Genomic DNA, 57,671 nt, shown 5'->3' on the forward strand with positions numbered 1-57,671 from the left:
TCTCTCACCCGTAGAGAACGCGAGAAAGAAACGCTCCTACTTCTTTCTCGCGTTCTTGGAGGGAGCTAGAGCTCTTCAATTTTGGACATTCTTCCCTACCTCAAAAACTTGACTCCTGCCAGACTAAACTGGGGAAAACACAAAACTTCTTCCCTCACCTTAATATGACCGAAGCCGTGAGTTCCGGCAGGAGTCTTAGTTTTTCTTGCCCCGCCAAAAAACAACCCCCTCTCTCACCCGTAGAGAACGCGAGAAAGAAACGCTCCTACTTCTTTCTCGCGTTCTTGGAGGGAGCTAGAGCTCTTCTCTTTTGGACATTCTTCCTACTTTTGTTCTGGAGAATCAAGCTGCTTATCTAAAACCTCCGCTCTCTTTCAAATGTTGGCGGACACCAGAGACGCTATTCACCCATAAACCCCTGATTTTCCCTTCTAACCGGACATAGGAGCCGTTATTTCATTACAATCACGAGGCTTCTATGCATTTTCACGAGAATAACAGCTCTCATGTCCGCAACACGCTTAAATATAGCATTTTTGACTTAAATAACGGCTCTCATGTCCGCCACCCTTTGATCAAGAGCCCAACTTTGATTCCATTCATACCCACATCACTCAGCACCGACGCCGCCTCAAACTCCAACAAACCTTCTTCCAAAAAAAAAATCCTAGCTGCTTGGCAACTAGGTATTTATAATTTAAGCTTTTTCATCACTTTTTCAATAAGTTGATCTTCATCTGGTGCAGCAATTGGACGATTGTTTACAAAGCAAAATGATTTCTTTCTCCCTGGTCCACAGTAAGACTGACAGCGAATATCAATCGTAGCTTCTTTATCCACTTTTTCTAGGCGGGGAATAAGAGTCTTAATATTCGTTGCTTGGCATTCGTCACAAATGCGAAATTCGTTCGCCATATCTATCTGTTCCTTTCAACGATCAAGTTGATCTGTACAATTTTAGACTTAACTTTTTAGCATCAATTAGTATATCACAGTGCTTGTCACTAGAACAAATAAAGGAAGGCTTTCTCCTAAGAAAACATCACATGATAACTCTTGTTCTCAAAATGGTCATCCTTCTACTTTCTTTATTTATGATTCTCCTGAACATGCTATAATATATGGACATATTATGAACGTATAGGAGTACAAGCATGCAAAATCTTAATTTACCCTCGATTTCACCTAACTGGCGATTCATTGATCATACAACATTCGGGCCGCAGTTTGACGCGCTTCAATCGTTTGCTTACGATGATACACTCTGCACCTCAATTGGACAGCAAGATGGCATTCCTACTGTGCGAGCATGGGTTCATCATCAAACCGTTGTTTTAGGCATTCAAGACAGTCGACTTCCTTATATCAATTCGGGACGAGCTTTTCTTGAAACAAACGGACATCGAGCTATTGTTCGTAACTCAGGTGGCTTAGCTGTCGTATTAGATGAAGGTGTTCTAAACCTCTCCTTAATTATAAAAGAAGAAAAAGGGTTGTCTATTGACGATGGTTACAACCTCATGTTTTCTTTAATAAAAAGAGTATTCAGATCTTACCCTGTTGAGATAGAGGCTTATGAGGTTATCGGTTCGTATTGCCCGGGAAGTTTTGATTTAAGTATTGGTGGGAAGAAATTTGCTGGCATTTCACAGCGCCGAATTCGAGGTGGGATTGCTGTTCAAATTTACCTTTGTATTACGGGGAGCGGGAGTGCTCGCGCTGAATTAGTACAAGACTTTTATGAAAAAGCGGTTCAAGGAAGCGTGACGAAATTCAATTATCCCATTGTCCAGCCAGAAACAATGGCTTCTTTAAATGAATTGCTCGACGTTGACTTATCAATTGCCGATGTGATGATGCTCTTGCTCAAAACACTTCAAACCGAAGGCGTGAAGTTAGTTGTACAGCCCTTTTCTGCAGAAGAACTGGCTTTATTTTCTGAGAACTACGACCGCATTCGCCTGCGGAATGAAAAAGTGCTGAAGTAATTTGTTTGTAATCGGTGATTACCTTTAGATGCTCTAACCTCTTTAATATAGCGATTAAAATGCCATGGCTATAAAACGCCATTATTATGTTGAAAGTCGCTAATAAAAGGTTTCTGCACCCTCTGCAAAGTACATCTGCAACTACACCTCCTTCAATAGAAAAAACAGCTAGGATCTCATGAAACCCTAGCTGTTTTCTTATGATGTAACCTTCTGATTAATCGACTGCATCGCTGTGATTAATGAAAGCTTATAAACGTCAGCTGCGTTACAACCACGCGATAAATCATTCACAGGTTTGTTTAAACCTTGGAGAATAGGCCCAATCGCGTCATAGCCACCAAGACGTTGAGCAATTTTATAGCCTAAGTTTCCTGATTCCAAACTTGGGAAAATGAAGACATTCGCTTCCCCTTGAAGCGGAGAATCCGGAGCTTTCTTTTTCGCCACGGCTGGAACGAATGCTGCGTCAAATTGGAACTCGCCATCGATTACCAAGTCCGGTCTTGTTTCTTGAGCAAGCTTTGTTGCTTCTGACACTTTCTTTGTTTCAATGGACGAAGCCGATCCTTTTGTGGAGAAACTAAGCATCGCAACTTTCGGATCGAGTCCAAATACTTTTGCTGTTTCTGCTGTTGCAATGGCAATTTCAGCTAACTCTTCGCTGTTTGGTGCAATGTTAATCGCGCAATCTCCGAATACAAATTTGTGCTCATCCTTAACCATTACGAATACACCCGACGTACGTTTAATGCCTGGTTGTGTTTTAATGATTTGTAGCGCTGGACGAACGGTATCTCCCGTTGAATGAGCGGCCCCACTTACAAGTCCATCTGCTTTATCCATGTGTACAAGCATCGTTCCAAAGTAGTTGACATCCGTTAATTTTTCACGTGCTGTTTCTTCTGTCTCTTTGCCTTTACGACGTTCAACGAATGATTGAACCATTTCATCCATTCCATCGTAATTGTGGGGATCGAGAATCGTAATCGTGCCTAGGTCGATCTTATTCTGCTTTGCTTTTGTCTGAACCTCTTCGACATTTCCAATTAAAATAGGTGTGACTACTTTATCGTTAGCTAAGTTTGCTGCTGCTTCTAAAATACGTTCATCCGTTCCCTCTGGAAGCACAATCGTTGGTTTATGTTTCTCTACGTGCGCTTTAATTTCATTAAAAAGATTGCTCAAATGAATTCCTCCTCAAACCTCGTTCTATTTATCATATGACAAGAATACTCCTCTTGCCTGTAAAAAGGAACCGTCTTTCTTAAGTTCATTAAAGTGTTAATTTTTGAAAGAATCTTTCTGTTTGCGCTTGCATTTTTTCCCCACTTTTTTAAAATAACTTTTCTTTACTTTAGGATGACCAAAGGAATATTCGCTTATGTGTCGAATAGTTATGTAAGGAGAAAATGAATAATCATTCATTATTAGGAGGAATAAGACTATGACAGAATCCATTATTTTATATGCGGTCGATAACCGCACTGCTACCATTACGCTCAACAGGCCTCAAGTTAAAAATGCATTAAATAAAGAATTACATGTTGCGCTATACGATGCATTGGAAGAGGCAAAAAACGATATTAATGTAAGCGTTATCGTTTTACAAGGTTCAAATCACGCTTTTTGTGCTGGTGCCGATTTAAAAAGTATACCAATAGAAGAAATGCATTCCTTTGATTATGGACAATATTTAGATGAAACCTACAATCGTTTAATTCGTCAGATCGTCTCCATTGATAAACCTATTGTCGCAAACATTAACGGGATTGCCGTTGGTGCTGGTTTGAGCATTGCGTTAGCTTGTGATTACAGAGTAGCCGACGCCGATGCCAAAATGGGTCTTGGCTTTTTAAAAATTGGTCTTGTACCTGATGCAGGTGCCTCTTATTTTCTCCCGCGTCTTGTTGGATTAGGAAAAGCTAATGAGATGGCTTTAGGTGGATTGATCTCAGCCAAGGAAGCTTATCGAATTAATCTAATTAACAGCATCGGTCACTTAGACGAGCTTCTTGTTCAGCTGCAAAGCATGCCTCAAAAGGCGTTTGGTTTAATGAAAAAGAATTTCCGTGCAAGCTTTGACACGAATTTAGAGGATGTTCTTCAAATGGAAGTTGACGCACAGCGCCAAGCTGGAGAAACACCTGAGCACAAACGAGCGATTCAACAGTTTTTGTCACGGTAATGTCAACGTCTTTGTTTTTGATCTACGTTCAATTGTGGTATAGTTTGAACATGAATGAAAACAAAGGAGTTGCTTAACTATGAGTGAAGCTGCAGTAACATTAGATGGTTGGTATTGTTTACATGATTTCCGCACAATTAATTGGCCTGCTTGGAAGACGGTTTCAACTGAAGAGCGTGAGCAAATTTTAGCTGAGTTTCATTCCATGCTAGATCGCTGGAATCAAACAGAAGCTGAGGAAAAGGGAAGCCATGCTCTTTACTCGATTGTTGGTCAAAAAGCTGATTTTATGTTGATGATCCTACGTCCGACGATGGAAGAGCTTAATGAGATTGAGAATACGTTTAATAAGTCTCGTCTTGCTGAATTTACAATTCCTACATATTCTTACGTTTCCGTTGTAGAGCTTAGTAACTACATGGCTGGGGAAAGCGATGAAGATCCTTACCAAAACCCTCATGTACGCTCTAGACTATACCCGACTTTGCCTAAAGCAAGTCACGTTTGCTTCTATCCAATGGACAAGCGCAGAGATGGCGATGATAACTGGTACATGCTGTCAATGGAAGATCGTCGTTCGATGATGCGTAGCCATGGAATGATTGGCCGTAGCTATGCTGGAAAAGTCAAACAGATCATTACGGGTTCTGTTGGATTTGATGATTGGGAATGGGGCGTAACGTTATTTGCTGATGATGTGCTTCAGTTTAAAAAATTAGTTTATGAAATGCGTTTTGACGAAGTATCAGCGCGCTTTGGTGAATTCGGATCTTTCTATGTTGGAAATATCCTTGATCCTGACCACCTTTCTCGCTTTTTCCACGTTTAATATAGCTATACTGCAAGTGCCCCTATCCATACAGGGGCACTTTTTTTACGAAAAAAATGCATACCTTCTTGACGTTATTCATATAGTCAAGTAACTGCACCGCCTACGGTATCATCCATATGATTATTTTTCATGGATGCAGTTTGTTTCGTTTCATTTCTTAGAACATCTTAGAACATCAACTTTGATAGGAGGTGAACGGATGGCTGTCATAAAAGCCTCATCCAGTGATATCGATATGCTTGCACGACTAATGCGAGCCGAAGCGGAAGGCGAAGGAGAAATTGGGATGTTAACAGCAGGAAACGTTATGGTGAACCGAACTCGAGTCCGTTGTTTAGATTTTGGTAACGTCAATACCATTCCTCATATGGCATTTCAATCCCCAGGTGGGTTTGAAGCGGTTCAGAAGGGCTACTTTTACCAGCACGCTCGTGAAAGAGATGTCAGGTTGGCACGGCGAGTGGTAAATGGTGAAAGGTTTCACCCTGCTGAAAATTCTTTATGGTTCTTCCGTCCGGATGGTCCTTGTCCCGCACAGTGGTGGGGTCAGTGGAATTCCGGACGTTATAAGTTACATTGTTTTTATTCTCCGACTCAGTCGGAATGTTCCGAAGTGTACAGCACATATTAAATTGACATCAAAGGGGCGATCAATGTGTATCAACAACCATGGTATCCACAAACACAATCAGGATATGGCCAGCAGCAACAACCCTATCCGCAACAACAACAACATCAACAACCACTAGCTCAGCAAACAGGGCAAATGCCTTATCAGTCTGCTCAAGGCTACCAATTTTCACATATACCTGGACTGGCGCAACAACAACAGCCTTTTCCTGGCATGACCCCGCAACAAATACTTGCGCAGCAACAAGGGATGTTGCCACTAGAACAATCTTATATCGAGAACATTCTTCGTTTAAACCGTGGTAAAGCAGCTACGTTCTATATGACATTTGAAAATAATTCTGAATGGAATGCAAAGATATTCAGAGGAATTGTGGAAGAAGCCGGTCGAGATCATATTATCGTCGGAGACTTTGAGGATCAAACTCACTACTTACTACTAATGGTAAATCTTGATTATGTTGAATTTGATGAACCAATTGAGTATGACTACCCTTTTGATAGTGTTGCACCTTTAGCGACTTACTCACCTAGACCTAATAATTCATAAAAAGTGCCTGTGAAACACACGCGAAACCCTTTATGCATTCTACTTAAAAAAGGGGACTCCATTGTGGAGTCCCCCTTTTTCCTGTTATAACCCTCTTAACACCGCAATCCCAAGCAAAACCCATCCTACAATAAAAGCTAGTCCACCAATTGGGGTAATCGCTCCGAGCTTCGTGACTCCCGTTAATGCCATCGCATATAAACTACCGGAGAATAGCAAAATACCCACTAAAAAAGCCCAACCTGCACCGTTTAACATACCAGAAATAGGCATTTTTAGAGCGATGATTCCAACAGCTATTAAAGCAAATCCATGAATCATGTGATACTGGACACCCGTTTGATAATTCTTCATCATACGCTCTGTTAATTTAGGCTCAAGTCCGTGTGCTCCGAAAGCACCAATTACAACAGAAAGCGCCATAATGATACTTCCTATGAAAATAAATAATTTCGCCAATCTCTTCAGCTCCTTTTTCCTAACCTATGCCTTTAAAAATCAAGAAGATTTCTACCCCTTACATCCTGTTCTACACTCTGTACGGTCTCAGTTTGTACCTGATAGTCTCTTTTTGCAACGGGTGTAAATGTCTCTTGTGTTGGTTTTGCTCCTTCATTATTCGAAGGAGACTTAAGTAGCTGACAGTAGGCTTCTATGACCGCAACACGTTCTGCCACGGACTGACGATCTTCTTGTGAAATCGCGATTTTCAGTTTTTCCATTTGCCCTTCTAATTGGTCACAAATCGCTTTAGCTGGTATGTCCATAATGAAATGCCTCCCTCCCTTACTTTCCAATACTCCTAGCATACACAATTTTTGCCATTAAAAAAAGGACTAACCATGGTGATGGTCGGTCCCTCCCTCTTGTTGTCTTGATGCAAAAATAGCTTTTACACCCGCAATGTTCACACCTTGTTTGATTAACGTTTTGATTTCTATAAAACGTTCAATGTCTTCAAGTGAAAACATTCGTTGATTTCCATCATTTCGAGTTGGCTTAATAAGTCCTTGTTCCTCATAATAACGAATTTGCCGGGCAGACAAGTTCGTCATATCCATGACAACTCGGATTGGAAAATACGCTTGCCTTCTAGGAATATCTGACTTCACTCGCTCCCCCTCCTCCCTCGTTATTTATAATTGAGCCGTTCGACCTTTGGCCAGATACGTATAGACATCTCTTAATGTCTCAAACCCTTTATCCTTCGCGAGATGAATGTTTTTTTGCCACAACTGTGCTGTGACGCGTGCATCTTCTAACGCGTGATGACGCACATGCACCGGAATTTGGTAATGCGCACAACATTCATCCAATGTGACTAATTTTTCAGTTGGGGTAACAATTTTAGTTAAAAATGAAGTGTCTAAAATTCGATGTTGAAACGTAGTTCTTAACGTTTGCCAAGTGGCATGTGACATAAATTTTTTCTCGTGATGTGCATGATGGGCCACTAAAGTCGAGTGTCCGATAAATGTATAAAAGTCTCCTAAAACATCAACGAGTAACGGAGCATCTGTTAACTCTTCAATCGTTAGTCCAGTTAAATCAAGAATGTCACTAGATGGCAACTTATCGCATTTAACCGTGGAGTAGAAAACCTCTTCTTCAAGAATATCGCATCCTTTCATTTTAATCGCACCAATTGAAAGGATGTTATCCCCCTTATCAGGGTAGAAACCACTAGTTTCTAAATCAAAGATGATGAATGAAAGCTCAGAAAGGGGGCGATCAAGTACATCTTCATGTTTCAATTCACGTTGAATCTGACGCAAATGAGAAAGTCTAGCAGCACCAGACTGCTGCTGCATGGACGTATACACATTCGGGCTTAACTTATTAGATAGTTGTTTTACCAACTGGACCATATGGTTGATCATTTTTGTTCACCCTTTTTCAGATTCCTTTCTAGATTCTGATACAATCGATGCCCTTCTCTGACCCATTTCTTTAATAGCTTCCGTTCATCCACACTTAACTTTTCAAGCTGTAAATGGTGAATATCTTCGTAGGTTTTTGTATGGCGGTGCCAATGAAGACGTTGTTCAAGGATTTGTTCAAAGTTCTGTTGTAACTGTTTAACTTGCTCATATTTTTTTGGCAAATACTTAAACCGTTCTACTGTTGGTGAGTGAAGGATGTGTTGTTCAATGGCAAGCAATCTCAATGCATTCACATAAGGAAAAAGGACCACTTGTTTAAAATCAAATTTCCCTTTATGTCTGCCTTTCGTCTCGACAAGGAGCTGATTGAATAACCCAATCCCTTTTTTCAGCCTTCCGGTATTTTCAGTCAGACGTTTCATTAAATACGGTTGAGATTTAACGGCTTGAAACAGTGTTTGTTTCAAACGTTCTACCATCATAGATTCTCCGTAAATCGAAGTTGAATCTACAAATGTTAACGTGTACCTCAGCGTTTCCCACGAATCTTCCTTTAACCAACCTTTAATTTGGTTCTCCCACTTTGTAAAAGAACGACACCACTTCGAGTTAGAAGCCATAACTTTCCCATCACAGCGTTTATACCCTACTTGAGCAAGTGCATAAACAATCTCTTCTCCAAGATGCAAGAAATAGGTTTCATCTTCTTCAGTGTCACTTTCAAAGACAAGACCATGATCTTGGTCACTCCAAAAGGACTGCTCACGCCTGCCTCCACTCCCCATTAAAAAGAAAGCAAAGTGAGCAGGAGGCTGGCCCCACTCACTTTCTGTCTTTTTAAGAGCGAGACATACCGCTTTTTTTATGATTCGTTCATGACTTTTTTGAAGTGAGGACGAGGTATGTTCCTGATTGTGAATGGTGCCGATACGTTCCTCATATAAAAGCTCGTAACGTCTATCCCAATCTTGATCACTATAGGCAGGATAAACCTTTGCCCCTGTCATTCTTATGCTCCAGTTCTTTCATTACCTGGCATGATTTCTGGATAACCGTAACTACCATGCTCACTAAGGTCAAGACCAACAATCTCTTCCTCTTCAGATACACGTAAGCCGCCACAAACAGCTTTTGTTACTAGTAATAAGATGTAAGATGCGATGAAAGCAAAAGCCCCACACGCTACTACACTCAATACTTGAACGCCAAGTTGTGAAAATCCACCACCGTACAATAGTCCTGCGTTACCACCATTCATCGCTGCTAGCTCAGGAGTTGCAAAGAAACCAGTTGATACTGTACCCCAAACCCCTGCCACACCATGAACAGATAAGGCGAAGATTGGATCATCAATACGAGCTTTATCAAAGAATTTCATACTGAAGAATACGATCAAACCACCAACGATACCAATCACAACTGCTGCCCAAGGAGCAACGAATGCACAAGATGCTGTGATGGCAACCAAACCAGCTAACGCACCATTTAACATAGTAGGAACATCTGATTTACCTGTCATTGCCCAAGCAATAAATAAGGCCGCTACTGCACCAGCTGCTGCAGCTAATTGAGTGTTTAATGCTACATAACCAAAGAATCCATCGGCAACTTCTAACGTACTACCTGCGTTAAATCCGAACCAACCTACCCAAAGAATTAAAACACCTAGAGCAGTATAAACTTGGTTGTGACCCGCTAATTCATTAGCTGAACCATCTTTATTGTATTTACCAAGACGTGGTTTTAATAAAATGGTCGCTGCTAAAGCTGCCATTGCACCAGTTAAGTGAACAACCGTAGATCCAGCAAAATCTTGTTTTCCTAAGTTTGCTAACCATCCATCTCCCCAAATCCAGTGTGCAACGATCGGGTAAACAAATGCTGAGAATAATACCGCAAAGACAATATATGCTGATAGTTTTGCACGTTCTGCAAATCCACCAAATGCAATCGTTAAAGCAATGGCTGCGAACATTAATTGGAAGAAGAAATCAACTGATCCAACTAACCCTTCTTCAGCTGTAGAAAAATCTCCAAAGAAGAAATCCGACAACCCAATAAATGCATTTCCTTCACCGTAAGCAAATCCCCAACCTACTGCCCAGTAAACAAGGGACGCAATACCGACCGTGAAAATCGTTTTACCTGCGATGTGCCCCGCATTTTTCATTCTTGTAGAACCCGCTTCTAAAAGAATAAATCCACCTTGCATAAATAAAACTAAAACCGCACAAATCATGACCCATAAATTATCCATAAGTGCTAATTCGCTCATTCTCAATCTCTCCCTTCGAATGTGAACATGTCAGCGTTAGAGAAGCTAACATCTCTTGTTAGTTCTCATTATACGTACAAAATATTCTGAATCTACTCTATTGTTAGATATCCTGACATGCTTTTTAAACAGCTTTTTTTGATGAAAGGGCTTAACATAGGATCCTCGTTGAGGTTCAACACCTTCACCAGATGTATTCAATGCTTATGATTATTTAACTAAATAAAGCCCACCTCCTCCAAGAGAAGGTGAGTTTGTAAGGTTTTCGTTTGATGAAAACACAAAGAAGCAATGAGATCACCACTACCAAGGTTTAAGCAGCGGTGATCTCATTGCCTATTAAAGATTAGCAGAGTCATTCTTAGACGTTGTCTTTCTTAGACGCCTAATAAGTCCAAATACTAACGGCAAGAATAAGGAAAGTGCAGCAAGAATAAGAAGGGTTAATGAAATCGGCTTATCTAAGAAAACCGTCCAGCTTCCATTTGAAATCTGAAGTGCCCGTCTCATCGATTCCTCCATCATTGCTCCAAGAATAAGAGCTAGAATAAGAGGAGCAGCAGGAAAATGATACAACCTCATCAAAAATCCTATAATTCCAAAGGCAATAACCATTCCTAAATCAAATGTACTGAATTTCAATCCATAAACCCCAATCATACAAAAAACAATAATGAGAGAAAGTAGCATCGCTCTAGGTACACTTAAAATTTTTGATATATAAGGAATTAAGGGAAGGTTCAAAACAAGTAAAAAGATATTTCCAATATACATACTCGCAATAACTCCCCAGAACACATCTGGACGAGTCTCAAGCATCATTGGCCCAGGGGTAACCCCCATTACTAACAGCGCCCCAAGTAGAATCGCTGTAGTCCCGGAACCTGGAACACCAAGCGTTAACAAAGGTACAAACGAACCACCACAGGCCGCGTTATTGGCAGCTTCGGGTGCAGCAACTCCCTTAATGTTTCCTTTACCAAATGTATTTCCATCCTTAGCAAGTCTCTTCTCCATACTATAGCCAAGAAAAGACCCAACGGTTGCCCCCGCCCCAGGAAGAACCCCTGTAAAGAAACCCAAAACGGAACTACGGCCAATCGGGCCAGCAATTTCCTTTACCTCTGATTTGGTTAACTTTAACGAACCAATTTTATTTTGCTTCGCCATGTTACTGCCTCTTAGGAGCATGACAAATACTTCTGCTAAGGCAAAGATCCCAAGAGCAATAATGAGGAAGTCAATTCCTTCTAATAGTTTGATATTACCGAATGTATAACGCGGCGTTCCGGTTTGTAAATCAATTCCAACAAGTGAGATCATAACACCAAAAACAGCAGCAATTAACCCTTTTACAAGTGATTTATCTGATAAACTCACAACTGCAGTTAAGCCTAGTACCATTAATGCAAAATACTCTGCTGGACCAAAACTAACAGCAACCTTTGAAAGAAGTGGTGCAACAAGCATTAATCCAATAACACTTATGGTCCCTCCGATAAAGGAGGCATAAGCCGCCAAAGCTAACGCTTTCCCAGCTTTCCCTTTCTTAGCAAGTGGATAGCCATCGAAGGACGTGGCAACCGTTCCCGCAACCCCTGGGGCATTTAATAATATAGAAGAAGTAGAACCTCCAAATATCGCTCCATAGTATACACCTGCCATTAAGATAAGCCCGGTAGCTGGGTTCATCCCATACGTTATGGGAATCATTAACGCAAGTGCACTAATTGGTCCAAGGCCTGGAAGCATTCCAATAATCGTTCCTGCTAAGACTCCAATAAAAACAAATATTAGGTTCTCCCATTGCAAGGCAACTTCAAATCCGTATAGTAAATTTTGAATTGAATCCATTTGCGATCCACCTCCTTATAGCGGCAGCCATCCCGCTGGTAAATAAACACCTAATCCTTTTGTCATAAGCAAATAAAAGCCAAAACTTACAACAACTGATACAACTGCATTCACTACATGACGGCGATATCCGTAGTAAAGTGTTAAAAAGAATAATAATCCTAATGTACTTAAGACAAAACCAGCTAGTTCAAAAAGGGAAACATATACAATCAATATGAGCAGAGTGACGACAATTTGAGTTTGTGGTTTTTTCCAATACGAAACTTCTTTGGTTTCCTCTGGCTGTTCGCCCATATCTTCTGAATCATCTAATAATGACTCTTCTTCTCCCTTATCCTTTTCAAAAAACAAGACAATAGATAGAAAAGCCATTAAAAATCCTAACACTTTAGGAAACAGGTCTGAGTCAATTGGTCTAGGAATTGAAAAGTTAGGAATCTGAAATGACATAATCAAATATCCAACTGAAAAAACAAATAAAATAATAGCAATCTTTTGATTCGCTCTCCACTTCGTAAGCATAAATTTTCATCCTCCCTCTTTTATGATCTGAAAAAAGAGGGTGGTCTCTCTAGTAAGACCACCATTCACCAATCCTAATTTTCTAGTAACCCTAAGTCTTCTAAGATGCTTTCAAACTGCTCATATTGTTCATTAAGGAAAACACCAAACTCTTCACTATTTTGATAAGCATCTAACCACCCAAGTTGATCACGAACTTCTTGCCAAAGGTCAGTTTCCATCATATTTACGTATAATTCTTCATAATAAGCCACTGCTTCAGGAGACATATCCTTCGGTCCCATGATGCCGCGCCAAATATCGAATGTATAGTCAATTCCTGACTCAATATAAGTAGGTATTTCAGCTAAATTTGCAAGTGTTTCTGGTGAAGATACCGCTAGAGCACGAAGCTCACCCGCTTCAATCTGAGCAGTTGCTTCTCCTACTCCAGTTGATACCGCATCAACGTGTCCACCAAGAAGGTTTGTCATCGCTTCTCCACCACCTGAGAAGGCAATATAGTTTACATCTTTTGCGTTTACACCAGCTTCAGATGCAGCTCCTACAATGGAAATATGGTCCATACTCCCCGCAGCCGATCCCCCACCAATACTGACAGCGCTTCCATTAGTTTGTATATCTTCAAATAAATCATTGATTGTCTCATATGGTGAATCATTACGAACAAGAACGACGGAATAGTCAGTAATTAAGCGAGCAACTGGTGTGAAGTCCTCATGATTATATTGAGATGCTCCCGTTAAAGGTACAAGAATTACTGGTGGGCTAGCCGCAAAAAGCTTATGATTATTTGTTGAATCAGCGGCAATCTGTGCCCACGCAACGGCACCTCCGCTTCCTGGAATATTAACGGCGGCAAAGTTTTTAGGCGCTAGATTTTCTTCAGCAATCACTCTAGAGGTTTGACGAATTAATGTATCCCAACCACCACCTGGGTTTGCTGGAGCGATGTATTCGATATGATCAGTTGGCTCCCAGGCCACTTCTACTTCGATTTCTGGTTCTGCTTTATTTTCATTAGTAGTTGGACCTTCACTACTTGTGTCTTCACTTCCACATGCCGTAAGTAAAAGTGCACTTGAAAGAGCTGCTACCGCGAACCAATTTCTTAAGCGCTTACATTTTTCCATAAAATAAATTCCCCCTTTTATAATTCTGTTTTTAATATACAGATAATTATAAAAAGAGGGAATGTTGTGTTCATTAAAAGTAAAAGTTCCATTCTGACCTTTTTGTTCATTTAGGTTAAAGTGGAAAATAACGTCGTTCTGGACGCCCTACATCGCCGTAAATCATCTCCGCCTTAGCCGTGCCAACTGAAATAAAATATTCAAAATAGCGCCTAGTCGTCGATCGGCTAGCTCCTAAATATTCAGCTCCTTCAAGTGCAGTTAAGCCCGTTTCTTTATGATCCTCTAATAACCGTTTTACTTTTCCAAGCGTGTGAGGGTTTACCCCTTTTGGCAAACCTTCAGCCATAATCTGATTCAATGTGTTCGATTTTAAATCTGTTTGTAATAAATCTATTTCCTTTTGTGTAAATTCCTTTTTTTCCTCAAACATTGATTGTTTTTGTTGATAACGCTGCAAAGAATAATGAACTCTATTTTTTTCTAAAGGCTTTACTAAATAATCAAAAACACCGCCACGTATTGCCTCTTGAATGGTTTCAACCTCCTTGGCAGCCGTGACCATAATGATATCGATATCCTTATACAGGGTTCGAATGGTCCACAAAAGCTCTAATCCTTTTACATCTGGAATATACATATCTAAAAAAATCAAATCAGGTTTATCACTATTTTCTAAAAATTGTAGCGTCTCCTTACCCGTCATACAAACGTTAACGACTTTGAAATAAGGTAGTTCTTCAATAAATTCTTGGTTAATGCCCGCTAAACGAAAATCATCTTCAACGACTAATACTTGATAGGTTCGATTGCTCATCTCTTATCCTCCTTCGGCATTGTGACAACAAAACACGCTCCCCCGTAAACGCCTTGCTCAATCATGATCTCACCGTTAACCCTTTCAACAGCATCCCTCACTAGAGCCAGTCCAAAACCACGGTGTTTTCCCTTTTTCGTTGAATATCCTTGTTCGAATATAGTATTTTGACGCTCTAATGGAATACCTATTCCGTTATCCTCGATTTCAAATATGAGCTCCTTCCCCACATCCATAAAGGATACAAACACATAGGGTTCTTGCATGCGAGCTTCCATCAGTGCATCAAAGGCATTGTCTAATAGATTACCAAGAACCGTACTTAGAGCTTCCTGTTGTTTTTCTGATAACCTAGTAAGTAAGCAACTAGACTCCTCTATCTCCATTTTTATACCGAGTTCTTGCGCTTGGTTCAACTTGCCGAGCAAAATCGCACTAATAATAGGGTCTTGCACTCTCTCAATTAAAAAGTGAATCGTTTGCTGCTGAAATTTACTCTCCATTTGAATATATTGAATAGCTTCATCGTTTTTGCCGAGCTGCAATAGACCTGAGATGATGTTTAACTTATTAGCAAATTCATGAGTCTGTGCTCTTAAGGCATCTGTGTACTTCTTTACTTTTGATAATTCCTCTGAAAGTAGAACCATTTCCTTTCGTTCTCTAAAAGAAGAAACAGCTCCGGCCACTTTATTTTTAATAACGATCGGAACTCTGTTTACGACCACTAGCTCATCTTCGATCCAAAGTTCCTGATTTATTTGTTTTTCTCCTGTCTTTAGTACTTCATGTAGCCTTGTTTTTGGGAGCAATTCCTTGATCGGTCTACCAATCAACTGCTCTTCTCTACATTCTTTAACCATAAATTTTCTAGCCGCCTGATTAAACATCGTCACTTTTCCTTCGTCATTAACAGCGATAACCCCTTCATGGATTGATTGGAGGATGGCTTCCTTTTCTTCATAAAGTCTCCCAATCTCCTCTGGCTCTAACCCGTGAATCTCTTTCTTTAACTGATAGGAGATGATAAAAGCTCCTATCATTCCAAGTCCTATCAAGCCAACAACGATCAACCAAATTTCCATCACATGCTCTTTGACAACATTCTTTAAATCTTCCATTAGGAATCCGACCGATACTAGCCCAACAATGTCACCGCTTTCATTAATGATAGGAACTTTCCCGCGTATGGAAGGTCCTAATGACCCTACCGCTTCCGAAACGTAGGACTCTCCATTGATTAAGGCTCTATCATTATCACCGCCAACCATTTTCTGCCCGATTCGATTGTCAATAGGATGAGAATACCTAACTCCTTCTTTACTACCAACTACAATAAACTCCGCACCGGTTAACAATCGGATATGTTCAGCGATCGGTTGAATAACTAGTTCAGGTTGATCATGTTTAAACGCTTCTATGACCTCTGGAATAGCCGATACAGATTGGGCAACACTTAATACTCGAAGTCCCATTTGTTCTTCTATCGACTCAGCATATTGATGATTTAAGAATAAACCTAATAGGAGCAATGTCGTTACGATCAATATGCCAATTAAACACATCATGCGAAGAAAAAGAGGCGTCCGTTTTAATTCCTTCATCATCGTTCATCACCATCCCAAACGAATCTCCACTCGGTTACTTTGAAAATTCACGGTAATTGCCAATTAATCGGCTTCTCATTGTTTTCAATTAATAGTTGATTCACCTTTGAAAAGGGTTTACTCCCAAAAAAACCTCGGTTGGCAGATAATGGACTTGGGTGTACCGATTCAATAATGGCATGCTGCTGATTGGTGATTAACTTCTTCTTACTTTGGGCATGTTTTCCCCATAATACAAAAATAACTGGTTTATTCCGTTCGTTTAAGGCTTTGATCACCGCATCACTAAATCGTTCCCACCCTTTTCCTTTATGAGAAGCAGGTTCTCCTTCGCGAACAGACAAAACTGTATTTAGTAAAAGAACACCTTGTTCAGCCCATGAAACAAGATAACCATGATTCGGAATATCACAACCGATATCTGTTTGCAGCTCTTTAAAAATATTTCTTAACGAAGGTGGTATTTTTTCATTCGGTTTAACGGAAAAGCTTAGGCCATGAGCTTGATTCGGACCATGATAGGGATCTTGCCCCAAAATCACTACCTTTGTTTCTGCATACGACGTATCATGTAAAGCATTAAACTGATCAGCCACTGGAGGATAGACCGTATATTGTTGATGCTCCTTGTTTAAAAAGAGCTCTAACTCCTGAAAATATGGTTCTTGAACTTCTTGCTCTAAAATTTGACTCCAATCATTGGTAAACATCTTTAATCCCCACCTTTTTCTTCCCCTATTTTAACATGAGTTTACTCATGGTGAGCTTTTACTCCACAAATATTAGGTCGTAGACTTCACATTGAATAATTGAAAAAAGCCCGCTCCGCACTAAGCGAAACGAGCTTTTAACAAGTCCTTATTTTTTCGTTACATCTTCTTTCAAACCTAAGATCCACGTTGCGACAAAAGCTCCAGCTGTGGCAATCAACATCCCGACAAGGTAATTGATGATATTAGATGTTCCAAATGGAGCTGCAATGGCGATCATCGGAATACCCGTTAAGCCGTAAGCATTTGTAACAACATTCGTTAAGACGACGTAAGCTCCACCTAATGCTCCACCAATCGCAGCACCGATGAACGGACGCATGAAGCGTAGATTCACTCCGAATATAACGGGCTCCGTGATTCCTAAGAATGCCGAGAATGATGCTGGAATGGCAATTTCCTTCACTTTTGGATTTTTCGTAAGGAAAAACACGGCAAGACCAGCTCCACCTTGTGCCACGTTAGCCATTGCCCAAATGGGAAGTAAGAAGTTAATGCCAAAGTCCCCAATTAACGCTGCTTCTATTGCATGGAAACTATGATGTACCCCTGTGATAACAATGGTTGAATAAAGTCCACCAAAGATTAAACCAGCAAAGATGCCGCCTGTATTATAAATGAAGTCAAGTCCCCATGTTAAACCATTCCCTACCGATGTTCCTAATGGTCCAATAAAGAGCATCGCAATAAATCCAGTTAGGATGACTGTTACAAACGGAACCACTAGTAAATCAATCGCATTTGGAACTACCTTACGTAGACCTTTTTCAATCTTACTCATAATGTAAACAACGAGCAGAATGGGAATAACGGTTCCTTGATAACCAAGAAGATCGACATTCATACCAATGAATTGAATCGTTTCTGGCTCTGCATTAGCTAACGTCCATGGGTTTAGTAAAGCTGGATGTGTCATAATTCCACCAAGTACCGCCCCTAAATATGGATTCGCACCAAACTCCTTTGCTGCACTAAAACCGATGAGGATCGGCAAGATAATGAAAGCAGCACTTGAGAACATATCTAAAAATAAAATCCACGGGCTGTCTGGCGCCACCCATTCAAAGGCTCTCATCATTCCGAGAAGACCCATGAGCAAACCACTCGCTACGATCGCTGGAATAATCGGAACAAAAATATTTGATAACGTGCGGGCAATTCGTGCTAAAGGATTCATTTTCTTTTTAGCTGCTTCCGCATGGTCCACCTGTTTCTCGCCACCGTCTGTATCCTTACTCCCAACACCCGTCAGTTCTGCAAATTCCGCATACACTTTGTTCACAAGACCCGTACCGAAAATGACTTGGAATTGTCCAGAAGCACTAAATACCCCTTTTACTCCTTCTAAATCTTCTATTTCTAGTTTATTAGGCTTATCTTCATCGTTTAACACAATGCGAAGACGCGTAGCACAGTGTGTCGCACTCACCACATTGTCCTTTCCTCCTAGCAGCTCAACTAGCTCACTCGCCACTTTCCTTGTATCCATCTAAAATCCTCCTTTTCTCTTAACGAACCCTTTGTTAAGAACTGTTACTTAAAAAAATTGTCAAAAAAGACCTAAAATGACACCTCGTACAAACGTCTATAAATAAATAGACGTCGCCCGTTGGCTTCATTTTAGGTCTTGCCTGCATGATCAGTAACAATCCCACTTATTCTTTTGGTTACGCTTTCAGTTTACCTCTTTTTTTTGCAAGCGTCAATTCTTAATATACTGGTAATTTCTTACTCCATTCGATTCTTTAAAAAAGAGTTCACTCAAGTAGAGTGAACTCACAACTTATTTCATTACGATAATCTCAGAAGGCGTCGTTTGCGCAGGAATGCCTCTAGTTGCCACTTTGTAGAACACTATCAGCCCCTGATTATATAGATCATCTAGCGGCACTTCTTCGCCTTCTTTATGGACAAGGACAGTTTCTTCGTCTAGTTAATGTTGGTTTACCAATCATTTCGGTCAATTATAGGGTGATATCAGTCTTTTCGAACCTAATATTGGTTCGTTCATCTGGTATTTCGGTCCACTTTCTCTTTCAGCTGCTATCTACTCTTCAACGTCCACGCTTCGATCTTCACTCTCTCGCTACCATCAGCGGCAAAAGAGATTCCTTGATCTTCTTGCTTTGGATATATTCGTGCAGAGAAGACCTCTTCACCGTCATTAACAAAAACCTCAATGGAGGACGTATCGAGATAAATACGTAAATTAGTCAACTGCTGCAAATGACAAAAGCGCTCTTCTACCGTCTTCCCATCGACATAGCTGATACGGTCTAGTTTTACTAATTTATCGGTTGGATGGTAGACGATGTTCGCATGGTTACGAATATGAATCTTAATCGGCTGCGTAACCGTTTCTAGCGTCTCCAAATAGATTTCTAATGCTTCGCCTTCTATTCCTTCAAAGCCTTGTGCCTTTGTTGTCAGTTCGACGTTCTCATAGGCACAATGGTTTGTTCGTAATTCTTGCAATTCAGTGACAGGTTGTTGATAGATTTTGCCGTTAATCCCTTTTAATTGTCTAGGAATGGTCATGGAATGAATCCACTTATGTTCAATCGTTGGATGAGCATCCTCTCGTTCTTCTGGCATACCTAGCCATCCTATTAAAATGCGTCGTCCCTTTTCATCAACCGTCGTTTGTGGCGCGTAAAATTCAAAGCCTCGGTCTAGTTCGATGAATAAACCATGTTCATATTGTACCTTTTCATAATCCATCTTTCCGATCACATAACCTGCTTGATAGAGATTCTGATAGTAAATGCCACTCGGCTCGAGCCCTTGTGGTGAAAAGATCAGAACATCTTGTCCATCTAGCTCAAATAAATCCGGGCACTCCCACATATAACCGAAATCGTTCAGTGGTCCCATATGAGCTCCGGCAATTGGACCAAGATGTTCCCATTCCTGTAAGTTATCTGAACAAAACAGCACCGCTTTTCCTGTTAAGTCCTCTGCTTGAGCACCAATAATGAGATAGAAGTGCTCTCCATGCTTCCAAACCTTTGGATCGCGGAAATGAGGCGTGTAGCCTTCAGGCAAGTTAATGACGACGCCTTTTTTCTCAAACTGTTGACCATCGTCTGATACAGCCATCACTTGATACGTTTCTCGATTATTCGCTTCGTCTTTCACATTTCCGGTATAAAATAAATACAATTTATTCTCGTGTTCAATTGCACTTCCAGAATAACAACCATTTTTATCAAACCAATCACTTGGCGCTAATGCAATCTCATGATGCTCCCAGTGAACGAGGTCCCTCGAGGAATAATGTCCCCAAAATTTTGCTCCATGGTCTGTTTTAAACGGATTCCATTGATAAAAAAGATGATAGGCTCCATTAAATTGAATAAATCCATTTGGGTCATTAAGTAACCCAACTGGCGGCATCACATGGTAGGCTAGTCGATACGGATCGACTTCTACCTCCCTTCTATGCTTCTTTACTTCATCATAAGCTCGTTGTCGTAATTGCTGATCAAGATTTGACATATCAATCTCCTTTTCCATCTGTTTTTCAATAGGCAAATCTTATCTTACTAAGAGGTCTTTTGGCAAACTAAAATGAATATAATGTCTTATTGTGCAGGTTCAAAGCGACCTCTAACGATTCTATAGTTAACCGTTCCGTTGAATCTATGTAGAAATCTGCTTTCTTTAAGAACGGCTCATGGCCAACGCCAACCGAAAACATCTCCGTTTGAAGAATGGCTGATAATCCGGCCTCTCCATCTTCTATAGCCACACATTCAGAAGGATAAACATTTATGTGCTCTGCAGCCTTTAGAAAGATTTCAGGATCTGGCTTTCCACGCTTTAATTTAGTCACGTCCACGACACCTTCAAAGTAATCAATTAACTCGAGCTGTGTTAAGACTAAACGTGCATTTTGACTAGCTGAAGCCACAACCATCGGTATTTTTTGGGCCGCTAAGTCTTTTATAAAACGTTGAATGCCAGGCTGCGCGTCCTCTGCTGTTAACTGGGTGATTAACGCTTGGTAATGGGTATTTTTCTTAGCGCAAATCTCCACTATTTCCTCTTCTGTAAATGTAAAACTTGATTTCTCAATAATGGCATCAACCGTCTTCCGACGACTAAGACCTTGCAGAGCTTGATTCCACTCATGAGAGAAATCAACATCTAGGCTGTTAGCAAGTCTCACATTCGTTTCATAATGCAAAGGAACTGTGTTGGATATAACCCCATCCATGTCAAAAATAACGGCTTTCATTTGTTTCATCAATCGTCTCTCCTGACTTATTTAGGTTTCCGAAAATCTTTCATAGGCAGCACCTGTTCATTTGTGTAAAATAAAGCTATCTCATTTGGAGAGGAAGAACAAACATGCAACAAACAGATCATCAGTCAGGTGTCCTTGCTGCTACTGCCGCCTATTTACTTTGGGGAGTACTCCCTTTATTTTGGAAGCTCTTTGATACCGTTTCTCCAGGTGAAGTTTTGGCTCACCGTGTGATTTGGTCGCTTGTTTTCATGATTGGCATTTTAGCCATTCGAAAACAGCTACATTCAGCTTGGGAAGAATTCATCTTTATCTTTTCACATTTTCGTTCCGCCATAGGAATCATTTTAGCATCTTGCTTTATCTCTTTAAATTGGTTTATTTTCATATGGGCTGTTAACAGTGATCGTGTTATTGAAGCTAGCTTAGGATATTACATCAATCCTCTACTTAATGTCCTTTTAGGAGTCTTATTCTTAAAAGAAACGTTCACACGTTGGCAAATCGTCTCATTTGTTTTAGCCTTTTTGGGGGTAACCATCATGACGCTCTACTACGGAGTGGTTCCCTGGACTGCTTTACTCTTAGGCCTATCGTTTGGTTTATATGGGTTAATTAAAAAAATAGTGAACGCTGGAGCCATGGTTGGGTTAACCGTTGAAACGCTTTTGGTTACACCTGTTGCTTTTCTTTATTTGTATTGGATTCATCATCAACCTGCCTTCAACAGTGCTTTTGGTCTAACTCACGTAGATACGACACTGCTGTTAATAGGTTCGGGTGCAGCGACCGCGATTCCATTATTGTTGTTTGCAATAGGAGCTAGACGTATTTCGCTATCGCTCATTGGGTTTTTACAATACATGGCTCCAACGATTATGCTCTTACTCGGAATTTTCTTGTTTAACGAGCCGTTTTCAAACGTTCAATTCCTAGCATTCCTCTTAATCTGGATCGGGCTAATCATCTTTACGACATCGAAAACACCTGCATTTCAAAAGTTCACCGCCAAATTTTCTCGTTCCAAACCACAACAAAAACAAAAAGCATGCTGACAAATCGGCATGCTTTTTGTTATTTAAATGAAATACTACAATCTTTATTAGAACTTAGCTTGGTAAGCTGCAACTTCCCAGTTTGTAACAGCTGTACGGAAGTCATCAGACTCTGCACGTTTAAGAGCTACATACTCACCGAAAGCATGCTCGCCAAGTGTTTGGCGTCCAATTTCACCTGTTTCGAAACGATCAAGTGCTGCTTCAAGGCTTGTTGGTAAGTTTTCAATTCCACGAGCATCTAGTTCTTGCTTAGACATGTGGAAGATATCTGCATTAACAGCTGGAGTCACAGTTAAATCACTGTCAATTCCGTTTAAACCTGCAGCTGCAATAATCGCAAAGGCAAAGTACGGGTTAGCAGATGGATCTGGACAACGGATTTCTACACGAGTTCCCGCCCCACGTGTTGCAGGGATACGAATTAGAGCAGAACGGTTAGATGCAGACCATGCAATATAGCAAGGTGCTTCATATCCTGGTACTAAACGCTTATAAGAGTTTACTAGTGGATTTGTTACCGCTACGAAATCCTTTACGTTCTCCATTAATCCAGCAATGAATTGGTATGCTTTTTCTGATAAGCCAAGCTCATTAGATGCATCATAGAAAATATTCTCTTGCTTTTCATCGTCAAATAAAGAGATGTTTACGTGCATTCCGCTTCCGTTTTCACCAGCAAGTGGTTTCGGCATGAATGTCGCATGGTAGCCAAATTGTTGTGCTACTGTTTTAACAACCCATTTGTAAGTTGTTGCTGCATCAGCAGAACCTAATGCGTCAGCATATTTGAAGTTAATTTCATGTTGACCAATTGCCACTTCGTGGTGAGAAGCTTCAATCGTGAAGCCCATCATTTTCAAAGCTTTATAGATTTCAAGACGAACTTTTTCACCTAAATCTTTAGGAGATGGCTCGAAATATCCACCTTTATCTTGTGTTTCTAAAGTCGGTTGTCCGTTTTCATCCGTTTTGAATAAGAAGAACTCAAGCTCTGGTCCAACACTGATTGAATAACCTTGGTCTTTTGCACGTTTAACTGTTTTTTTCAAAACGTTACGTGGGTCGCCATCAAAGTCTGATCCATCAGGCTTTTTTACGCTACATAAGAAGCGAGCTTCAGAATAGCCCTCTTGCTCTGTCCAAGGAAGAACGGCAAAAGTTGTTAAGTCTGGATCTAAATATAAATCTGATTCATTAATTGGTGTATAACCTGTAATAGAAGAACCATCAAACATTACTCTTCCTTCTACTACTTGATCTATTTGGTCAGCCGTTACAGTAACATGTTTAAGTGTTCCCTCAATGTCCACGAATTGTACGTGAAGAAGTTCTACGCTCTTTGTTTCAATCGTTTCTTTTATAGTTTGAACTAAGCTCTCTCTTGTTGGTGTAGAAATTGCCATTTCTCAACACTTCCTTTTCATGTAATGTTTTATGACATCAACTTGTTATGTTTTACTTTATGATGTTGCGCGAATTTTCGCAATAGGTATGTCAGATAATCTGACATAGAATATCTCGCTGGTAAAAATGTTGATTTTACGGGAATACGCACCACTAAAGCAATGAAAAGGGTTTCAAAATTTCAATTTTCTCATAATTTGATTTTCAAGAAAATACAGATTTTCACTTGAATTTTTAGAAAATACGAAAAAGGATAGACAGTCCTCTAGCAAAAAAGGATAAGGCGTCACGCGGGGAAGGCTTTTTTACGATGCCTTTTTAAAACCACTTATAACTATTTCTTCATTTAATTACCATCTCATTTTAAACGATTTACACAGAAAAAAAGCTGGCAAAATCGCCAGCCTTCTTTTATTATGCGTGTTTCGGTTTACGTTGCTGTCCGCCACGTCCACCTTGACCACTTGAACGACGAGCACCGCTACGCTCATCTTTGCCACGGTATGTCGAACGACGACGATCATCACGTTGACGACCACCAGCACGGTATGGTTTACCACTGCCACTTCCGCCACCACCATGACGCTTCTTCACCCGCAATGGCGCTTCTCCTGTTAAACGAACTGGAGTTGTGTCCGGCTCTTTAGTCAGAAGTTTTAATGCCGCTGCAAGCGCAGTTGTCGCATCTGTTTCTTGTAGCAAGTCTTTCGCAGCTTTATGATAGCTCGCTGCTTCACCACTATTAATAAGTGAACGCAGTTGTTCAATCGCAAGTTCTTGCTGTCCTCTCATTGCTTGTTCATGAGAAGGCTTCTGAACCTTTGTCATCTTTTTCTTAGAAACTTGCTCAATCGTTCTAACATGATCCATCTCACGAGGAGTAGCAAATGTAAGAGCTAGACCTGATTTACCCGCACGACCTGTACGACCAATACGGTGAACATAGCTTTCTGGATCTTGCGGAAGATCAAAGTTATAAACGTGAGTAACACCACTAATATCAAGACCACGTGCTGCAACATCTGTTGCAACTAGGACATCAATAAGTCCACCTTTGAACTTACGAAGAACACTATCACGTTTCGCTTGGTTAAGATCTCCATGAATTCCTTCAGCACGGTATCCGCGTTTGATTAACGCTTCAGAAAGTTCATCTACACGTCTTTTCGTACGACCAAATACAATCGCAAGTTCCGGTGAATGAATATCCATGAAACGGCTTAATACATCAAACTTCTCTTTTTCATGTACTTCTACGTATTGCTGCTCGATGTTTTCCATCGTTACTTCTTTTGACTTAACCGCAATTAATTGAGGATTTGACATGAACTGTTGTGCTAATTTCTCAATTCGTTTCGGCATTGTCGCTGAGAATAGAAGTGTTTGGCGCTCAGTAGGAACTTCTTTTAAGATGGTTTCAATATCTTCAATGAAGCCCATATTAAGCATTTCATCCGCTTCATCAAGAACAACCATTTTCACTTCATTAAGACGAATCGTTTTACGTCTCATATGATCCATTAAACGACCAGGTGTCGCCACTACTACGTGCGGCTTGCGTTTCAAATCTGTGATTTGTTTACGCATGTCCTGGCCACCATACACGACAACCGTACGAACGCCTTTATGCTTACCAAAAGTAACGAGTGACTCTGCGACTTGATTCGCAAGCTCTCGTGTAGGGGCAAGGATAAGTGCTTGAACATGTGCTTCTTCAACATTAATACGGTTAACTAGCGGAACACCAAATGCACCTGTTTTCCCTGTACCCGTTTGAGCTTGCCCAATAATGTCTTTCCCTTCCAATGCAGTTGGAATCGTTTCTGTTTGAATTGGTGTTGCTTCTTCAAATCCCATTTCTGTTACTGCTCTTACTACATTGGGATCTAAGTTAAAATCATAAAAAGTTGCCAAATATATAATCTCCTTTGTTGGTGATCTTCACCCTGTTTCAAAATTTAAAACATCTTTAATAATATCATGTCCTGTACCAAAATACAATATGTTTCTAATTTTTAGACAATCAACCGGTTGCTATTTAAGCGGAAACCCTTGGGTCAAGAGGATTTCACCCCTTCTCGCCTACGATTTATTCTAAATAAATTTCATGAAATTTATACACCACTTTCTCTATTTCTGTCATTTTATAGCCTACTCGCTTTCACCTTAAAAATAATCAAACCATACATGTATTCTCCTGAATTGGTTACATTATGAAAACAAATCGTAATTATTTGGAGGTACATAATGACAGACGAATATACTTTAATGGATTCTACCATGCCTAACCAACCTGAGCCTTATTGGCGTGACTCTTTCGATGTAGAGAGTTTTCCTATATTAGAGAAAGACCTCCATGTTGATGTTGTCATTGTAGGTGGCGGGATCTCTGGAATTACAACTGCCTACCGTCTTTCTGAGGAAGGAATAAAAGTAGCTTTATTAGAAGCCAACGTCCTTCTAAATGGGACAACCGGTCACACGACAGCGAAAATAACCGCTCAACACGGCGCAATTTATGATGAACTTATCTCGCATCTAGGAGCGGAAAAAGCAAAGCTTTATTATAATGCAGCAACAGATGCCTTGAACTTCATACAGAACCTTGTTCAAGAGCAGAACATTGATTGTGATTATACCAATGAAGATGCGTATTTATACACGACGACGAATACAGGCGTTAATAAGTTACAAAAAGAAGTGGAAGCCTATAAACAACTAGGAATCGCTGGAGAACTTGTTTCATCTATTCCTTTAAACCTACCTGTTAAATCAGCGCTCGTTATGAAAGATCAAGCACAGTTCCACCCGCTCAAATATCTTTCTTATTTAGTTGGGAAAATTAAAGAAAACGGTGGCCTTATATTCGAACACACCGTCTGTGAAGATGTGAAGGAAGGCAGTCAACCAACTGTCTTGACTAAAGGAGGTCCGAAAGTAACTGCCAACTCAGTCGTCGTGGCTTCTCACTTTCCTTTTTATGATGGTGGTGGCCTCTATTTCTCAAGAATGTATGTCGAACGCTCGTATATTTTAGCAGCAAAGGTACCAAAGGATGAATGCCCCGACGGCATGTACTTAAATGTCGATTCTCCGTCACGTTCCCTTCGCTACACGATGCGAGACGGAGAAAAACTTGCTTTGATTGGCGGGGAAGAACATAAAACGGGACAAGGAATTAATACAAAATATCATTATGATGCCCTAGAGCAATATGGAATGGAACTATTTTCAGATTTCAACATTGAATACCGCTGGTCGGCTCAAGATATGGTGACACTTGATAAGGTTCCTTATATTGGTAAAATTTCTCGAATACATGCTAATGTCTTTGTTGCAACAGGCTATCGAAAATGGGGAATGACCAATGGTACAATGGCTGGATTGTTGTTAAGTGATCTCATTCTTAAGCGTGAAAATCGCTATGAATCACTCTACCGTCCATCTCGCTTTATTGCAGATCCAAGCATTAAGCATTTTATTACTCAAAATGCAGATGTAGCGAAGCAATTATTGAAAGGTAAGTTTGATAAAAGCGAGAAACACCCAGATGATGTTCAAAAAGAGGAAGCTGCCGTTGTAACCGTAAATGGCAAACGCGCAGGAGCTTATCGTGATGCCGAGGGAGAGCTTCATGTAGTCGACACCACCTGCACTCACATGGGCTGTGAAGTGCATTGGAACGATGGTGAACGTTCGTGGGATTGCCCTTGTCATGGATCGCGCTACTCTCCTAGTGGTGATGTATTGGAAGGTCCGGCAAAAAAGCCGTTAAAACGCTTATAAAATGACCTTTTTTTCAAAGCCTGCTTCAAGTTTATTATTAAAATCAAAAAATTAATTAAAACCTTTTTATAAAACGTTCAATAGATAAAATAACACATTATAAAAGGAAATGAAGAAGGATAGGTGAGCAGTAATCATATCTGCTTAGCCTATCCCTTTTTCGTACTACAAATGACCTCACCACAACACAAAGTATTATGTTGTTGAACTAAACCAGCTAATAGAAGTCAATATTTTTCAGTAAAATTCTTTTAATACAATGATATACCAAAAATGCTAATACCAAATAACCTTCCTTTATCCTATTGGAAGGTTTTGGATTAGTTATTTAATTATATCGCTTAAGCTAAATCTAGGAAAGTCTCTTAATGCACCCGTTAACGTAATAAGAGTTATTTATTTAATTGCTTATCCAGTAATGACTTAAAAGCCTTTTGAGCATTTGGGTTAGTTACCATCCTCTTAGTTAGAAACCTACTTTGTAAAAACTTTCTTACCGGCCTATTCCCAAAAAACAAACGATGATACTTTTCGTCATTGTATATTTCAATAAACCATTTATGCTTTTTTAATTCCTCTATATGTTTGTCTATCTTCCTTGTATCTAAGGAATTATCTTGTCCGATACTCCCAAGCAGACCAGCAATAATTTCAAAAATCATATAAGAAGTCCCCTTCAAGAGAAATAATCATCAGTATAACTTCCCCAAAAAGTTAAAACAAATGTAAAAATCCTTCTTCTAGTATCCTGCCCCTTTAACAAAATAGGAGCTGCCACATTCGACAACTCCTTGTTCAATATTCCCACCCTTTAGTTCAACAAATTACAGTAAACCTTATTCAATAAACTTTGGGTTTAAAGGAATAAATTCCCAAAGAAATAACTTAATGTACCACTAGAATAAATAATGTGTACTCCTAAACCAATAAACACAAATGGAATAAAAATATGACCATATCTTTCTAGTACAATACTGACCAAAGGATTTTCAGCTAATTTGTATCCAGCATAACACCAAACTCCAATGAGAATGACAAATACTATGATAATAATTAAAATTCGAGTTAAACTACTCGTTGCAAAGAAAGGAACATAAATTCCAATGTTATCTCCTCCATTTGCAACTGTAATACTTGCAACTTTGACTGTATATGGACTAATAAAACGATAAAGAAATGAAAACCTCTTAGTTTTGTTTTTATCATGTTCATTAAATTGTATATCCTGTACCTCTGCTTCATCTGAAGCAGTACTTGTATTCCTCAATTGTTCAACAAGCATCTTAATTCCGAAATACATAGGTATTAGACCCAGTAACCCAATCCAAACCTTTGGAAGAAGCAAAATACCGTAAGCAGCTATGATACTAAACGTAGTAAGAATAGCGATGCCTAGATACTGACCAGCAACAATATGATGATTTCTAAATTTAGAATTACGTTGAGAAAACAGTGTCATTAGAACAAATATGTCGTCCAAGTTGGTTGATGCAAATGCTATCGTTCCAGAAACAACAGCCCCCAAAACACTCATTAAGCCACCAGCCCTCATAATCATTTAACATATTTTCATATGATGAAATGGCGGAAGTTGTGAAGGTTTTTTATCTTTAATTAACATACACCGTTAGTAAAATAGGAGCTGCCGAAGCAAATCCTTGTTGTTCTTTTGGACCCGTTCGCACAATAAGAACAAGGCGGTGCTTCCTTTAAGCATCACTTCATAGCTGAAAAAAGAAGCTAATTGATTAACGCTCCCAACTCACTAAGACTATGTATAACAATGACATCCGAATGTGACGTTTTCTCTTTACGATTTAACCATATTCCCTTCATCCCTGCATTCTTACTACCAATAGCATCAGTCTCTAATCTATCCCCTATGTAATAACTTTCATGAATTGGCACATCTGCTTGGTTACATGCTTCTAAAAAGATAGTAGCATTAGGCTTAGATACACCAATTTCGCTTGAGGTAATAATACAGTCAAAATATTTGCTTATATTTATACCTTCTAATTTCTCAATTTGCTGATTATAATCACCATTACTTATTACTCCAAGGCGGTTTCCCTGCTTCTTTAATTGTTCTAAACAAGGTATTACATCTTCAAATACTGTCCAATTTCCTTTATAAAACTTTAAATAATCATTGAATTTATTATCCGCTTGTTCGTTGTTTAAATGACTGCCAAACAACTCTCTAATTCTCATTCTCCGTTGTTCCTGAAAAGATAATTCTTTTGATAAAAATTTTTCAAAGTATTTATCTGATAACTCATACCATCTTTTTATAAACTCAGATGCACTAAGTTTTAATTCTTCATTATTTTCTTTTAAGAACTCAATGGCTCCCATTTCTTCTGCTTTTTCATGGTCAAGTAAGGTTGCGTCAATATCAAAAAATAGCATCTGTCCATCTCCCAGATATGTTTTTATTACAACCTGCTTCGTTCGTATTATAAGGTTAGCCAGATAAGAAAATATTTCTGGTTGACCTTATTCTTTATTATGGTCTTATTAAAACAGTAGCCAGGGTAGAACGTCTCTGCTCGTGGGGTATAGGCCCCGTCAAGTAAACCGTTCTCCCCCTACTTGTAGTCCATATACTTCTTACTCAAAACACCAGCCAGTAACAGCCTTCATATTTATAATCACTTACATTTTTGTATTTGACAAGCAAGAAAATGTAAACAAATGGAATTTAAATTTATATCCCCTTGTCGACTCTCATTATTGATAAAGCAAAAAGAACACCACTTATCATTTAAGTGATGTTCTGAATTGAATATAATGTGTAACATTAAAGACAACCCTATACTCTTATGGTAAGAATCGTTAATCACTTGTCTTTAATTTTACATAGTAAAGCAGGTTTTTTTATTGTTCTTCTATCTCTTGTAAAAGATTTCTTCCAATAGACCTAGAACATACGCATTAGTTTTTGTTGAAATTTGTCGGAAGATTACCGATAATAAGAATACTACAATAAAAGGTGGTCAGAACATGAAATCGATTCAAACAAAACTTGTGACTTTTATCTCCATTATTTTAATTATTACCTTGGCCACTGTTTCTGCTCTTACCTACTTCCAAGTAAAGAAACAGGTAGAGACAACCGTACAGAAAGAAGGAGTTTCTGTTGTATCTGAAAAGAAAGATTTAGTTGAACTTTATCTGGCTAATTTCAATTCCTCCATTTATCGATATAGCCAAGACCAAGCGGTCATTGACTTTCTAAGCGCTAGTGAAGAAGACTCGCAACCACTCTGGTCGATCGTCAACAATGATTTCAGTGTCTTCAATGAATTGAATGAGAACATTGCTGTAACCTATATCGGTACCAATCAAGGCGGCTTCTTTACCGAACCACTTATTGATGTTGGGTCTGATTACGACCCTCGTATACGTCCATGGTATGAACAAGCATCTGTTAACCCCGACCAAGTGATTTGGACTGAACCTTATTTAGATGCCAGTAGCGGTGAATTCATTGTTACGGTCGCTAAGGCTGTTTCGGACCGTAACACGGTTTTAGGCGTAATTGGAATCGATTTATCTCTTGATAACTTAGCCGCGATTGTTCGTTCGAAAAATCTAAACTATGAGGGATTTTCTTTTCTATTTGACCAAACGGGTATTGCTCTCGTTCATCCAACGATGACCGAAGACAACAGTGACGATCCAATCGTTTCTCAACTATTGTCTGGTGAAGGCAACGGACAAATTGAATACACGGATGCAGGGTCTAATCATGTGATTTTCTATGAAACGATCGCCGATACGAATTGGGTGGTTGGAGCTCAATTTGAACAAAGCAAGATGCTTGCCCAAGCAAATGAGATTAGAAATGGTATTTTAATGATTTCAATCATTTCTATTATTCTAGCTGCACTCATTGCCTATTTTGTATCTAGACGCCTATCAAAACCAATCAAGGAGCTTCAAAACGAAGTAAGCCGTGTGGCAAACGGCGATTTAACCGTGGCCATGACGTCAAGCTCCAAAGACGAAATTGGCGTTCTAACTGCTGACTTTAATCGAATGGTAGGCTCAATGAGAGATTTAGTTCATTCTATTCAAACATCTGTTGATCAAGTCTCGCAATCTACTGAAAGTTTAAGTGCCGTTTCTCAAGAGACGCTTGCCTCTAGTGACGAGGTGTCTTCTGCGATTTATGAAATTGCCTCTGGATCAACCAAACAAGCAGAAGACATTGACCAAACGAAACAAGTGACCGTTCAGTTATCGAACAAAATGGATCAAGTTAATCGTTACTCTTCAGATCTTGTAGCCTTATCAACGAAGGCAAAAGAAGAAAATGAAAAAGGAACGAAGCAAGTATCCATTCTTCGCGACAAGTCTCAAGGTTTTAACACCGTTATTAAACGAGTCGAAGAAGTAGTTTTAACCCTTTCAAGTCGCGTAAAAGAAGTGGAGCATGTCATCGACACGATTAATAGCATTTCAGAGCAAACGAATTTGCTTGCATTAAATGCTAGTATTGAAGCAGCTCGTGCTGGTGAAAGTGGCAAAGGCTTTGCCGTCGTTGCAGACGAAGTCCGTAAACTAGCCGAACAAACGTCGCAAGCCACTGGTAGAGTTAGACAAACCATTGAAGGAATTGAAGCTGAAGCCCATAAAGTGGTACATGAAGTGGAAACGACGAAACTTATTACCGAAGAGCAAAACCAAGTCGTTCAAGAAACAGAAAAAAGCTTCAAAGAAATTGCTATGTTTGTTCAAGAAATTAATTCATCGATTAGTTCCATTCAAGGTGAATTTGAGCATATTATTCAACACAAAGACACGGTTGTATCTGCCATTGAAAACATCTCCCTGGTTTCTGAACAATCAGCCGCTGCAACCGAAGAAGTCGCTGCAGCTTCCGAGCAACAGCGCCGAACACTATCAACCGTTACAACTTCAACAGAAACTTTATATGAGGCAACTCAAAAGTTAACTGCAGGAATGAAACAATTTAAACTTTAAGGCATAGAAAGCCCCCTCGTTCTTTGTTTGAACGAGGGGGCTTTCCCTTTTCAGCTCGAGCAATACCTTGAGCGTCACTACTGTTTTTTTAACTTAGCCAACGCATCAGCCAATGCTGTATTTGAAAAATCCTCTTTTTTGTTTTGCTGCTTGATATAGTTCGATACTTCTCTCTTTGAAACTTTTTTATGTTGATTGTCTTTACGTCTTTCTTGGAAGGTTGACATTTTTTCACGATGTCCACATACACATGCAAACGTTTGACCTTCTCCCTCGCCCCAAATTTCTAATTTCTTTTTACATTTTGGACAGCGCGCATTCGTTACTTTTGAGATGTTTTTCTTGTAGCCACAGGCTGGATCCTGGCAAACCCGTCTTTTCCCATGTTTTGACTTTACTTCAAGCAAGAGCTTGCCACAGTCTGGACAAGGGCTTCCCGTCACATTATCATGCTTAAACGTCTTGTCACTTTGCTTAATGGAGTTGACAATATTGGTTGCATACTCCTTCATTTCTTTTACAAAAACATCCTTATCTAGTTTCCCGTTCGCGATTCTCTCTAGCTTCAGCTCCCAGTCTGCTGTTAAAGCGGGCGATTGCAAATCACTTGGGACAAGATCAAGTAACTGCTGCCCTTTCTTTGTGATGTGCAAATACTTATCTCTCTTTTCAATCAAATGGGTATTCATAAGCTTTTCAATAATATCAGCCCGAGTTGCAACCGTCCCTATTCCACCTGTCTTTCCGAGTGTGTCGGCTAATTCTTTGTTTTGACTTTCTAAATAAGCCATCGGGCGTTCCATAGCTGATAGGAGAGTTCCTTCTGTTAAACGTGCCGGTGGTTGTGTTTGCCCAGATTTCAATTCTACTTTTGTAACTTGTATTTCTTCTCCTACTTCAACTTGAGGCAAATGACGTTCGCTTGCTTCATCAGATTTCATAGAGGCGTCGTCTTTATAAACAACTTGCCATCCTAAGCTCGTCATTCTCTTTCCCTTTGCTGTGACTTGCTCGTTTGTAAGATTTGCTGTAATCGTAGTTTGATCATACTGATAAGCTTCAAAAAAGGCAGCCAAAAAACGGCGAACAACTAACCGGTACAATTTCGTTTCTTTTTCACTAAGAGCCGTTGGACTCGGTGATTGCTCTGTTGGAATAATGGCGTGATGATCGGTCACTTTTAGATCATTAATACAAGGGAGTTGCTTGCTAATCTTCACATTATTCAATTGTGATACGACTTTTCGAAATGGTTGTATATCACAGGCTTTGATCCGGTCTGGCAAAGTATCAACCATATCAGAAGATAAAAACTTAGAATCCGTACGTGGGTATGTTAGCACTTTATGCTGCTCATACAAACGCTGTAAGATCGAAAGTGTTTCTTTGGCAGAAAACCCAAACATTTTATTCGCGTCTCTTTGCAGTTCCGTTAGATCATACAAAAGCGGTGCTGGTGTTTGTTTTCGAACCGTTTTAACATCCGTTATTTTCAACTCACCTTTTGCCATTCGTTCACGCAATTTGGTTGCTCTTTCAGCATCAAAAATTCTTTTTTCACCTGTCTTTTCGTCATTCCAATGAAAGGTGATGCCCTTTTTGGTATCCACGGTCAACTCATGAAAAGGTACAGGTTTAAACGTTCGAATATCCCGCTCTCTTTTTTCGATCATCGCTAAAGTTGGTGTTTGTACACGCCCACACGAAAGCTGCGCATTAAACTTCGTCGTCAACGCTCTTGTCCCGTTCATCCCCACATACCAGTCCGCTTCAGACCTTGCGACCGCTGAGTGATACAACCCTTCATATGCTTTCGCATCTTTAAGCTTTTGAAATCCTTCTCTGATAGCACGATCTGTCACCGACGAGATCCACAAACGCTTTAATGGCTTTTGCACATGCACCTTTGCCAATATCCATCTCGCGACGAGTTCCCCTTCACGACCTGCATCCGTTGCGATAATGATTTCTTTTACATCTTTTCGCTGCAGTTGCGCTTTGACAGCATGGAACTGCTTGCTTGTTTGTTTCATGACCACTAATTGCAATTTAGACGGCAACATTGGTAAATCTTCTAACTTCCATGTTTTATATTGATCTCCGTAGCTCTCTGGCTCTGCTAATGTTACTAAATGTCCAAGAGCCCATGTGACGATGTACTTATCACCTTCAATAAAACCATTGCCTTTTTTCCCGCAATTTAATACGCGTGCAATATCACGCGCAACTGACGGTTTTTCAGCTAATACTACTGACTTTTGCATCAAAACATCCTTTCCAAACCTCATATCCTCTAATGATAGCACCCTCGTGATAAAAAAGAAATTATCGCTCTTAAGCTCATGTTTCACGTGAAACATTCTGATTATTAATGCGATTCTAACTTGGGAGAAATGACGACCGTTGATGACCTTCTCCCACTCACATTAAGTCATTTATGGCTTCCATCCTCTCTCTTGTCACCCTCCTAACTCAAATTAAGTAAATGAGGGCTACCATAGCTATAAATTTAATCCAACTCTTCATTAAAATTCTTACGACGAAACGACCTTCAATCCAACCGCAGATATAACAATGAAACTTAAGAACAGGACTCTCTTCCAATCTTTCGACTCTCCGTAAAAATACATTCCAACAAGCACACCACCTGCAGCACCAATCCCCGTCCAAACCGCATAAGCCGTCGCCATAGGGAGTACGACCATCGCAAGAGATAAAAAGAAAAAGCTTGCTGCAAACGCAGCTATGAGAAGAATCAGCTGGAGCAAACCGCGTTTTTTATTAAATTGACTGATCATCGCTACACCGGCCATTTCAAATAAACCGGCAACAACCACAAAAAACCATTCCATCTTACTCAGCCCCCTTCTCTTCCACTTTCGCTTCAGCGGTAGCCTTTAAGCCTATTACACCAACCAGTAGAAGGATCATAAATAAAATGGTTGCGAGATTCATAGGTTCTGCGAATATGAATTGATCGACTAACGCTGTTCCAACTGTTCCTAGTCCAACAAACACGGCATAGGCCGTCCCGACTGCTAGTTTTCTTCCTGTCCAAATTAATAAAACGAAACTAATCATGATCGCTACCGCGGTGGTTACCCATTCTAACGGTGTCGACGCATATTTGAGCCCTACGACCCATCCGACTTCAAATCCAGCTGCAAGCACTAACACGGGCCAAGCCCACTGGTGATTGGTTTTTTTCATACGAACCCTCCTCGTTCTAACAAAAAAAAGCCCGAGCGTTCTGCCATATATATGATGACAGTACCTCCCGGGCTTTTATCCCTCCGTGTTCATAAAAGTCCTTACTCATGACTTTTATGTGCCTTCTCTCGGACCAGTCCGATCTCTATTCAATCGCGGAACCCTAGAAAGCCCTTCAAACTATTCAACGAATTATTTCAATATCTCAAGAAAATTGTCAACCTTTCACTTTAATAAAAACAACTTTTAAATAATCTCCTTCAGAGAAAGCCTTGGTTGTTTTAAAATCTCGAGGTAAAGTATATTGCTCAAGAATTTCATAGTTTAGCTTTTCTTTCTGAAATGCCTCTTTAATAAACTTATGAAATTTCCCCATATTAAATGTACTGCAATTGGTTGAAGCGATAATCACTCCATTTTTTTCCGTAAGAGCAATGGCCTCTTGTAGCAACCCTGTATAATCCTTAGCTGCACTAAACGTATGTTTTTTCGATCTCGCAAAACTCGGTGGGTCAAGGATGACTAGATCAAAGCTCAGCTCCTTCTTTTTGGCATACTTAAAATAATTAAATACATCCATGACGACGATATCTTGTGCTTCATAGTCAATCCCATTTACACTGAACTGCTCAATCGTTTTAGGAAGACTTCTTTTCGCTAAATCGACACTCGTCGTTTTCGTTGCTCCACCGATGGCGGCTGCCACAGAAAAAGCTCCGGTATACGAAAATGTATTAAGGACTGTTTTTCCTTTTGCATACGTATCCTTTATTCTCTTTCTGACCTCTCTCTGATCGAGAAACACACCGACCATTGGACCATCGTTTAGGTAGATCGCAAATTGGATGTCGTTTTCTTTTACAAGCAAGGGAAATTCTCCCCGTTCGCCCATCACGAAATCATCATCCTCCACATATTCCCCTTTGCTAGCAAAGCGTTTCTTTTCATAAATTCCTTTAAACGACTGAACTTGTTGAAATGCTTTATATACATCAGTACGAAACTCGTATATACCTTCACTGTACCAAGTAAACACATAAAATTCATTATAGTAATCAATTGTTAAGCCCCCCATTCCATCCCCTTCCCCATTAAATAAGCGAAAAGCCGTCGTGGTCGGATCCTGGAATAAGGATTTTCTTTGTTCAAAAGCGGTCTTGATTCGATTCACAAAAAAAGAATGATTTATCTCATCGGCCTTCTGATTTGTTAACATCCAACCGATTCCTTTGTTTTGTTTGCCGTAGTAACCTTTTCCGATAAACGTTCCCGCTTCATCACAAAGATGAACAATCGAACCTTCCTCGATTGGCGGTAGCTTCTTGGCTAATGCGCTCACTTCTATTAAAGGAAAACCTTTTTTCATTTTCTCTGCTGCTTGTTTTTTGAGAGGTAACGTAATTTCCGGTCTCATAAAATCTCCAATCTAAATACATTATTGTCTTCTACTATAACCATTTTCTGTTTTCTGTAACTTATCATTGAGCTCTATTCATCATATCGCACTATTTAGTTTGGTGCATGAACGAGCATCGTAAACTCATACAAACAAAAAACCTAACCTTAGGCTTATGGTTCTGGCGTAAGGTCAGGTTCTGGAAGTAGATCTTTCCATTTACGATAGGTTTGTCTCTCCACCTTTTGTAAAATTTCCTTTGGAGCAGGCTTACTAAATAGATAACCTTGAAGCTCATCGCAGGACGCTTCCATCATTAGTCTGGCTTGCTCTTTTGTCTCAATGCCTTCTGCGGTCACTTTCACTCCAATTTTCTTTGCTAAAGAGAGAATAGAGGTAACGATATGAAATTCCTTAGAATCTCGCGAAATATTTTGGATAAACGCTTTATCAATCTTAATTTTATCAACAGGTAGCACACGCAAATAGTTAAAAGAAGCGTGACGCATCCCGAAATCATCTATGGCTACTTTAAAGCCTGCTTTTCTTAATGAGCATAATTTCTTAATCAACTCTTCCTCATTATCAAGCAATGTATGCTCAGTTAATTCTAGCTCAATTTGACTTGGGTCAATTCCATATTTCCAACAACTCGCTAGTAAGGTTTGTTCCAACTCTATTGTTTCTAATGTCTTTGTAGATAAATTGATAGAAACATTAACTAAACCCGAATGTTCATTCGCTAAAAATTTACACACATTTTCGATCACCCATGCATCTATTTCTTTAATATAGCCGTTATTTTCTGCCGCGATAATAAAGGAATCGGGAGGTACAGAGCCTAGCTGAGCACTAAACCATCTAAGTAACGCTTCATAGTGCACCTTTCCTGTCTCTACATGGACAATCGGTTGAAAATAGAGGACAAACTCTTGATTGACAATGGCTTTTCGTAATTCATGTTCTAACTTAGGCTGACGTATGATCTCTTCTGCTTTCCCTCTCTCATCAAATTCCCTAACAGCATTACCTCTTTCTTGCTTCGCTTGCAACATCGCATGATAGGCCTCATTGATCAAATTAGTAGCCGTTTTCCCTTCTCCTTCTGAGAAGGTCATACCTATAGAAGTTGTTAAAATCACAACCTCTCCATCTACGAGCATAGGGGTCGAGACTTCTTTTTGAATCTTTTTCATCCATTCGGTAGCATTCTGCTTCATCGAAAAATAGAAAATAAATTCATTGCCAATGACACGTGCTAATTCAATCTCATCAGCTTGACAATGAGCCTGAAGTCGCTTAACCATTTCGATGATAAACGTCCCTTGGCTTTCATTTTTTCTATGAATAGGCTTATTAATCGGGTGAAGCTTCATATAGCATAAAACAAACGGTCGTTCCAAGTTGTTAGCAAATCTTTTTTCTAATTTATCAATAAAACAAGAATAGCTTGGTAGCCCTGTAAGTAAATCGACCGTGGTTTCCTTAGTTGTTTTCATTCGTTCGGTATAACTAATATAATAAGAAGACGATTGTTGATCGGTAAGTGGCATAATAACTAAATTGGCGACTTCATCAACGGACTCCATATTGAACTTGTCCTGAATAACAACTGGTTTCTGCGTTTGCCGCGCTTCTGTATACAAAGCAATTAGATGATCAGCTAAATAATTGGGATAGACTTCACCAATTGATCGTCCAAGACATTCATCTCCAAGTGACGCAAGTTCTTTAGCAGCCGGACTGATATATCTATAGATAAATTGCTCCCTTTCAAACTCCATTAAAAAAACAATTCCGTACATATGCTCAAAAGCTTCAATTAGAGTTGATATCGGCACTAAATTTTCTTTTTCCATGTTTGCACACCACACTTCCAAAAACCATTAGTTATTATATCGTCACATTCTCGTCAATCTTTAGTATGGCTAAATAAACTACTTCCTTCTACTATAACAGCATTTTCGCTATTTTAAATCATTCTTATACCCCAAATGAGGATGACTTGAAAAAAGAAGTCACCCTTTTATACGTAAAGCTACGAGCCCACGACTTCACCACCATTGACATGGATGGTCTGACCTGTTACATACCTTGAATTTTCTGCAATAGGATTAGGGGTCATTGGGTATTCCAAGCCCGGTTGCAGCTCAGTCTCTTGTGGGGGGGATGAAATGGGCTGTTCTTCACACTTGGTTTCTTTGTCGTAATAAGGATAATTAGGATACATAAGAAAGCCTCCTTTAGTGTTCAGATGAAACATCTATTTTCTAGATATAATGTTTTATAGCCCTATTCCAATAGATGGTTTCACGTGAATGTTAAGGATTCATGAAATGTTAATACATGAATGAAAGAGTAGTTGTTATAATAGAGAGTAAGAGTTAAAAGTTAGATTAAATGGATTGGGGTTGAATGGTTTGAGTAAAACACTTAAAGCGTTTCGGATGATTGGCTATTTAGAGGGCATGTCTTTCCTGCTTCTTCTTGGAATTGCCATGCCACTTAAATATATGTTAGATATGCCGTTAATGGTTACGATTGTTGGGGCCGCTCACGGAGCATTATTTATTCTTTATATTGGAGCCGTTCTTTTTATGAAAATAAATGAAAACTGGACTTACAGGAAGGCTTTCCTTGCTTGCGTCGCTTCGGTCGTTCCATTTGGTCCTTTTATTTTTGATGCTAAGTTATTGAAGGAAGAGCCTGTGACGAAGGGGTTTTAGACGAGCTTCTCACTTAAAGGTTGTTTAAAAAGGAGCTGAACCTTTTTAAACAACCTTTTTTATGCTTTACTTATTTATTCTACTATTTAGCTTCTTTAAAAGGATCGTTCAAATCGGTAAATTTGATTAAGATTTCCCACTACTGATTTTGAAAATCTAATAAAACCATAGGGCAATAAGACTGTCCAAATCTCGTATAGATTCATAGATCATTCAATATTTTGCTTCTTACTAGCAGCGTACATCTTACGTTTTTTTTGCATAGGCATAGTCAATGTCATTTGGATTTAGTACAACCGACTGTTTTTCGCCTACCCCATTAATGCCTGATTAGAGTTGCCTTATGCACTTTGACTCATAAAAAAGACTTAAATGGGTTACTAAGAGTAACCATTTTAATCTTTTTCCTTTTTCATTTTCACTTTAAAATTTTACGGTTATAACATTGGTTTTATTTTGAAAACGGCAAACTCTTTTTTGATTTCACAAAACATTTACAGTGTAGTTATCACAGGACCATAGTCTCACTTCTTTTGATCTTTATTAAAAACAGGTAAATTTCCTACCAAAAAAGGTAATTCCCCTTAAAAATATCTACGAATTCCTTAGCATAACTAAGTATTTATTTATTTCTATCATTCGGCTCTTATAAATTTAAAGGTACCTATTTTTTTCTAAAATATCAGTTCTAAATAAAGAACAAAATAATTTAACAACAACCAAATAATAACTTTATTTCTTAACATTTCCGTATTATACTATTAATAGGTTCTTTAAAAAGAACAAAACGTGCACGTTTGTTTTTGTGAAAAGGAGGATTTCTTGATGGATCAAAAAGCGGAGATACTTGATTCGGGTTGGCTGGAGCTCATCGTTGCCGCAAAAAGACTAGGTTTTACCTACGAAGAAATTAAGGACTATTTACAAAATCACTCTTCTGAACTCACTCTCACAAAAAATGCAGAAATAAGTGACTGATTATTTAGTCCTTATTTTCTATTTCTTCACTCGAATCTTTAGTACCGAATTATGTAGAAGAACCGTTCATTCACACAACTTAATGAGTAGACCATATGAAATTCTCTTAACAAAACCCACTAATAATCAAAAGTCACAAATAAATAAAAGAGGATTTGGATGCTCGAATAGTGGTTCTATTTACAGAACGTTATCGACACTGCTATAATTTAAGTAATTATATTGGCAGAGAGGAAAAGATACATATGATCGGTGAACGTGTTAAGAAGTATCGACTTGAAAAAGGCTTTTCTTTATCTGAACTAGCCGAGCGAGCTGGGGTTGCCAAATCTTATCTAAGTTCAATTGAACGAAACATTCAATCTAACCCCTCTATTCAATTTCTAGAAAAAATCTCTTCGGTACTTGGGGTATCTGTTGAGGATCTTTTAAATGAAGAACACAATTATGGAAATGAGTTGGATTCATCGTGGATCGAACTTGTAAGAGAAGCAATGGACTCCGGAATTAGCAAAGATCAGTTTAGGGAGTATTTAGAATTTAATAAATGGAAAAACAAGAAATCTTAAGACTAGGGTGACTTCGTATACATTCGTTCTGTTAGCCTCCTTATAAAAAGCTAGCCTTAGCGAGTGATAAACCGTCACCCTTTCTTTTATTTTTTATTTAATGATTCAATAAGTTCAATAAACTCTATTCCAAGTGCAGTTGAAATCTTCTCCAACACTGAGATACTCGGATTTTTTTGCATACCTCGTTCAATATAACTAATATATGACTTTGATACACCCGATAGAGCTGCTAGCTCGTTAAGAGTCATTCCCTTTTCTTCTCTTATCATTCTAATATTGCCTCCATTCATCGTTATAACTCCTCATTGGTAACATACTTACCTTTTTGTTTGTATAACCTAGGAACTTCAGCATCTTGTATCAAAGGGATAAACTGACTGTGACTCATAAAAAATGCAAATTGATAGTGATGTGAATTCTTCCCCTTTTTACTCATAGACTTTATAATCGTTCCATATAAATCAAGGTCATTTTCGGCAATGGTTGTTCTCAATTGATAAATAATAGATTCTGATAGTGGAAATTTAAGCTGACTTACAAATGATAAGGATCTAGTTGTAATTTCTAGAATAATAACAGACGAAAGCTTAGAGTCTACTATTCTTCCATCTACTTGGTGGATCGCTATTCTTCCTATCAGAGGTTGTTCAGAACTCTGTATGTTTGGCATTTAATCCTCCTATTCATAACCCTTCTTGTTCTCTTTAAAGAACATTATACATTCAACCTAACGAACAGTAAACCTTTTTTGTTCTTAATAATGAATTAAGTAGAACACAAAAAGTTGGTTTCTTCTGATAAGAAACCAACTTTTCGTTTACTTTGATACAAATGCATTATGTTTCTCCCAAAATCTCCATAAATAATCTTTCGCTTCTCCACTATTTTCTATCCCAATCCTCGTTCCTATCTCTATGTTTACAGACATTCTTCCTTCTGCAATAAAAAGTGGGGGGTGAAAACTCGGTAATCCATAATCTTCGTTTGTAATACCCATAGCTTTTGTTAATTTCCCTGGGCCGTTAGTTAGTTCAACTTTCTTTTTGTTTAATCCCCTGCGTTCATACATTAAATCTATTCCCATACAAGGTTCAACCGCTCGAATTAAGACTGCCTCTGGCTTGTCTAACTCCCCGCTCACTATATTAACCAAGCAGTGTGTATGCATCACATATGTATATATATAGCCTGCCGGACCAAACATCACTTCTGTTCTCTTTGTCCTTCTGTTCCCAAAGCTATGGGCCGCTCGGTCTTTGGGCCCTTTATACGCTTCTGTTTCAACAATCCAACCCGCTGTTGTTCCTTCTTCCGTTTCTTTAACGAGTAGCTTCCCTAATAAAGACTCAGCCAGGTATAGTGTTGGTTGATTGAAATAAGAACGATCTATAGGCTTGAAATCCATTTATTTACCTCCATATGTACGCTTGCTCCTGTTTCATTGAAATAAATTCATCCATTTCCATAGTCTTATCATTTAACGTGTATCTTTTTTCTTCGGTATAAGGTCGAAAATCTCCTTCGATTCTATACTATCCACAAATCGATTCAACCAATCATAGTATTCTAATGCATACATTAATTTCTCTTTGTCTATTTTTACGGCTTCTTTTGTTTCTATTGACGTTTGTTCATCTTCAAGTAATTCATCTAATTCCTTTAAACATTTATGAATCGTCGTCATGTTTAAAGTAATTCCATTTCTCCACTTAATTGAAAAAAGGTCTGCAAATGTTTCATACCAATCATCTACAGATGTATATAGGTCCTTGCGTGTTCCTTTTTTCCAAACTTTCTCGACCATATTCAACTCTTGCAGCTGTCTAACAGACGTACTCATACTCGTTTTACTCATTCCGAGCTCATCTTTCATACAATCTAAGGTCATGGGTTCTTCACTATAATAGAGCAAACCATACAAACGCCCAACGGAAGGAGTTATTCCATACAAATTCATATTCTGTGCCATTGAATCAATAAAGCGAGCTCTAGTCTTTTCCAACTTTTCGTTTTCGTCCACTCCATCACTTCCCTGTGATTTTCTATTCATTTACGTTTAAGAGGTGACAAGAACCCCAATTCAACAGATATTTGAGGTTTTTAAAAGCCAAACTGACTTCTCGAATACCTTCTCTGGTTATAGCCTATCATACGAAAAACAAAATTTGAAATGCTTAAAACACAGGTAGGAGGAGTTATATAGAGGAAATGTACGCATTCAGTGGGTAATATTCATACAGTTTTATCTGTACAAATAATATATACTGTATTTGCCCTATTCTGCTCTTTGTGTAAAGTTCTAAAAAACTTATACAATTATGAGGTGGAATTAAAGAGGTGAAGAAATGGAAACAAACAAAAGTATAAAAATAACGGTCGATAACGTGACCAAAGTCTTCGGAAAAAATGTCAAACAAGCTATCAAACAGCTAGAAGACGGCAAATCGAAAACGGAAATTTTGGATCAAACTGGTTGTACCATCGGTGTAAACCAAGCTAGCTTTGACGTTTACACAGGAGAGATCTTCGTCATCATGGGGCTTTCTGGGAGTGGTAAATCTACTCTTGTCCGCTTACTCAATCGTCTCATTGAACCAACGACTGGAAAAGTAACCATTGACGGGCAAGATGTCGTCAATATGTCAAATGAGCAGCTTCGCGAAGTACGCAGAAAGAAAATTAGTATGGTCTTTCAGAAATTTGCTTTGCTGCCGCATTATACCGTATTAGAAAACGCTGAATATGGATTAGAAATACAAGGAGCACCGAAAGCGAAGCGAACAGAACAAGCACTTGAATCATTGGAACTAGTTGGCTTAAAAGGTTATGAAAATCAATACCCTAGCCAATTAAGTGGCGGAATGCAGCAGCGTGTAGGGCTTGCAAGGGCGCTCGCTAACAATCCTGATGTGTTACTAATGGACGAAGCCTTTAGTGCACTCGACCCATTAATCCGAAAAGATATGCAAGATGAACTTTTAGAGCTACAATCGTCTGTTGAAAAAACGATTGTCTTTATTACACATGATTTAGATGAAGCGTTACGAATTGGCGACCGAATTGCCTTAATGAAAGATGGAAACATCGTTCAAATTGGAACGCCTGAAGAAATTTTAATGAACCCATCTAATCAATATGTAGAGAAATTTGTCGAGGATGTTGATTTATCAAAAGTACTAACTGCTTCTCACATTATGAAACGGCCTGAAACCGTTCAAGTTGATAAAGGTCCACGTGTGGCTCTTCAGCTTATGAAAAAGCTTGGCATTTCATCGATTTATGTGGTCGACAAACAGAAAAAATTGCTCGGGGCGATCACAGCAACCGATGCATCTTCTGCCATTGAAAACAAGAAAACGATTGATGACGTTATGATCAAAGATCTCACGACGGTGCTTCCTGAAACGCACCTGATTGATTTATTTGATAAAGTCTCAGAAGCATCGGTTCCGGTTGCGGTTACAGATGAAAATCAACGACTTAAAGGCATCCTCGTAAAAGGCGCTGTCATTGGCGCTCTAGCAGGAAACCATGAACACATTAATCTCCTTGCTGATGAGCAAGTTGACTCTACTAAGGGGGTGAACTAATTGGAAGACTTTATTCCAAAACTCCCTTTAGCTGACATCATTGATGTATTTGTAGCATGGTTAACGTCGAATTTAAGCGGCGTATTTGATGTAATAAGTGTGATTTTACGAGGAGTCGTTGATGGGATTGAGTGGATTCTTATTTTACCTCCGCCTCTTCTATTAATCTTGTTGATTGCCCTACTTGCTTGGAAAACGAGTAAATGGCGAGTCGCTCTGTTTGCCGTAGTCGGTCTGCTCCTTATATGGAATCTAGGTTACTGGGAATCGATGATTAAAACTTTGGCTCTCGTACTTACGGCGGTATTTGTCACCATTCTTATAGGCATTCCTATTGGGATTTGGGCATCCCAAAGCAAAAAGGCCCGACAAGTCGTCACTCCCATTTTAGATTTAATGCAGACAATGCCAGCCTTTGTCTACTTAATACCAGCGATTTTCTTCTTTAATATTGGGGTTGTACCTGGTGTGTTTGCATCTGTTATATTTGCGATGCCACCGACGATTAGGCTAACAATTCTCGGAATTCAACAAGTTCCGGAAGACCTCATTGAAGCAACCAACGCGTTTGGTTCGACAACGAAGCAACGTTTATTAAAAGTTCAACTGCCTCTTGCCATGCCAACGATCATGGCAGGAATTAACCAAAGTATCATGCTCGCTCTCTCAATGGTTGTGATTGCAGCCATGGTTGGTGCACCTGGACTTGGAACGGAAGTGTACCGGGCCGTTACACAAATTAAAACGGGTGTTGGTTTTGAAGCGGGTCTAGCTATTGTGATCATTGCGATCATTTTAGACCGGATCACTCAAAATATAGGAAAGAAAAAACAAGGGGGAACACATTAATGTTTAAGAAATTACTAGGTTTCACAACCGCATCTGTTTTAGCTTTAGGTTTAGCTGCTTGCGGAAGCGAGGATGCTACAACAGAAGAGACACCTGCAGAGAATGGTGCAGCAACGGAGGAAACATCTGCACACATTGGCGAGCAAGTTGACTTTGAAATTATCGGGATTGATCCAGGTGCAGGTCTGATGAACATTACCATTAATGACGTCTTACCTGAATATGGTCTAGAAGATGATTGGACGGTTGTCGAAAGTTCTGGAGCTGCCATGGCTGCTGCATTATCAAGTGCTTATGAAAATGAAGAGCCGATTATTGTAACAGGTTGGAGCCCACACTGGAAGTTCTCTGACTTCGATTTGAAATATTTAGAAGATCCATTAAACCTGTATGGTGGAGCTGAAGATGTTCATACCATCGCTCGTTTAGGACTAGAAGATGACCATCCAAATGCTTATGCTGTTTTAAATCAATTCCAATGGGAGCCTGAGCATATTGAATATGTAATGGCACTAATTAATGAAGGCACCGACCCAGCTGAAGCTGCAGAGCAATTTGCAAATGAGTATGCTGACTTAGTTGCCACTTGGACAGACGGCGTTGATTCTGTTGACGGAGATGAGCTTACCCTTCTATATGTTGCATGGGATGATGTTATCGCAGGTACAAATGTGGTAGGATCTGTACTAGAATCTGTTGGATATGATGTTGAACTTACTCAAGTGGATGCAGGTCCAATGTGGGCAGGTGTAGCAACAGGCAGTGGTGATGCAACAGTTGGCGCTTGGTTACCAACAACACACGCAGACTACTATGCACAATATGAAGATGATTTTGAGGATCTTGGTTCAAACCTTCATGGTACTGCACTTGGCTTAGTTGTTCCAACATATATGGACATTGATTCCATTGAAGATTTAGTTGTAGAATAAATGAAGGAAGCCAGAGCTTAACATGCTCTGGCTTTTTTCATGTGAACCAAGACAAACCTGTAATTCTGTTGGAGTTCTATTCATTCTTATATCAGCTTTTTGACGCGCTTATTTTCAGGATGTTAAGGCTTCATTCAAGCTTTGACTCCCTGTCTTCCCTCTTTCCAAGGTTTTAGGGCTTCATCCTCTATTTCCAGGCTCTTAGCACTCCATCTCTCATTCACTACACTATAAAGAACTCCACTTTATTACACCGTCAATTCTCCATCATAAGACGTTATAATCTTATACAAATCCGGTCTGCGGTCTCTGAAGATGCCCCACTCGATTCGTTGATGGTCAAGTGCATCTAGATCAAACTCAGCCACTAAAACGGTTTCCTCCGTACGCCCAGCTTCTTCCATTTTATTTCCTTCGGGACCAGCAATGAACGATGAACCATAGAATGTAATCTTAGAATCCTCATCTTCCTCTACACCGATCCGATTCGAAGCAATGACTGGCACTAGGTTGGATGCAGCATGTCCTAGCATGCACGTTTGCCAGTGGTCTTTTGAATCAATCGTTGAATCATGTGGTTCTGAACCGATTGCTGTTGGATAAAAGAGAATCTCAGCTCCCATTAGAACCATGCAGCGAGCTGCTTCTGGATACCACTGATCCCAGCAAACCCCAATTCCGATCTTCCCATAACGCGTATCCCAAACTTTAAAGCCGGTATCCCCTGGATTAAAGTAGAATTTCTCCTCATAACCGGGTCCATCAGGAATATGACTTTTTCGATAAACACCAAGCACTTCCCCATCTGCATCAATGACAGCTAAGGAGTTGTATCTAGCATTGTTTTTCTTTTCATAAAAGCTAATCGGAAGCACGACCTCAAGCTCCTTAGCTATTTTTTTAAAGTGGTTAACCGCTTTGTTTTTCTCAAGTTCCGTCGCATATGAATAATAGTCAGCCTTTTCCTTTTGACAGAAATATGGGCTTTCAAATAGTTCTTGAATTTGTATGATTTGAGCACCTTTACTTGCGGCCGCGCGAACTAGTTCTTCCGCTTTTTTAATATTATCTTCTACACAACCTTGATCACCCATTTGTGTTGCTGCCACTTTCACTTTTCTCACGCTAATCACCTCTACTTCTATTATTAAGCTTTAATCATTTGCTGAGTCGTACAATGAACATTGCCGCCCTCTTTAATAATGGCCATGCCATCTATTGTGCGTATTTTCCTGTCAGGGAATGTAGCTTGTAATACATCGATGGCTTTTTGATCGTTTTCTACAGCCTCCCCGCCAAATACAGGAAGAATAATTCCACCATTCACAAAATAAAAATTAAGGTAGCTAAGGGTTAAGCGGCTTTCCTCAAAATGTGCTTCTTTTGGCTGTTCGATTTCTATGATCTCCAGTTTCCGACCTTTCGCATCAGTAGCATTACGTAAAATCTCCAAATTTTCCTGTGTAATCTGATAGTTATCATCACTAGGATCATGACACACCTGCATAATCACTTTTCCTGGCGCTGCAAAACAGGCAATGTTATCGACATGACCGTCTGTCTCATCTCCACTTAATCCTTTCTTTAACCAGATGATCGCTTCAACAGCGAGGTAATCTTTTAAATACTGTTCGACCAATTCTTTTGTTAAATCGGGGTTCCGGTTTGGATTGAGCAGACACTCTTCCGTTGTAATGAGGGTTCCTTCGCCGTCAACATGGAACGAACCACCTTCCATCACAATTTGAGCGTCAAAACGTTTTACACCAAAGTGCTCAAGAACTTTCGGCGCTACTTGATCATCTAAATCCCAAGGACTGTATTTCTCACCCCATGCATTAAATACCCAATTAATTCCTGCAACCTTGCCTTCTTCGGTCTTGATGAATGTTGGTCCATTATCGCGGAACCAGGCATCGTTATGCTTAATAGGAAGTAAATCTACTTGCTCATTAGCGAATAGCGCTTTTAATTCTTCTATATCTTCTGGATTGCTTACGACGGTAACTGGTTCAAATTCTGCGATTGCTCGTACCAACTCAACGTAACCATCCCAAACCATTTTATAGTCATTAGGATACACCATTGAATCTTGAACAGGCCAAGAAATAAACGTCCGCTCGTGGGGTGTCCACTCTGCTGGCATTTTATAACCTAAATCTTTTGGATACATGTAGTCATCTCTCTCTTTACATTTATATTTTCTTAAGCTTTAAGAAACATCATATAACAAACTTTCCTCATTCTCAAATGTAACTTCTAACTTCCCTTATAAGTATGTTTTCTCCAATTAAATGACAGGATCACTTCGATAGTTAGCGCCTAATTTTATCGGTCACGAAACGAATCCTAACAAGATTACGTTTAACAAATGATTCCAAAACAGGTAAGTCGAAACATTTCAAAATTCGACTTCAGCTTTCAACAAAAATTACATCTCTACTAGTTTTATACTCCTAGTAGAGACTACTTACTGGAGGGTTATGATGAAAAAATTAACTATTTTTATTGTTTTCCTGCTTTCCTTTTTTCTATTCAGTCAAACGACTTTTGCCAACTCTACTAATCAATTAATCATGATCAACAAGGCGACAAATCAACTAGCCTATTATAATAATGGAAAAATGGTCAAGACGTTTAAAGTTGCCACCGGAAGGCAAAATGGCTTTACGCCCGAAGGAACGTTTAAAGTGGTCAACAAAATAAAAAATCGTCCTTATTATAAAGACAACATTGCCGGCGGTGACCCGCGAAATCCCCTCGGTGACCGTTGGCTTGGTTTGAATGCAAGAGGTACACATGGCACCACTTATGCGATTCATGGCAATAACAATTCTAAATCAATTGGAACTTATGCGAGCGCTGGCTGTATTCGTATGTATAATGATGAAATTCGTTGGTTATTTGACCAAGTTAAAGTAAACACTCCTGTTGTCATTACAAACACGAAACAATCCTTTGACACGATCGCTGCAATACACGGCTACAATGTTGAGAGTAAACTAAGCAAAGTATCCGTGTCCACCAAGAGTCCACAACCTACGAACACATCCATAACAATCAACGCTAACACTTCAAGTGGAAAAGACCCATTATTTAAGTACGCCATCTATGATGGTTCAAAATGGACGACACTAAAAGATTACTCATCTAGTAAATCAATAAACTGGAAACCAACCAAGGCAGGTTCCTATAAAATTAAAGTTCAAGTTAAAAGTAAAAAGTCGACGAAAAAGTTTGATGATGAAAAAGTCATTAACTACAACATTTTTACGCCGGCAAGTATAAAGTCTGTCAAAACAAGTGTAGTCAGTCCACAACCTACGAACACGAGTATCTCAATCTCAGCTAACAGTAATAGCAACCAAAATAACCTATTCAAATTCTCCGTGTACAACGGGGAAAAATGGACGACGATTAAAGATTTTTCTTCTGCTACTAAAGTAAACTGGAAGCCTTCTAAAGCTGGTTCCTATAAAGTCAAAGTTCAGACAAAACACAAGAAGTCGAAAAAGAAATTTGACTCTGAAAAGACGATCCATTATCACGTATACGACGCAGCTAAAGTCACATCGTTTACGACAGATAAAACAGGCCCAAGTCCCGACAACTCGACGATTGTTCTCACGGCTAAATCAAATAAGGATTCAAACAACTTATTTAAGTTTCTTGTACATGATGGTTCTAAGTGGAAGACAATTAAAGATTTCTCTTCTACTTCAAAAGTGAATTGGAAACCTTCTAAGGCGGGAACGTATCAACTAAAAGTACAAGTAAAACATAAATCTTCTAAGAAAACGTATGATCAGCAAAAAGAAATTAACTATGTGATCTACAAAAAAGCAACTATTGAAGCCGTCCAAACAGATAAAGTAAGTCCGCAATTTGCTAAAGCAAACATTGTTGTCTCAGCTAAGAACGTTAACAAAGATCACCTATACAAATTTTTAATTCATGATGGTACCGAGTGGAAAACGGTCCAAGATTATTCTAATCAAGCGAGCTATAATTGGAGTCCGAACCATGACGGCCGCTATAAAGTGAAAATAGAAGTAAGGCACAAGTTGTCCAAAGAGAAGTACGATGACTTTAAGGAAGTGGAGTATTATATTAACAAACCAGTTACGTTACAACAGTTAACACCGACGATCCGTGAGCACGCAGCAGGTCACCCGTTAACGATTAGTGCAATCGCAACAGGCGGCACAGAATTGCAATACAAATTTGAACTACTGCAAAACTCTACTTGGGTTACTTTACGGGATTTCGATCCATCTAATACATTTGAATGGATTCCCCCTAATGAGAGTGGCGACTACACGATTCGTGTCTTAGTGAAGGAAAAGGGTTCACCTAATGAATTCGATGCTGTCCTTGAGCAGACATATTCCCTTCAATAAAAAAAGCCCGCGAAAAAGGTACGGTTTTTACCTTTTTCGCGGGCTTTTAAGCAATGGGCGGGGTTTCTCAATCCGCTGGCGCGCAACGTGTGGAGCCATTGCTGCTTCCTCAAATCTGCTAAAAAGATTTTTTCAGTGCCCTCGAAAACCCTACCTTTTTCTGTAACTTTTTGTTTCACGTGAAACATCATATATTTCGTTCCATCATGGTTGAGACATCGTGGAACCCTAATTTATCATATAATTTCTTTGCATTGTTACCCGCGAACACATTGAGTTGAACTTTTCCGAAACCCTTTTTTTTACAAATCTCAAGAGCATACCTCATTAAAGCCTCTCCACAACCATGCTTTCTCCATCTTGGTAGTACATATAGCTCTAAGATCATACCGATAACTTCTTCTTTGTAGGGCATTTGCGTTTCACCGATTAATATCCAGCCACACAGCACTCCTTTTTCTACTATGACATGGTATTCACCTTTGTAATGTTGAGTCATATCGTAATTAATCATCTGAGCATTGCCATTCATATACCCTAGCGTCGCTTCCTGTTGAACAATAGGTGCATAACTTTGAATGAAATGTAATTCTTGATTGCTCGCTCTCCTTATCAACATGTCGTCCTTCCCCTCTCCATCAACCTCTCCATTACTTTATTCATTTATTATTTAGGACGTTCTTAATTGCTAATTGATCTGATCATGTTATGCTAGAGGAAAGAAAAAATTAGGGTGATTCAAATGAAAAATTGGGTTTCTACAACGGAAAAAAGCAATTTTTTAAAATGGTTTTTACAACAACATCAACTTAAACATAAAGATGCGCGCATTTTAATTGAATATTTACTTAAACAACATCCTATTCTCGAGAACCTAACTTTTACAAGTTCGATTAAACCAGCTGAGAAATCGGTCATCATCTCAAGCATGCAATCGGATCAGCCCGGGTTTGTTTATTACAATGGAAAGACTAAAACGGAAGATGTCTCTAAGGCACTCGGAGATTTAATGAGCAATCCTGCAGATAAATTAAATATCGTCTTACATTTTTATGGGAAACAGTCAAACCAACGCTATCTTCAACTTGTTGAACCGACTACGAATTATTTTGTTCGGCATAAACAATTTCAAGAGTACTCAAAAGAGGTTAACAGTTTAATAGAGAAATCTCTAATTGAGCAGGAGATTAAAAAGGTAAGAGATGAAATTGATGCCGCCTTAGACCAGAATGATAAGCAATTATTTAACAGATTAGTAGAAAGATTAACAGAGCTAAAAGAAATCGAAAAGAACAAATAATCCATTAAACGGATGCCTCCATGTGATTTATGGTAGAGCTCGTCAATACCCAAGCGGATACTTTTTCTTACGCGATGTACAGTTAAATCGCTAATTTAGCAAGCAGCGTTACATGCATAAAAGCCCTTTTCTTCCATTTTAGAAAAGGGCTTTCTTCGTGTCTATTGATTTAAAACATAGTCATTAAAAAATTGCATGAACTCCTCATTTGAGGCCGCACCGACAATTCGTCCTTCCTCCACTCCATTATCAAAGTGGACAACCGTCGGGGTCGAATTTAAGTTATATTTATCCCAACCTTGTTCAAACTCTTTTAGGTTATATTGAACGAGATTAATTCCGGCATCCTCTGCTAATGGTGCTAAGCGAGGCGTTGTTTCCTTACAGAACTGACAAGTTGAACTGTAAAAATAAACGGTGACCGCTTCATTGTTTGCAAGCGTATCTTCTAATTCTTCAGGTAGAATAATATTTTGATAGTTTTCATCATTCATAATTTCAATTGTGGCTGGATGTAACTGGCTTTTCCCAAACGGATTACCTGCCGACTTTTGCGTTTGTTGCACGTTATTAACAACAATTAAGGCAACAAATAAAAGAATGACAACACTTCCAAAAATGACAATTTTCTTCATGATATCTGGTCCTCCCTTGATTTACGTAAAACGAGTAAGCTACAGACTAAAATAATTGAAAAAGCGATGAGCGCAAGGAACGGAATGGTCACAAAACCAAACCAGTTAATATACTGCCCTGTACATGGGACCCGTCCACAACTTGGCGCAACTTGGGAAAAGAATGAAAGCTTTTGAATGGAATAATGATAAGCCGATAGGCAAAATCCAATGAAAGATAAAATCGCCGCATAAAAAGACGCACTTGTCTCTTTTCTGATAACCCCAATGGCCAAAATTAAGACCAATGGATACATCACAATTCGCTGATACCAACAAAGCGTACAAGGCTCATACAACCTAATCTCCGAGAAATATAACGAACCCAGCGTCGCAACCAATGAGGTAAGCCAAGCAACTAAAGTTAGATTTTCAATCGTTTTTTTCATGAGTTCTCCTCTTATCTAAACCATTTTCAGTCTTCATTATATAAAAAATCAATCTTATAAGCTAGTTTTAGAGTCATATGTTTTTTTCTACTAAAAGAGGAATTCATACTATAGGAGAATGATCTAAAGGAGTGGGCAATAGTGACCGCAACATTAATAGGGGTTTATTTTATTATTATTTTCTTATTTACCAACCATTTGATACCTACTAATAAAATAAAACGTCTGTGCTGTTTATCCTTTTCAAGAGGATTGGCTGTTTCTTATGTTTTTGTTTATGTCTTGCCACTCTCCATCGTGAGGAACAAACTCTTCAAACCTCTGAAAATCAACTAACAATGCATTCAGAGCTTTATTTTATTGGACTGGTTGGGCTACTAGCCTTTTATGGACTACAGACGAAGATTGAACAAAATGAAAAAAGGACAAAGTAATCACTCTTGTGGGTAGAAATATTCTTTTTTTCCATTTACAACATATTGATTGTCTATGTTGTTACAGCTTCAAATGTTAATGGGATACAAGCTCTTTTTTACGGGGTTGCGGTTGGTCTCCATTTTATAGCTGTTTCACACGACTTATGGAGAAAGAACCCTACTTTGTACAATGTCATTGGAAGATATGTGATAACGATCGGAATTATTATTGGATGGGCAATGGGCACTCTCGTCACTTTATCTTCTTTTACTCAATCTCTTATCTTTGCTTTTATCTCAGGGGGGCCATGATTTTAAATGTACTGAACCAACCAAGATGCTCACTTTCCCACTTTTGCTACTGCTGTCTTTTCTTATACAACAATCACATTGGCTTTAAAATTGTTTTTTGAATGGTAACTTTAATCATTGTGCACTTTAACAATATAACATTTTTCCAAAAGGACTAAAGCAAACATTTCTTTAAAAAGGTGTTTGGCCCATTTAGTGTGTAGTTACCGTTCCATGCCTTTACTTAGCATTTGCTCCTTACTGTTAAAACATACTCGGGAAATCAAATAATAAACCAGAGTACCATTATTCACGTGAATTTTTGTATGTTGATTCCAATTCGTATAAAGGTTCGACTTACTATAACTGAGGTAGATCCATTTTATACATCCGCCTAAAGGGATGAAAGCTGAAAAAACTATTTTTTTGGCGTATTCCATTGCCAAATTTTCATAAGGGAAAGGATTCAAGAATTTATTCATGATGTTCTTACTTGTCTTAACCATTAAAAAAAGGATGAAATTTTTAATCATATAAAAGGCAAATATAAAGCAATATAACTATGAAGGGAGATGTGTTAAATGAAAAATAATATTTCTAGCCTACAAACTCAAAATGAAATTTTCCAAGCTCAGCAATCGGTTGAACACGTTCAAAATGCGGTTAGCCAAGCGCTAAGTCACCCAAATAAGCAATTAATTGACCAAGCTTATAACTCAATTGAAAAAGCTGAACATGCTCTAGGACAGGCTTCTGATTTTGATAATCAAGATGCCATTCAATTAGTTCGAGAAGAGTTAGAAGCGCAGAAACAAGCTTTACAAAAACTACCTAACCAACACTAAATGATCAAGGATTGGATCTAGTCCTCGATCAAAAAAACAAATTAAGACTAATGAAAAGAGTTAAATCTACTTTTCATTAGTCTTGTTAACCCGAGGTCCATGTTGTCTCTTATAGCTTAAATCACTGAATCAATTGACTTAAATCTTGTGCCATTTTACTTAAGTGCTCTGAGGAAGAGGAAAAGTCCTCCATCGATGCAAGTTGCTCTTCTGACGAAGAAGCGACATTCTGCGAATTAGCTACGGGTTGGTCTAGCTATTTCTTCTAACAAGTCAATGGTTTCTTTGACCTTTATGGTGCTTTGGTCAATTTGAGCTGTTGAGTTAGATACATTTTGTTAATCCCTTTAAATAAAACGCTTTTATTCCCTTCGATTCTGTTGTCATTTTTTTCTACCTTATTCTCTATACAGGCTAAAAGTCCCGGACTGTTTAATGAGTGGAGGGAAGTTTGGATAATAAATGGATCATTTCGGCTCATAAATTAGGAGTTTCGGATTTGAAAAATAGACCTGCTCGGATCATAAAAATTTACGGTACTATTCATTGGGAACATTTCCATTTAATAATAAAAAAACAGACTCTATTGCGCTTTCCGCTCTTGAGTCTGTCCTTTTCTTACTTATTCATCTGCGCTAAGAAGTCACCTAATAAATCTTCCGCATCCTCTTCTTCATCGTCCTGCGCTTCTTCCGTTGCAGCGAATTCATCTCGAGCTGAATTCCAATTAAAATTCATCAAGTCATCTTCCAAATCATCTTGGTTGTCAGGTACTCGATCTTCTACATCCTCCAGATCGTCTTCAAGATCGACTGGATTCGCTTTCGAATCAAAGATCATTTCTTCTTGTTCCTGCAAATAAAGAGCTTCATCAATATTAATCGAATTACTGTTAAGAGCTGCTAGAACAGACGTCGCTCGAACAGGGTCTGCTAACAGATTATAGATGACACTGCCTAACAAAGCTTCAGAGTGAGAATGTTTAAGCCAGCTCCGTTGTTCTTTACTTAGCTGTCTCGGAAGCGGGATTGTTACTGTTTCTTTCTCGCGCGCAATAGAGTTACTAACGCCTTCAATTGTAAATTCTGCAATTTTACTAGAGAAGTTTCTTCTTTCTGTCTCTTTTAATTTCTGTAATTGTTTTATGATGTGATCAGGTGTATCAGAAGGGAGACGGAATGTTATCGCCTGCCCCCTCTGAATCCCAGTCGTCCCCTTTTTTGTCATGAAATCACCCTACTAGTTTTTTACAGCTTTTTTATCAGTGTCTTTCTGACTTTTTCGGTCAAATGCTGCAATTAACTTATAATAAGCATTTGCCATCATCCAAATGCTTTCTTTCTCATCTTCAAAGAATCCAATGTTATATCCATCTAAGTTGTTATTTAGTGTTGTTAGGTAATCTTTAAGAACCATCGCACCACCACCTACGAAATAAGCAATTTCCGTTTGAGAGTTCTTTTGCCAAACATTACGTAAATGACGGTACTGTTTCTTTGCTAGCTCTAAAAGAATACGGTCAGTAATATCGTGAACGCTTGTCCGACTACCTTTTACCATAATATGATTACGATCTTGTTTTTTCGTTAAGATTTCTACTACATCTCGACGACTATCTAACTCAATACCATGCTTCGTTCTAATTTCTTCTCTAATCGCTTCTAAAGATTCAGAAACACCTAGATTGAAACCTTGTGCCTTATCATCATCAACATTACGATTTTTAATAACCGCAATATCCGTTGATAAACCACCGATATCTTGAATGATAATTCTCTTATCAACTAAATCTCTATTCGTAATGTTTAAGTTATTATCCATTACTAAGTTAATGTAAGCAGCAAATCCTTCAGGATATATCTTTAGCTGATCAAATTTTATATTAACCTTTAATCCTTGGTATTTAGGAGTGACTAAAAATTCTACTTGGTGTACCGAACTTAATAGTCGCGATCTGTAGCCGACATCTTTACCTTCTTTTACTTCACGTAGGGGAAGCCCTGTTCCAAGCGTGTAATTAGCATCAATTACATTGTTTGTCTTTTTAAAAGCTTCTTTATTTTCTTCTCTCACTGCATCCAATGCTAACGTAGCAAACAACATAACAAGCGTTTGGTCTTCCTCAGATTTACTACTACCTGGATCTAGTTCTGATGCGTTGTCACTTTTAGCTGCTAAGTTCCCAACACGATAGATGACATTATTATCTTTTAAAGCAGGGGAGTGAACTCTAATATGTATACCCTCTAATGGATCCTTATCGTTTAATTCCTCGATCCCAATAACAGGACGGTCTTCTGTATCTCTAGCAATGACATTTGGAATATTCAATTCAAAATCAGCTTTTCCAAATAACGCTTTAATCGAATCATTACCTACATCAATTGCAGCAATTCTACTTTTACTCATATAAACACACCTTCCAATCAAATTTTTGGGGTCAAACCAAGTTTTTCCCACTTACTAGTAGATTATAGTAGAGTTGTAGATTCGTCAATGATACTTAAGTTGTATTCAAACACGATTACAAGTTTACAGTTTTGTATACAACGTTACAAACCA

At 39.0% G+C, this 57,671-nt stretch carries 57 protein-coding genes, 1 pseudogene and 1 riboswitch; of the genes and pseudogenes, 18 read left to right on the forward strand and 40 right to left on the reverse strand.

The window, feature by feature from the left end; genetic code table 11:
- Positions 1–690 precede the first annotated feature (690 nt).
- On the reverse strand, positions 691–915 hold the full coding sequence (locus PQ474_RS09870) for a YuzB family protein (protein ID WP_273842513.1): 225 nt from the start codon (positions 913–915) through the stop codon (positions 691–693).
- Between the two features lie 239 nt (positions 916–1,154).
- Between PQ474_RS09870 and lipL the strand changes: the two genes are divergently transcribed.
- On the forward strand, positions 1,155–1,988 hold the full coding sequence (gene lipL, locus PQ474_RS09875; protein WP_273842515.1) for an octanoyl-[GcvH]:protein N-octanoyltransferase: 834 nt from the start codon (positions 1,155–1,157) through the stop codon (positions 1,986–1,988).
- Between the two features lie 198 nt (positions 1,989–2,186).
- Here the strand turns inward: lipL and pta are convergent, their stop codons facing one another.
- Positions 2,187–3,176 (reverse strand): phosphate acetyltransferase, encoded by a 990-nt coding sequence (pta, locus tag PQ474_RS09880; RefSeq protein ID WP_273842518.1) that lies wholly within the window; start codon positions 3,174–3,176, stop codon positions 2,187–2,189.
- Between the two features lie 259 nt (positions 3,177–3,435).
- On the opposite strand from pta, the gene PQ474_RS09885 reads away from it, so the two are divergent.
- From PQ474_RS09885 to gerQ, 4 genes are all read left to right on the forward strand, one after another.
- Complete coding sequence (locus tag PQ474_RS09885) at positions 3,436–4,176, forward strand: enoyl-CoA hydratase/isomerase family protein (RefSeq protein WP_273842521.1); 741 nt, start codon at positions 3,436–3,438, stop codon at positions 4,174–4,176.
- 79 nt (positions 4,177–4,255) lie between these two features.
- On the forward strand, positions 4,256–5,005 hold the full coding sequence (hemQ, locus tag PQ474_RS09890; RefSeq protein WP_273842524.1) for a hydrogen peroxide-dependent heme synthase: 750 nt from the start codon (positions 4,256–4,258) through the stop codon (positions 5,003–5,005).
- A 202-nt stretch (positions 5,006–5,207) separates the two neighbouring features.
- Positions 5,208–5,639, forward strand: a complete 432-nt coding sequence (locus PQ474_RS09895) for a cell wall hydrolase (protein WP_273842857.1) — start codon at positions 5,208–5,210, stop codon at positions 5,637–5,639.
- Positions 5,640–5,663: 24 nt separating this feature from the next.
- Positions 5,664–6,188, forward strand: coding sequence for a spore coat protein GerQ (gene gerQ / locus PQ474_RS09900; protein ID WP_273842526.1), 525 nt, complete (start codon positions 5,664–5,666; stop codon positions 6,186–6,188).
- A gap of 84 nt (positions 6,189–6,272) precedes the next feature.
- Here gerQ and PQ474_RS09905 read toward each other — a convergent pair whose 3' ends face one another.
- The 15 genes and pseudogenes from PQ474_RS09905 to pgmB all read right to left on the reverse strand — a co-directional run bounded on the left by PQ474_RS09905 (position 6,273) and on the right by pgmB (position 21,301).
- Positions 6,273–6,647, reverse strand: coding sequence for a DUF423 domain-containing protein (locus PQ474_RS09905; RefSeq protein WP_273842528.1), 375 nt, complete (start codon positions 6,645–6,647; stop codon positions 6,273–6,275).
- Between the two features lie 32 nt (positions 6,648–6,679).
- On the reverse strand, positions 6,680–6,955 hold the full coding sequence (locus PQ474_RS09910) for a DUF5327 family protein (protein WP_273842530.1): 276 nt from the start codon (positions 6,953–6,955) through the stop codon (positions 6,680–6,682).
- A gap of 96 nt (positions 6,956–7,051) precedes the next feature.
- A pseudogene (locus PQ474_RS09915) lies at positions 7,052–7,300 on the reverse strand (MerR family transcriptional regulator); the annotation flags it as partial.
- A 24-nt stretch (positions 7,301–7,324) separates the two neighbouring features.
- Positions 7,325–8,068, reverse strand: coding sequence for an exonuclease domain-containing protein (locus tag PQ474_RS09920; RefSeq protein ID WP_273842532.1), 744 nt, complete (start codon positions 8,066–8,068; stop codon positions 7,325–7,327).
- Positions 8,065–9,078 (reverse strand): DUF294 nucleotidyltransferase-like domain-containing protein, encoded by a 1,014-nt coding sequence (locus tag PQ474_RS09925; protein ID WP_273842534.1) that lies wholly within the window; start codon positions 9,076–9,078, stop codon positions 8,065–8,067. The genes PQ474_RS09920 and PQ474_RS09925 overlap by 4 nt, the downstream gene beginning before the upstream one ends.
- A gap of 2 nt (positions 9,079–9,080) precedes the next feature.
- The gene (locus tag PQ474_RS09930; protein ID WP_273842536.1) at positions 9,081–10,346 is read right to left on the reverse strand and encodes an ammonium transporter; all 1,266 of its coding nucleotides are present in this window, start codon (positions 10,344–10,346) and stop codon (positions 9,081–9,083) included.
- 339 nt (positions 10,347–10,685) lie between these two features.
- Positions 10,686–12,200, reverse strand: a complete 1,515-nt coding sequence (locus tag PQ474_RS09935; protein WP_273842538.1) for a tripartite tricarboxylate transporter permease — start codon at positions 12,198–12,200, stop codon at positions 10,686–10,688.
- 15 nt (positions 12,201–12,215) lie between these two features.
- A complete protein-coding gene (locus tag PQ474_RS09940; protein ID WP_273842540.1) occupies positions 12,216–12,725 on the reverse strand; it encodes a tripartite tricarboxylate transporter TctB family protein in 510 nt (169 codons plus the stop codon).
- A 74-nt stretch (positions 12,726–12,799) separates the two neighbouring features.
- Positions 12,800–13,858, reverse strand: coding sequence for a tripartite tricarboxylate transporter substrate binding protein (locus PQ474_RS09945; RefSeq protein ID WP_273842542.1), 1,059 nt, complete (start codon positions 13,856–13,858; stop codon positions 12,800–12,802).
- A 115-nt stretch (positions 13,859–13,973) separates the two neighbouring features.
- Positions 13,974–14,675: a response regulator gene (locus PQ474_RS09950; RefSeq protein ID WP_273842545.1), complete on the reverse strand. Its 702-nt coding sequence runs from the start codon at positions 14,673–14,675 to the stop codon at positions 13,974–13,976.
- Complete coding sequence (locus tag PQ474_RS09955; RefSeq protein ID WP_273842548.1) at positions 14,672–16,282, reverse strand: ATP-binding protein; 1,611 nt, start codon at positions 16,280–16,282, stop codon at positions 14,672–14,674. The genes PQ474_RS09950 and PQ474_RS09955 overlap by 4 nt, the downstream gene beginning before the upstream one ends.
- A gap of 47 nt (positions 16,283–16,329) precedes the next feature.
- Positions 16,330–16,992: a uracil-DNA glycosylase gene (locus PQ474_RS09960; RefSeq protein WP_273842550.1), complete on the reverse strand. Its 663-nt coding sequence runs from the start codon at positions 16,990–16,992 to the stop codon at positions 16,330–16,332.
- 148 nt (positions 16,993–17,140) lie between these two features.
- Positions 17,141–18,541, reverse strand: coding sequence for a sucrose-specific PTS transporter subunit IIBC (locus tag PQ474_RS09965; RefSeq protein WP_273842553.1), 1,401 nt, complete (start codon positions 18,539–18,541; stop codon positions 17,141–17,143).
- A 554-nt stretch (positions 18,542–19,095) separates the two neighbouring features.
- Positions 19,096–20,550, reverse strand: coding sequence for a glycoside hydrolase family 32 protein (locus PQ474_RS09970; protein ID WP_273842555.1), 1,455 nt, complete (start codon positions 20,548–20,550; stop codon positions 19,096–19,098).
- Positions 20,551–20,617: 67 nt separating this feature from the next.
- Entirely contained in the window at positions 20,618–21,301 is a 684-nt protein-coding gene (pgmB, locus tag PQ474_RS09975) for a beta-phosphoglucomutase (protein ID WP_273842556.1), read from the reverse strand.
- 104 nt (positions 21,302–21,405) lie between these two features.
- Here pgmB and rarD point away from each other — a divergent pair, with 104 nt between their 5' ends.
- Positions 21,406–22,356 carry an EamA family transporter RarD gene (rarD, locus tag PQ474_RS09980; protein ID WP_273842558.1) on the forward strand — a complete coding sequence of 317 codons (951 nt, stop codon included), beginning with the start codon at positions 21,406–21,408 and terminating at the stop codon, positions 22,354–22,356.
- A gap of 47 nt (positions 22,357–22,403) precedes the next feature.
- Here the strand turns inward: rarD and glnA are convergent, their stop codons facing one another.
- A complete protein-coding gene (gene glnA / locus PQ474_RS09985) occupies positions 22,404–23,762 on the reverse strand; it encodes a type I glutamate--ammonia ligase (RefSeq protein WP_273842561.1) in 1,359 nt (452 codons plus the stop codon).
- A gap of 415 nt (positions 23,763–24,177) precedes the next feature.
- On the reverse strand, positions 24,178–25,677 hold the full coding sequence (gene cshA / locus PQ474_RS09990) for a degradosome RNA helicase CshA (protein WP_273842564.1): 1,500 nt from the start codon (positions 25,675–25,677) through the stop codon (positions 24,178–24,180).
- Positions 25,678–26,010: 333 nt separating this feature from the next.
- Between cshA and PQ474_RS09995 the strand changes: the two genes are divergently transcribed.
- A complete protein-coding gene (locus tag PQ474_RS09995) occupies positions 26,011–27,549 on the forward strand; it encodes an FAD-dependent oxidoreductase (protein ID WP_273842567.1) in 1,539 nt (512 codons plus the stop codon).
- Positions 27,550–27,941: 392 nt separating this feature from the next.
- On the opposite strand, the gene PQ474_RS10000 is transcribed toward PQ474_RS09995, so the two are convergent.
- The 3 genes from PQ474_RS10000 to PQ474_RS10010 all read right to left on the reverse strand — a co-directional run bounded on the left by PQ474_RS10000 (position 27,942) and on the right by PQ474_RS10010 (position 29,961).
- A complete protein-coding gene (locus PQ474_RS10000; protein WP_273842569.1) occupies positions 27,942–28,211 on the reverse strand; it encodes a hypothetical protein in 270 nt (89 codons plus the stop codon).
- Between the two features lie 194 nt (positions 28,212–28,405).
- A complete protein-coding gene (locus tag PQ474_RS10005; protein ID WP_273842570.1) occupies positions 28,406–29,083 on the reverse strand; it encodes a cadmium resistance transporter in 678 nt (225 codons plus the stop codon).
- Between the two features lie 206 nt (positions 29,084–29,289).
- Positions 29,290–29,961: an HAD family hydrolase gene (locus tag PQ474_RS10010; protein ID WP_273842572.1), complete on the reverse strand. Its 672-nt coding sequence runs from the start codon at positions 29,959–29,961 to the stop codon at positions 29,290–29,292.
- 594 nt (positions 29,962–30,555) lie between these two features.
- On the opposite strand from PQ474_RS10010, the gene PQ474_RS10015 reads away from it, so the two are divergent.
- Positions 30,556–32,541, forward strand: a complete 1,986-nt coding sequence (locus PQ474_RS10015) for a methyl-accepting chemotaxis protein (RefSeq protein ID WP_273842575.1) — start codon at positions 30,556–30,558, stop codon at positions 32,539–32,541.
- Positions 32,542–32,618: 77 nt separating this feature from the next.
- Here the strand turns inward: PQ474_RS10015 and PQ474_RS10020 are convergent, their stop codons facing one another.
- From PQ474_RS10020 to PQ474_RS10045, 6 genes are all read right to left on the reverse strand, one after another.
- On the reverse strand, positions 32,619–34,805 hold the full coding sequence (locus PQ474_RS10020; RefSeq protein ID WP_273842579.1) for a DNA topoisomerase III: 2,187 nt from the start codon (positions 34,803–34,805) through the stop codon (positions 32,619–32,621).
- 270 nt (positions 34,806–35,075) lie between these two features.
- Positions 35,076–35,393, reverse strand: a complete 318-nt coding sequence (locus PQ474_RS10025) for a DMT family transporter (protein WP_273842581.1) — start codon at positions 35,391–35,393, stop codon at positions 35,076–35,078.
- Position 35,394: 1 nt separating this feature from the next.
- Positions 35,395–35,751: a DMT family transporter gene (locus tag PQ474_RS10030; RefSeq protein WP_273842584.1), complete on the reverse strand. Its 357-nt coding sequence runs from the start codon at positions 35,749–35,751 to the stop codon at positions 35,395–35,397.
- Positions 35,752–35,813: 62 nt separating this feature from the next.
- Positions 35,814–35,929: riboswitch (guanidine-I (ykkC/yxkD leader) on the reverse strand.
- Positions 35,930–35,968: 39 nt separating this feature from the next.
- A complete protein-coding gene (locus PQ474_RS10035; RefSeq protein WP_273842585.1) occupies positions 35,969–37,165 on the reverse strand; it encodes a class I SAM-dependent rRNA methyltransferase in 1,197 nt (398 codons plus the stop codon).
- 155 nt (positions 37,166–37,320) lie between these two features.
- Positions 37,321–39,006, reverse strand: coding sequence for a putative bifunctional diguanylate cyclase/phosphodiesterase (locus PQ474_RS10040; RefSeq protein WP_273842587.1), 1,686 nt, complete (start codon positions 39,004–39,006; stop codon positions 37,321–37,323).
- 179 nt (positions 39,007–39,185) lie between these two features.
- Positions 39,186–39,377, reverse strand: coding sequence for a hypothetical protein (locus tag PQ474_RS10045; RefSeq protein ID WP_337956354.1), 192 nt, complete (start codon positions 39,375–39,377; stop codon positions 39,186–39,188).
- Positions 39,378–39,567: 190 nt separating this feature from the next.
- Here PQ474_RS10045 and PQ474_RS10050 point away from each other — a divergent pair, with 190 nt between their 5' ends.
- The 3 genes from PQ474_RS10050 to PQ474_RS10060 all read left to right on the forward strand — a co-directional run bounded on the left by PQ474_RS10050 (position 39,568) and on the right by PQ474_RS10060 (position 41,420).
- On the forward strand, positions 39,568–39,873 hold the full coding sequence (locus PQ474_RS10050) for a DUF3817 domain-containing protein (RefSeq protein WP_273842589.1): 306 nt from the start codon (positions 39,568–39,570) through the stop codon (positions 39,871–39,873).
- A gap of 825 nt (positions 39,874–40,698) precedes the next feature.
- Positions 40,699–40,851, forward strand: coding sequence for a hypothetical protein (locus PQ474_RS10055; protein ID WP_273842591.1), 153 nt, complete (start codon positions 40,699–40,701; stop codon positions 40,849–40,851).
- A gap of 245 nt (positions 40,852–41,096) precedes the next feature.
- Positions 41,097–41,420, forward strand: a complete 324-nt coding sequence (locus PQ474_RS10060; protein ID WP_273842860.1) for a helix-turn-helix domain-containing protein — start codon at positions 41,097–41,099, stop codon at positions 41,418–41,420.
- Between the two features lie 86 nt (positions 41,421–41,506).
- Here the strand turns inward: PQ474_RS10060 and PQ474_RS10065 are convergent, their stop codons facing one another.
- The 4 genes from PQ474_RS10065 to PQ474_RS10080 all read right to left on the reverse strand — a co-directional run bounded on the left by PQ474_RS10065 (position 41,507) and on the right by PQ474_RS10080 (position 43,443).
- Positions 41,507–41,713 carry a helix-turn-helix domain-containing protein gene (locus tag PQ474_RS10065; protein ID WP_273842593.1) on the reverse strand — a complete coding sequence of 69 codons (207 nt, stop codon included), beginning with the start codon at positions 41,711–41,713 and terminating at the stop codon, positions 41,507–41,509.
- Between the two features lie 2 nt (positions 41,714–41,715).
- Positions 41,716–42,093, reverse strand: a complete 378-nt coding sequence (locus PQ474_RS10070; protein WP_273842595.1) for a hypothetical protein — start codon at positions 42,091–42,093, stop codon at positions 41,716–41,718.
- A 147-nt stretch (positions 42,094–42,240) separates the two neighbouring features.
- The gene (locus PQ474_RS10075) at positions 42,241–42,828 is read right to left on the reverse strand and encodes a DNA-3-methyladenine glycosylase (RefSeq protein WP_273842597.1); all 588 of its coding nucleotides are present in this window, start codon (positions 42,826–42,828) and stop codon (positions 42,241–42,243) included.
- 72 nt (positions 42,829–42,900) lie between these two features.
- Positions 42,901–43,443: a GbsR/MarR family transcriptional regulator gene (locus PQ474_RS10080; RefSeq protein ID WP_273842600.1), complete on the reverse strand. Its 543-nt coding sequence runs from the start codon at positions 43,441–43,443 to the stop codon at positions 42,901–42,903.
- A gap of 325 nt (positions 43,444–43,768) precedes the next feature.
- Between PQ474_RS10080 and proV the strand changes: the two genes are divergently transcribed.
- Genes proV through PQ474_RS10095 form a run of 3 tightly spaced genes read left to right on the forward strand, consistent with a single transcriptional unit; the run spans position 43,769 to position 46,794 of the window.
- Complete coding sequence (gene proV, locus PQ474_RS10085) at positions 43,769–45,013, forward strand: glycine betaine/L-proline ABC transporter ATP-binding protein ProV (protein ID WP_273842603.1); 1,245 nt, start codon at positions 43,769–43,771, stop codon at positions 45,011–45,013.
- Positions 45,014–45,862, forward strand: coding sequence for an ABC transporter permease (locus tag PQ474_RS10090; protein WP_273842605.1), 849 nt, complete (start codon positions 45,014–45,016; stop codon positions 45,860–45,862).
- Positions 45,862–46,794 (forward strand): glycine betaine ABC transporter substrate-binding protein, encoded by a 933-nt coding sequence (locus tag PQ474_RS10095; RefSeq protein WP_273842607.1) that lies wholly within the window; start codon positions 45,862–45,864, stop codon positions 46,792–46,794. Before PQ474_RS10090 ends, PQ474_RS10095 begins: the two co-directional genes overlap by 1 nt.
- 248 nt (positions 46,795–47,042) lie before the next feature.
- Here PQ474_RS10095 and aguB read toward each other — a convergent pair whose 3' ends face one another.
- Together aguB and PQ474_RS10105 are read right to left on the reverse strand one after the other, a co-directional pair.
- Positions 47,043–47,918 (reverse strand): N-carbamoylputrescine amidase, encoded by an 876-nt coding sequence (gene aguB / locus PQ474_RS10100; protein ID WP_273842608.1) that lies wholly within the window; start codon positions 47,916–47,918, stop codon positions 47,043–47,045.
- Positions 47,919–47,941: 23 nt separating this feature from the next.
- The gene (locus tag PQ474_RS10105; protein WP_273842610.1) at positions 47,942–48,967 is read right to left on the reverse strand and encodes an agmatine deiminase family protein; all 1,026 of its coding nucleotides are present in this window, start codon (positions 48,965–48,967) and stop codon (positions 47,942–47,944) included.
- A gap of 313 nt (positions 48,968–49,280) precedes the next feature.
- Between PQ474_RS10105 and PQ474_RS10110 the strand changes: the two genes are divergently transcribed.
- Positions 49,281–51,194 carry a triple tyrosine motif-containing protein gene (locus PQ474_RS10110; RefSeq protein WP_273842613.1) on the forward strand — a complete coding sequence of 638 codons (1,914 nt, stop codon included), beginning with the start codon at positions 49,281–49,283 and terminating at the stop codon, positions 51,192–51,194.
- Here PQ474_RS10110 and PQ474_RS10115 read toward each other — a convergent pair.
- Together PQ474_RS10115 and PQ474_RS10120 are read right to left on the reverse strand one after the other, a co-directional pair.
- On the reverse strand, positions 51,188–51,373 hold the full coding sequence (locus PQ474_RS10115; protein ID WP_273842614.1) for a hypothetical protein: 186 nt from the start codon (positions 51,371–51,373) through the stop codon (positions 51,188–51,190). The genes PQ474_RS10110 and PQ474_RS10115 overlap by 7 nt on opposite strands.
- An 8-nt stretch (positions 51,374–51,381) precedes the next feature.
- Positions 51,382–51,813 carry a GNAT family N-acetyltransferase gene (locus tag PQ474_RS10120; RefSeq protein ID WP_273842616.1) on the reverse strand — a complete coding sequence of 144 codons (432 nt, stop codon included), beginning with the start codon at positions 51,811–51,813 and terminating at the stop codon, positions 51,382–51,384.
- A gap of 123 nt (positions 51,814–51,936) precedes the next feature.
- Here PQ474_RS10120 and PQ474_RS10125 point away from each other — a divergent pair, with 123 nt between their 5' ends.
- The gene (locus tag PQ474_RS10125; protein WP_273842619.1) at positions 51,937–52,494 is read left to right on the forward strand and encodes a YpiB family protein; all 558 of its coding nucleotides are present in this window, start codon (positions 51,937–51,939) and stop codon (positions 52,492–52,494) included.
- 161 nt (positions 52,495–52,655) lie between these two features.
- Here PQ474_RS10125 and PQ474_RS10130 read toward each other — a convergent pair whose 3' ends face one another.
- Both PQ474_RS10130 and PQ474_RS10135 read right to left on the reverse strand, forming a co-directional pair.
- Positions 52,656–53,129 (reverse strand): thioredoxin family protein, encoded by a 474-nt coding sequence (locus PQ474_RS10130; RefSeq protein ID WP_273842621.1) that lies wholly within the window; start codon positions 53,127–53,129, stop codon positions 52,656–52,658.
- Positions 53,126–53,557 carry a disulfide oxidoreductase gene (locus PQ474_RS10135; RefSeq protein WP_273842623.1) on the reverse strand — a complete coding sequence of 144 codons (432 nt, stop codon included), beginning with the start codon at positions 53,555–53,557 and terminating at the stop codon, positions 53,126–53,128. The genes PQ474_RS10130 and PQ474_RS10135 overlap by 4 nt, the downstream gene beginning before the upstream one ends.
- 440 nt (positions 53,558–53,997) lie before the next feature.
- Here PQ474_RS10135 and PQ474_RS10140 point away from each other — a divergent pair, with 440 nt between their 5' ends.
- Together PQ474_RS10140 and PQ474_RS10145 are read left to right on the forward strand one after the other, a co-directional pair.
- Positions 53,998–54,285 (forward strand): hypothetical protein, encoded by a 288-nt coding sequence (locus PQ474_RS10140; protein WP_273842625.1) that lies wholly within the window; start codon positions 53,998–54,000, stop codon positions 54,283–54,285.
- Between the two features lie 560 nt (positions 54,286–54,845).
- Positions 54,846–55,109 (forward strand): hypothetical protein, encoded by a 264-nt coding sequence (locus PQ474_RS10145; RefSeq protein ID WP_273842627.1) that lies wholly within the window; start codon positions 54,846–54,848, stop codon positions 55,107–55,109.
- A 618-nt stretch (positions 55,110–55,727) separates the two neighbouring features.
- On the opposite strand, the gene PQ474_RS10150 is transcribed toward PQ474_RS10145, so the two are convergent.
- Together PQ474_RS10150 and PQ474_RS10155 are read right to left on the reverse strand one after the other, a co-directional pair.
- On the reverse strand, positions 55,728–56,336 hold the full coding sequence (locus PQ474_RS10150; RefSeq protein WP_273842629.1) for a hypothetical protein: 609 nt from the start codon (positions 56,334–56,336) through the stop codon (positions 55,728–55,730).
- A 12-nt stretch (positions 56,337–56,348) separates the two neighbouring features.
- Entirely contained in the window at positions 56,349–57,518 is a 1,170-nt protein-coding gene (locus PQ474_RS10155; RefSeq protein ID WP_273842631.1) for a ParM/StbA family protein, read from the reverse strand.
- Between the last annotated feature and the right edge of the window lie 153 nt (positions 57,519–57,671).

The sequence above is a fragment of the Halalkalibacter alkalisediminis genome (assembly GCF_028610705.1).
In the GTDB taxonomy this organism is placed as follows: Bacteria; Bacillota; Bacilli; order Bacillales; family Bacillaceae_D; genus Halalkalibacter; species Halalkalibacter alkalisediminis.

What these genes read in the sequence shown, in the direction of transcription:
- PQ474_RS09870 (WP_273842513.1), bottom strand. Translation starts at nt 915, where the DNA reads ATGGCGAACGAATTTCGCATTTGTGACGAATGCCAAGCAACGAATATT.
- lipL (WP_273842515.1), top strand. Translation starts at nt 1,155, where the DNA reads ATGCAAAATCTTAATTTACCCTCGATTTCACCTAACTGGCGATTCATT.
- PQ474_RS09885 (WP_273842521.1), top strand. Translation starts at nt 3,436, where the DNA reads ATGACAGAATCCATTATTTTATATGCGGTCGATAACCGCACTGCTACC.
- hemQ (WP_273842524.1), top strand. Translation starts at nt 4,256, where the DNA reads ATGAGTGAAGCTGCAGTAACATTAGATGGTTGGTATTGTTTACATGAT.
- PQ474_RS09895 (WP_273842857.1), top strand. Translation starts at nt 5,208, where the DNA reads ATGGCTGTCATAAAAGCCTCATCCAGTGATATCGATATGCTTGCACGA.
- PQ474_RS09910 (WP_273842530.1), bottom strand. Translation starts at nt 6,955, where the DNA reads ATGGACATACCAGCTAAAGCGATTTGTGACCAATTAGAAGGGCAAATG.
- PQ474_RS09920 (WP_273842532.1), bottom strand. Translation starts at nt 8,068, where the DNA reads ATGATCAACCATATGGTCCAGTTGGTAAAACAACTATCTAATAAGTTA.
- PQ474_RS09925 (WP_273842534.1), bottom strand. Translation starts at nt 9,078, where the DNA reads ATGACAGGGGCAAAGGTTTATCCTGCCTATAGTGATCAAGATTGGGAT.
- PQ474_RS09930 (WP_273842536.1), bottom strand. Translation starts at nt 10,346, where the DNA reads ATGAGCGAATTAGCACTTATGGATAATTTATGGGTCATGATTTGTGCG.
- PQ474_RS09935 (WP_273842538.1), bottom strand. Translation starts at nt 12,200, where the DNA reads ATGGATTCAATTCAAAATTTACTATACGGATTTGAAGTTGCCTTGCAA.
- PQ474_RS09940 (WP_273842540.1), bottom strand. Translation starts at nt 12,725, where the DNA reads ATGCTTACGAAGTGGAGAGCGAATCAAAAGATTGCTATTATTTTATTT.
- PQ474_RS09945 (WP_273842542.1), bottom strand. Translation starts at nt 13,858, where the DNA reads ATGGAAAAATGTAAGCGCTTAAGAAATTGGTTCGCGGTAGCAGCTCTT.
- PQ474_RS09950 (WP_273842545.1), bottom strand. Translation starts at nt 14,675, where the DNA reads ATGAGCAATCGAACCTATCAAGTATTAGTCGTTGAAGATGATTTTCGT.
- PQ474_RS09955 (WP_273842548.1), bottom strand. Translation starts at nt 16,282, where the DNA reads ATGATGAAGGAATTAAAACGGACGCCTCTTTTTCTTCGCATGATGTGT.
- PQ474_RS09960 (WP_273842550.1), bottom strand. Translation starts at nt 16,992, where the DNA reads ATGTTTACCAATGATTGGAGTCAAATTTTAGAGCAAGAAGTTCAAGAA.
- PQ474_RS09965 (WP_273842553.1), bottom strand. Translation starts at nt 18,541, where the DNA reads ATGGATACAAGGAAAGTGGCGAGTGAGCTAGTTGAGCTGCTAGGAGGA.
- PQ474_RS09970 (WP_273842555.1), bottom strand. Translation starts at nt 20,550, where the DNA reads ATGTCAAATCTTGATCAGCAATTACGACAACGAGCTTATGATGAAGTA.
- pgmB (WP_273842556.1), bottom strand. Translation starts at nt 21,301, where the DNA reads ATGAAACAAATGAAAGCCGTTATTTTTGACATGGATGGGGTTATATCC.
- rarD (WP_273842558.1), top strand. Translation starts at nt 21,406, where the DNA reads ATGCAACAAACAGATCATCAGTCAGGTGTCCTTGCTGCTACTGCCGCC.
- glnA (WP_273842561.1), bottom strand. Translation starts at nt 23,762, where the DNA reads ATGGCAATTTCTACACCAACAAGAGAGAGCTTAGTTCAAACTATAAAA.
- PQ474_RS09995 (WP_273842567.1), top strand. Translation starts at nt 26,011, where the DNA reads ATGACAGACGAATATACTTTAATGGATTCTACCATGCCTAACCAACCT.
- PQ474_RS10000 (WP_273842569.1), bottom strand. Translation starts at nt 28,211, where the DNA reads ATGATTTTTGAAATTATTGCTGGTCTGCTTGGGAGTATCGGACAAGAT.
- PQ474_RS10005 (WP_273842570.1), bottom strand. Translation starts at nt 29,083, where the DNA reads ATGAGTGTTTTGGGGGCTGTTGTTTCTGGAACGATAGCATTTGCATCA.
- PQ474_RS10010 (WP_273842572.1), bottom strand. Translation starts at nt 29,961, where the DNA reads ATGCTATTTTTTGATATTGACGCAACCTTACTTGACCATGAAAAAGCA.
- PQ474_RS10015 (WP_273842575.1), top strand. Translation starts at nt 30,556, where the DNA reads ATGAAATCGATTCAAACAAAACTTGTGACTTTTATCTCCATTATTTTA.
- PQ474_RS10020 (WP_273842579.1), bottom strand. Translation starts at nt 34,805, where the DNA reads ATGCAAAAGTCAGTAGTATTAGCTGAAAAACCGTCAGTTGCGCGTGAT.
- PQ474_RS10025 (WP_273842581.1), bottom strand. Translation starts at nt 35,393, where the DNA reads ATGGAATGGTTTTTTGTGGTTGTTGCCGGTTTATTTGAAATGGCCGGT.
- PQ474_RS10030 (WP_273842584.1), bottom strand. Translation starts at nt 35,751, where the DNA reads ATGAAAAAAACCAATCACCAGTGGGCTTGGCCCGTGTTAGTGCTTGCA.
- PQ474_RS10035 (WP_273842585.1), bottom strand. Translation starts at nt 37,165, where the DNA reads ATGAGACCGGAAATTACGTTACCTCTCAAAAAACAAGCAGCAGAGAAA.
- PQ474_RS10040 (WP_273842587.1), bottom strand. Translation starts at nt 39,006, where the DNA reads ATGGAAAAAGAAAATTTAGTGCCGATATCAACTCTAATTGAAGCTTTT.
- PQ474_RS10045 (WP_337956354.1), bottom strand. Translation starts at nt 39,377, where the DNA reads ATGTATCCTAATTATCCTTATTACGACAAAGAAACCAAGTGTGAAGAA.
- PQ474_RS10055 (WP_273842591.1), top strand. Translation starts at nt 40,699, where the DNA reads ATGGATCAAAAAGCGGAGATACTTGATTCGGGTTGGCTGGAGCTCATC.
- PQ474_RS10060 (WP_273842860.1), top strand. Translation starts at nt 41,097, where the DNA reads ATGATCGGTGAACGTGTTAAGAAGTATCGACTTGAAAAAGGCTTTTCT.
- PQ474_RS10065 (WP_273842593.1), bottom strand. Translation starts at nt 41,713, where the DNA reads ATGAATGGAGGCAATATTAGAATGATAAGAGAAGAAAAGGGAATGACT.
- PQ474_RS10070 (WP_273842595.1), bottom strand. Translation starts at nt 42,093, where the DNA reads ATGCCAAACATACAGAGTTCTGAACAACCTCTGATAGGAAGAATAGCG.
- PQ474_RS10075 (WP_273842597.1), bottom strand. Translation starts at nt 42,828, where the DNA reads ATGGATTTCAAGCCTATAGATCGTTCTTATTTCAATCAACCAACACTA.
- proV (WP_273842603.1), top strand. Translation starts at nt 43,769, where the DNA reads ATGGAAACAAACAAAAGTATAAAAATAACGGTCGATAACGTGACCAAA.
- PQ474_RS10095 (WP_273842607.1), top strand. Translation starts at nt 45,862, where the DNA reads ATGTTTAAGAAATTACTAGGTTTCACAACCGCATCTGTTTTAGCTTTA.
- PQ474_RS10105 (WP_273842610.1), bottom strand. Translation starts at nt 48,967, where the DNA reads ATGTATCCAAAAGATTTAGGTTATAAAATGCCAGCAGAGTGGACACCC.
- PQ474_RS10110 (WP_273842613.1), top strand. Translation starts at nt 49,281, where the DNA reads ATGAAAAAATTAACTATTTTTATTGTTTTCCTGCTTTCCTTTTTTCTA.
- PQ474_RS10120 (WP_273842616.1), bottom strand. Translation starts at nt 51,813, where the DNA reads ATGTTGATAAGGAGAGCGAGCAATCAAGAATTACATTTCATTCAAAGT.
- PQ474_RS10125 (WP_273842619.1), top strand. Translation starts at nt 51,937, where the DNA reads ATGAAAAATTGGGTTTCTACAACGGAAAAAAGCAATTTTTTAAAATGG.
- PQ474_RS10130 (WP_273842621.1), bottom strand. Translation starts at nt 53,129, where the DNA reads ATGAAGAAAATTGTCATTTTTGGAAGTGTTGTCATTCTTTTATTTGTT.
- PQ474_RS10135 (WP_273842623.1), bottom strand. Translation starts at nt 53,557, where the DNA reads ATGAAAAAAACGATTGAAAATCTAACTTTAGTTGCTTGGCTTACCTCA.
- PQ474_RS10145 (WP_273842627.1), top strand. Translation starts at nt 54,846, where the DNA reads ATGAAAAATAATATTTCTAGCCTACAAACTCAAAATGAAATTTTCCAA.
- PQ474_RS10150 (WP_273842629.1), bottom strand. Translation starts at nt 56,336, where the DNA reads ATGACAAAAAAGGGGACGACTGGGATTCAGAGGGGGCAGGCGATAACA.
- PQ474_RS10155 (WP_273842631.1), bottom strand. Translation starts at nt 57,518, where the DNA reads ATGAGTAAAAGTAGAATTGCTGCAATTGATGTAGGTAATGATTCGATT.